Genomic DNA, 54,603 nt, shown 5'->3' with positions numbered 1-54,603 from the left:
GCGGCGGCGTTCCGGTCGTCCAGAGCTTTGTCTTTGTTTCACCGTCCGACTGTAATGCCGGGAGCGTGATACTGTATAGGGAGTTGCGCAAATCCTTGTCAATCCACAACTCCTGATTAGCAACCTCTATTCCCCCTTGTGTGACTGACACAAAGAACTTATTACTGAACTCATCCTGCTCGGCGATCTCCTGTAGCTTTGCTTGCCGGGCAATTGCCAGATCGTCGGGTTCGGGATCAGGCACAACCGGTTGTTCCGGTTCCGGCGTTAGCTCCATGTTCCAGACCTCCATCTGAGACGCATCCGGGTGTTCGGCATGAAAAGCTGCTTGTTCGTCACTAAGATCCAGGTACGCCCCTTGTTCGTAATCTTCGAGGGTTCTCCCTACCCTATAAGAAGCTGGGAGTATATCTGTAAGCTCCCAAAATCCTGTGTTTTTGTGTATGTATATCATATCATTAATATTTAATCAACATCATGTATTAACCTAACGCAATTTGAGCTACCAGGAGCCCAATAGCTTCCATCTTTAAAATTACAGGTATAATAACCGCTACCATATCCCATATTCCCATAAGTGGACGTCCAGTACCAATCATTTTGTAATACAGATCCTACATTACTAAGTGCTTTATTAATAATTGACTTGTTACTATAAATAACTCCCCATTCGTCATTCGTAGGCATTCTCCATCCTGTTATCCCCTGTATCGAGTAAGAAGATTGTAAAGAAGTAGCAGAACTATAACTCACATATGAGCTTGCTTGGTCTGATAATGAAATATATTGTGACTCATTGATCATTACGCCTACCACTACACCATTTTTTCTGTAATAGTCCCCAGCTTGTAGCTTGCTACCTCCTAATACTATCCGCCGTTTCATATCTTTCCCGTTTTGAATTAATTACCCTTAGCGATTACCACATAAGTACCATGTATGTACCTTACAGAGATAGATGCGATCTTACCAGATGCGATCGTTATACTCGTATCGTCACATTGCCAACCAGATGCGTTCGGGAGCGGTTGTGTGATGTTTGACGACGAACTATTCTTGATGTCGATCATGCACTCCCAACCTTCCGCCGGAGTAGATGCAAATGATAAGGCGCTGGCGGCTGACAGTGTAACTGCAATCGAATAAGTGCTAATCGGTATATTCGTTAACGAAGTCATCGTTACTGGTGAGAGCAATACAACTCTTTTATAGTCGCCATTATCCATTAGAGCTTCCGTGCCATTTCCATCTATAATAAGTGTAGATAGCCCTTCATATCCAACTAAACTCAAATCTGAATAAACGTACAGTGTCACAAGTTTTATAACATTTGAAACACCGCCGTATGACATTGTCATTGCGCTATTAACTATGTATTCGCCCGAATTTTTAATGATATTAATTGGTACAATTACATCATCCTTCATCAAACCCGAAGTTATTTTATTATTATAAGCGTCTTGTATTTCATCATAAAATGACTGTGGAATAGTATTTAAAAAATGGCCATCAGCACCATAAGCCTGAGTTAAATCTAAATATACGGCTTTAGGGGTAGTATTAACTACTTCTACCGTTCCATCTGCGTAGTATTCTCCATCTTGTTTCCTTATTATAATGTTTAAACGAGAAGCTACAGGCATACCTATTACCGACAGGTCAATATTAACGCTTACTGCAAAACCTATATTAACACCATCAATCATTCCAGACATCGATGATACAGGAAAGAACATAGGCATTCCTGATACATCATATTGCACAAAGACCGGGCGATTGGCAATAACACCATCAACTATAGAATTAAATGAATCTTCCCCACCTAAAGCCATAAGAATCTGATCAGAGGGTATCGCTTGGATATTATCCTTATTTTGAATAAATAAGGTAACAAGGCTGTCGGGAATAATGACAGAACCTTCTCCGACTATCTCTACCCACGCCTCATTCTTCCGACCATACGTCTTACCATCAGCCGGTGCATCAGGTATAGCATCCGGTATTTCGGTCTTTAATGCATATTCTGATCCTTGCTTACCATCTAACAAATCAGCGTCAAGACCTGAACCACTACCGTCATTAGCCTCATGCCATACTTTGCGATAAGCAGTATCATATATTGACAATCCATATGTATCGTGTAAACCAAACTGAACACCAGTAGTTCTATTAGTAATTCCGATACCCTTTAAATATTGAGAGACAGAACCCATCGTTCCAGTAACAGTATCTTTATAAACAAACTGTATCCTTGGATTATTATTTGTATTTTTTATGTTAAGGCTAACATCATTTGTATCAGTAGTAATAGTATTAACCCCAGTAGTCTTTACAAATTTACCCGCATCTTTCGCAAGCATATAATCAGATCCCTGTTTCCCATCTAATAAATCTGCATCAATCCCCGACCCCGGTCCATCGACATATTCGACAAAGCGCCCAGACGTGCTATCACTTGCATCAGGTACAAAAAAATACTTCTTACCGGCTACAAGTCCAGCCCCTTCAGCAGAGACATTACCCGATCCTGCACCTGGCAAGCCTGTTTCACCACGAGGGATAAAAAAGTTCAATATATACTTAGGATTGCCGTTAGGTGTTTCCCCATTTGGCACAACTTCTACTGATGCTTCGGCAGAAGGGGCTAATGTCGTTGTAGTCCCAGCTTCGAAGACAGCTGGTTGACCGTTCTTTCCTTTTGGTAAGGTAAGGTTAAGGATGTATTTGGGATTGCCGCTTTCATCAACACCGACTTGGGAAAAACTACCGGAAGGGGTTTCTCCTGATATGGCACTGACAGATTCTAAAACAGGGGTTTTGCCATCTACTCCGTCCTGGACGTTCTCTGCTGCTTTATTTGCGTTTGCTGCAGCATCATTTGCGTTATTGATAGCGATTGATGCTGCTTCGGAGATTTGATCCATTTCGTTACGGACCTCTGCGGCGGCATCTGTGGCTGGTTTTTGAAACAGAGTAATAAGATCAGCCGGTATTGCCTCCCAAAATTCTTGTATCTGTTCTGTCGTTAAGTCGGAAAACTTCAGTTTCAGAACATCGTAAGAAACTAAAGACCTGTAAGCAGTATCCGGTTCGGAAACGTATTTCCATTCAATGCCGGAAGAACCGGTACGGAAGACCGGCGTTTCACCGGCAGCGCCTTTCAAGTCTGCGATAGCGATTAGATTTTGCCAATTGCCGTCCGTATAACGCCATTGGATGTAATCCTTCGTGACTTGCAATGACACTTCACGCCCATCGACACCCTTAAGAACCGATACTGCAACACGCACAAGTTTATACGTGTTGCCAAGAACTTGAAACACCGGCAGCGAGGAGATACCCGTGAGGGATTGAACCTCTTCATACTGCCCAGGATCTTTTGCGGTCGTGGAAAGCAAATCATTTACTGCAGCTGCGATTTGCTGCATGATTTCCGGTGTGATTGTATTATCTGGTATGATGATATCTCCTACTGACATAATTTATTCTGTTTTTGATTCGTTAAATACGCTTATGACATCATCAAGTATTGTATTAATGATTTCCTTTACGTTTGTATAATTTATGAAAGCCGAACCAGGCAAAGAAATATAAACCTTCCCGTCTTTATAAAACTGTGCATTGCCAATATTTTCTCCACCGAATTTTGTTTTAATGGAGACTGAAACATTAGAAGGCTCTTCATTTGTACGCTGAATTATCGAATACGATATTTCACATCCAGCAACAGTGTTACTGCCTTCTCTTGTACGCATATCCCTTGATACATCCATGTTTATTCCTCCTTATTTTCTGATTCTTCCGCAGCTTTCACTATTGAATCGACAATGAACTTTTTGATTGATAATCGTAAAAATGGAATCATTACGTCGTAATCTTCATCTGAAATTTCCACGATTCCATCAGAATAATAAATCTTTTTTGCCAACTCTGAGATAGGTACAGTTTCGGCTTGACGATGTAATGAATTTCCGACAAGATTGCGAACATCCCTTTTTTGGAAACTATCAATATCCACTTCTACATTTAATTCTTTAAAATTCACCTGTTTCATAATCCTTTGTTTTATATTGTTAATTAAGTTAATCTATTCCTACCTACCATTACTATATAGAACTGCGCATCGTGAGCATCTCCGTTAGTAGCTACCGCTTGAAATGTGAAAGACGTACTGCTTGTTTTATTCGTTATGCAGAATGAACCATAGAAATTATTATATCCCCCTATAATAGGCATATAGTCTATATCTGTATTACTATTTCTTGTAAAAGCTACAGTATAATTGCCTGTTCCATTTCTTGTACAGCGTCCCCAGACAATCCCTTCTCCCCATACTTTAGTCATGCTACCTGACGTTCCACTATTCATGTAATAAGCGACGCCCAGGACACCAGGCATATTCCAGGTTTCTCCAGATCTCTGATACCAGCTCGCACCGCCGGCGGCATGAACAGCGGCACTCCCTGTTTGAGCAGATAATGATAAGCAAGTCCCAGTTACATTACTACTACTTATGCTTAGACCAGTCTTATTGTCGGCTCTAATTGCTAAAATTGTCGATGCAGCCGGATTCATGTGCAAAAAATTAGTGCCGGGGTAAGTAGTACTATACATATCAAAACTTGCACCAGAGATTGTGCCCGATCCTTGCCCATTGCTTGAATTAGATAGAGATGAATTTCCAATATACCACCCTCCGACGGTTCCCTTTACCGCTTGTATTTCATTAATGGTAGCATATTGAACATTAAGATATCCCCCTAATATAAACCCACTTGATTTCATGGCTTCAATTACAGAAGACTCCTTTGCCCAGCTTGGAATAGCACCAGCCTGAGTCAATGCTTCTACAGCTTTTTTTGCAGCTTCATCTGCCGCTTTTTGTGCATTAGTGGCATTTGTATTTGCCGTTGAAGCTGAAGATGCTGCCGAAACAGCCTTATTCCAAGCGTCCAGAGCATCATATGCTGCATTATTTGCTGTGTTTTGAGCTGAACTTATCCGATTATTGACTGTATTATAATCTGATAGCATAGAAAACGAAACCGCACCATTTAAATTTACCCTATTTGCTTGGATCAATATACCGCTTGTGCCTACGTTGATAGCATTCACAATCGAACTTCCGTTCTCCATGTCCTTTTTCGCGAATAGAGTCGTACCTTGTGCCTCGGTTATCCATCCAGAAGATTCTATCGTATTGTTGATATTATCCACCTTCGTCGAAATACCCGACATCTGTTCGGCCGTAATTTGCAACTGGCTGTCATAGTGTATATATACTTGCTCTGTCTCGCTGTCTACATAATCTTTGGTTGCTAATAGCTTGATATATTCTTCTGTTTGCTGAAAATCCGTCTGCAATTTTATAATCGCATCGGCTATCTCATCAGAGAACAACCCTACACCATAGATTAAGATTTCCCCCGTAAACCGAAGTTCAAAATTTCCAGTCCCGTCCCATTTGCCAACCTTAGAAATCTTTTGGTAGCTGTCGCTTACCGGTAATTGCTCTTCGTGATACAGGTCCGTTCCGGGGATACCAAACCCGCATGAACCGGCACGAAGCACTTTACAAAACAGCGAAAAAGAATATGTCTTCTCTTCTCCTTCAGTATGATCCGGTATGTTCATTATGCCGTTCTGCTGAAGGATATACGTGTTTCTTATACGCAGAACGTTTCTACCGTTATCATTGTAGATATCGGCGACCTGGTCTTTTTCAACGTAGAAACTACCGTCCATCCATAAGTATTCACCCCCAATGTTGATGAAATGGACATTGTTTGCGGCCGTCCAGTAATTAGTATTCTGGCTAAATGATGAATTAACAAGGATATTGCCACCTTCGGCCGAGATATCGTTACGGATACCGTCAATAAGGCTTTCAAACTTGCCGTTCATGGCTATGAAAGTCTGATCGATTGTATCTCCATTTTGAAGGATCATAGTTGAATTTTCGATATATATGCCATTTAGATAAGCACCATAACCCGACAGCTGATCGCCTCTTTGCGTTCTGATACCAGTAAGATGCCCAAGACGAGCTTTCAACTTGCCTTCTGTACTGACACCGGTAATCCCGTCATATACATCAATGAAAGGAGCACCGCTGTCGGCAGTAGTGAGATAGATCAATCCTTGACGGTCTGTGTCTTCATCATTACCCCAGCGCATAGCAAAGTCTCCGGCTTCCGGCTGTCCAGTGCCTTCAAGTAGAGGGATGGCAATATCAAAGTAATCGCTATCAACACCGATACAACGCCCCATAAGATACTTGATACTTGTCGTTCCGGTACGCGTCTGGATTCGTACACCGTCACCTTTGCGTAAGTTCATAAGCATTAGCCCGTCCATATCGTCCATATAACAACGATATCGGTCCACCATCACTTCCACGCGGGCAATCTTGTTCAGATCAGAAACAATCTGACTACCACCAAGGCCGTATATCTGCGAATAAACGATTTCGTATGCTGTAAATGTCTTACGGACAAACAAGTTGTCCATCTCTGCCGTTGCAGTCGAGATGTCAACTTCCACCCCCCATCCTGCAAATCCAGATGCAAACGAAGGAGAACTCACACTATTACCGACGAGTATATCACTTCTTACACGAAGTGAGTCTAACGTGGCCGCTCCCGGGGCCGTGATCTCCCAGCCCTTTCCTTCCCAGTCATCAATAAAAATGGATGAGCCGATCTTCTTATCGAATAGTATATTGCCATGCGCAGTGTCGTCGATATCCTTTCTTAGATACCTCTCATCAAGATAAGTAGCAAGCCTTGCACTCTCTATAGACGTAACATGGCCAAGATCATCTATGCCTATATTCTGAACGAATAAATCATCAAAATTTGATGTTGATTTAGCCGTCGAAGTTTTTTCATGGGAAATAGTAAAAGTTACAATCTCCCCGGCCATATCTTTTTTGATGTCAATACCAACCCCTTCCTTCAAATCAACATCCACATTTACAATTTCTCCGCTTCCTGATCCTGTACCGCCTATTCTCTTTACGAGATTATCGCTTCCCAGACAGAACAATGCAGGGTCATAAGGGTTATCATTGAGATACAATTCTCCTCTGACCAATCCGTTCAACTCCCAATCTTCCGAACCATCATTTACAGCAACAACAGGAGCAGCGGCAACCGTCTTTCCTTCACTGTCAATAGCCGTTTCCGATCCGTACCAAATCCGTTTTGTTAACTTCTTTCTACTCATAGTGAATCAAGATGTGATTGGTTAACAAAACTTCCCTCATTTCCATCAAATACAAGGACCTGACCATCTTTAGCATTCGAGACATTCAAGCTGACCTCACCAACAATACCCGAACCATCCGGATATTCGGTAAAGCCGTTATAGGATACATTCTCGGAGCATTCCACAGTCATTGTATAGTTGAATTGAGGGTATCTTTCTGCAATAGCCTGTTGTTCCGGTATGCTCGATTCGCTTCTTGTATAAGAAACGCCATTGATCTTTACCGAAGACAGGCAAAATATATTATTCAAAAGACGGGCTATTTCAAACGGAACGCCTTCATTATCGCCTATTGTAAGCGTTTTTTTCTCATAAGGGACAGAATACAGGTTTATCGGTTCTTGTCTCTGCGTCCTAAACTGCTCGTTCTCTACCGCAAGCTGTCGGCCATCTGACTTCACTCCGCCTTCAACGCGCATTCTGAATGTCCGCATTGTTCCGGATACATCGAAAACAGCACCAAAAGCTTGTTGATTATTCGTATTAGTGTATTCTACTTGTATGGTATCAGGAGTCAAGGATGCATCATGTACGCAGAAAGGAATACTGACTGCCTTGTCGCTTTTGCCGTCAGATATTGTAGCCTGATACGTGCCATTAGAAGGGTTTATCGTAAACTCATACAGCGTATTATATTCGTTGATATCGTGTTTTTGAGGAGATACCGGATATATAGTACCATTGTATAAATCTACAAGAGACATAGAAAATGTTTTATTAGGGACATCCACTATCTGTACAAGGATCGGTATATCTTCCCTGGCAAACTTCTGAACATAATCAATAGAATGTTCAAAGCCGTTACTTTCAACGTCGAAAATCAAAGGAGATACACTGCTTATATTTATCATACGCTTATACATACAAAAAGAGCCGTGCATGCAGCGTTAACTACATGTACGGCTCTTTGGCTCTATGTCTGCAAATATAGTAATTATTTAGAACAAAGACAATGCTAATCAATATTTTTGCATATCAACGTATATTCTGTAGATTGGACCTTTCCTATATACTCCGTTATGTCGGATACATACCCACTATACAGCCTGTTGTTATATCTAAAAGAGATCAACCCTTCATACGAAGGAGGGAAAGGGGAAAGCCCTATAGTTTCGACTTTCACAGTTTCTACCCTAAAGAAATGACTGTCTATTAAAACAGAGGACTTCTCGCTTTCCTCTAATAAAACAGCATCGGCATTACCTTCAGAAGCGGTAAAATCAAGTCTTTTCGTACAAGCCGACAGATACTCTTTATTTGCAAGCAGCATCCTTCTTGGAGAATAGGCTACGTTAAAGACTGAATAAGGGAATAATACCCCGGAAGGACGATATCCCTGCCTATTCAACTTTAATACAAGCGAAGATGTTGCCGGATCAAGAACCAATATCGCATCTACGATAAACAGATCATTATCGGAGGTATCATCTTTTGTTTCTTCTTCCCTCTTTTGGGACAGGAACTCAATTCCATAGCAATCCGCTCTATAAGGGCTAACTAACTTATATATGTTGTCATTAATGTTTACACCAGTAGAGAAACTGTTTTTTACATGAAACTCGTCACGGCCATTTATTTCATCATAATCTTTCTTCTCATAGCCGACTTCTACACCGGAATAAATCAAAGCGGTATTTATCGAAACATCCAAGCTATTTACAAAATCAAGTTCTTTTATCGTTTCTGGATCATACATTTTTGTAAAATGACGGAATACGACTTTATTGCCTTCTATCTTATAGTAATAGCCTAAACATGCTTTAGCCCATTCTGCGAACTTGCTGAATGAAGTGTGTACCTTTGCATTGGTTATTCCTCGGACGCTTTCGGCGGCCATCATAAAAGGAATTGCGATAGCTCCTTCTTCTACAAATCCCGATATGTCAGTTAAACCCATATTGGATAGAAGAGAGGTAAGAAGGTCATTAGGGGTAAAAACATCAATATTGACAGGTTCATTTCGGCCGATGTATGAAACACTCAATTCTTTAACATTGGACACAGTTAATAGCACATCTCCTTTCCATAACGACACATCATCACCTTGTCCAACCCACATTATAATCCTATCACCCTCTTTCAAGTCAATATCATAGGTTTTATCTATACTAACCTTACTCCCAAAAGGTATTGATATCGTATCTATAACTGTAGGAATTGGCTTTTCTCCATCTTTTACCCTTTCATATTTTTCTACCATTAGTCTTAATTTATTAGTATCTCCTCCTTTAATTGTGGCATATACATCAAAAGACATTCTATATTTTACACTTGTACGTGTAAGACCTTTAATCATATACCCCGTGTAATAGTTTGCGTTACCAGTAGAAGTAATTGCAACATCCCCTACATCTATTTTGTTCTTAACGGGGAAATTAACGGTTCCATAACTAACCGGGAAGTTATAGGCCTCCATGATAAATTTAGCAGGCATACTTATCTTATAAATACCTTCTTCAGTCTGCTCTTCTGTAGGAACAACATAAAAATCGCATTTATTATTCAGATCCATCCTATCATAATAAAGCTCACCGGATTTTAGACTTGAAACCGGGATATCATAAACCTGGGACTTGTTGGCATTAATTATCGCTTCAGCACTATTGTCTACTGCTTTAATAGATATAGTATTACCGTTATTCTCGTATGAAGAGAAATCAAGAGTACATCGCATCTTCTCATTGTATGTCCACGAATTATTCAACACCCCTATAACTATTACAGCAGAAGCATTCAAATAGTTTGTTAAAAACTCATGTTCCAAGAGCAGATAAGAATTACCAGCAAATTCAAAGGAATCTCCAAAAGTTCTATATACTCCACCAAAATCTTTTCTCCTAATAGAAGTCTTTACGTCCTCCCAATTTACAAGGTCGTCTGTTGCTTCATACTTTTTCCCGCCTATTAATAATTGCACTCGTATCATGTCAATTCAATTTTGAGTTCATAAATGAATTATATTCAGATCTTTGTTGGCCTTTTGATATTATCCGACCCAATGAACGAATTTCTTTCTTTAAATCATTGTTTGTCTTGTTATTTGCCTGAATAATACCCTCTGCATCGAAGTTATTAACAATCTGAACCGGTTCCCCAGCTTTGTTATGCGTCAGCCAATAGCTATTATCCATAAAGCGGGAGTAAAACTCCGGATCGTGGATATCAGGCAAAACTTCAGCGCCTTTAGGAATCGGCATAAGTGTCGGCGTGTCCGGTGTGATATAGGCTTTACCTCCCGATATAATAGCTTCGTGTTTGCCGGCATCACCAACAATAGCCAAGCCTCCGGGATGATAATCTGTACCTTTTGCATATTTTGGGATAGGCTGAGCTATGATGGTAGCAAGTTGAGCGGCCCCAATAGCAGCAACGATAGCAGCGGCAACAGCTCCACCAAAAAATCCAGCCTGTGCATATGTTTTCATTACTGCTTGTGCTGTATTTGCTATTGTTTGGGATATACTAATAGCTTTATCGAATTTCGCTTGTTTTGCTTGCAAGTCCGCCTTCTTTTTTTCAAGCTCCGCATTACGCTCTGATGTTTGTTCTTCTGCCGTACGTTTACGGGCTTCTGCTTCTTCTGCTGTTATAATATCTTTCTCTGCCAAAGACTCTATATCTGCGATTTGCTTATCATATGCTTCTTGATTCGCTTTAATATGATTGTCTATATTATTTATTTGACGTTCATATAAAGCGCTTCCTATTCCGCCAACAGCATTTGCAGCATCATTTACAATACGAACAACGGTGTCTATTTCTTTTATATGCTCCTTAAGCCACTCTTTAGAAGACTTTTCTGATCTTTTATGTGCATTTACCGCATTCTCGGCAACCATGTTATCCAATGCCATTTCGGCTTCGGCAACAGATCTTTTTGCGTCAAGCAGTTCATTACCCGTAAGGAGGGAAGCAAGTAGCTTAAGCATACCTATCTGGAGTTTGGCGCCTTCTACAGCGTATTTTTCGGTTATCTCCGCACTTTTTCTTTCGTACTCCTCCTTAGTTATCAATCCTTCAGCATATTGATTCTTTAATTCATTCAATTCTTGACTCGATTGCTCTTTTAATGCCAAAGATTCATCCGCATACCTATCCTTTATAGATTTTATTTCATCCTTACGGCTTTCTTCTTCTCTCAATTTATTATATTTCTGAATGATGAGAAGCTTCATAGCCTCATACTCTTCCAAGTTGGATACTTGTTTCTTTAATGATTCAAGTTCCTTCTCCTCCTGAAGGTTTAACGATTCAAGTTTTAATGCTAACTCTTCATCACTACCTTTTTCTACAATGCTTAAACGATATGATAATTCTTTTTCCTGTATTGCCAGAGTATGCTGTCTATCAAATTGTTCTAATGCATTACTCATTTGAATACTAAGGTTTTTACGAGTTTCAATTTCATTTTGTGAATTGCCTCTTATCGCTTCAATCCTTTTTTGATAATTGAAAATTAATTGCTTCCGCTCTTTTTCGTATCCGTCTTTCATTGTTCCTATAACGGAATCCTGTAAATTTTGCTCTATTTTAAGACGTTCTCTTGCTGCTTTTTCTTCTGCCTTTAGTTGAGCTTCGGTTTTATAAGTAGAAGAGGAAACTACATCTTTATTATCAATAGGTTGCTTTTCTATTTTTTCAATAACATATAAAAGTTGCTCTGCGGAAGTGGTTGCCTCATTCTGAGCTGTAGTGAGCTGCTTTAGCTTATTAGTATTTCCACTAACATAGTCATAAGTTTTTTTCCCTGTTATAGGGATAGTTCCCATTAAACTCCAGGTATACCTCCGCTAATTCCTCCCGCTGCACCTTCCAAGATGGATTTATTCTTATCATGTTCATCAAGTTTTTTCCTTTCATCTTCATAATCTTTAGCCAACTTCAACTGCTCTTCGTATCGCTGCTTGAGTATGTCTACTACATTTTCTTTTGCTTTTCGTGCTGCTTCAACTTCGCTTAATCCCTGTTTTATATACCCATCCCTTAAACCTTGAATATCCTTATAATATTCTTCTTCAATCTTTTGCTGTTTAGCCAATTCTCTTGCTTCCCTTTTGGTCTGATTGATTCTTTTTTCAGAAAGCTGTTCACTGGTACTAACAAGCTCATTTATCTTTCCAACTAAAGTTGTAGCCCAATCAACAACTGTTTTCATTATTCCCGCACTGCCAGAAAAAGTAAGCATTAAACCTTCCCATGCTGAAGATAATTTTGTCAATGAGCCAGACAGGTTATTAACTCTCTCTTCTGCCGCTTTTTTAAGTTCGTCATTTACATCTGTGATAGATTCTTTAAACTTGTCTAAATCCTCTGCCCCTTTGACAAATCTCGCAAAAGCAGCAACACTTCTCTTATCTGTAAGATCAAGCATTTCATTCAAGTCAATGCCTCTATCTCGAAGAGAAATAAGGCCCTTTTGTAATTCTTCCAGGTTTTTTACAGGTCCACCCAATGCCTTTGCTAATTTCCCATTGGCATCAGCCAGATTAAGAAAAATATTCCGCGTTGCAGTAGCAGCCATAGACGCATCAAAACCGGCATCAGACAATTTTGCAAGCAATGTAAGAACGTCTTCTATTTCAAAACCAAAAGCCTCCGCAACGGGAGCCACAATTGGTATTGCTGTTGCGAGTTTTTGGAAACTCAAAGCCGATCTGTTAGTCGAAACAGCCATTGCGGATACATATCTATCCATATCCTCTGCATCGGCTCCAAATATTCTAAGAGCAGCACCAGCCAAAGATGCTGCATCAGGTAAAGAAGCTCCCGTTGCCAAGGCGAAATTAAGCACAGCTTCGGTACTGGCCAATATTTCATCCCTACTAAAACCTAATTTGGCTAATTCTGTTTGCAAGGCAGTAACCTGGGAGGCTGTTGCCGAAGTCGTTTCCCCTAATCTCCTTGCATCGTCAGTCAACTCCTTTATCTCGCTACTTGTTGTCCCAAGAATAGAAGCCAATATAGAATTTGCTTTCTCAAAGTCTTTGATAACAGAAATAGAATCAGAAATAAATGTAGTTAACCCTTGTACGGCCAATCCTGCAACTTTGTAAGCAGCAAATCCTGCTGCAGCAACGACAATAGCCCCCTTTTGCTGCTTCAGGACATTCATTGTAGCTTTTACTTTGTCATTAAAAGACCCTTGTGTCTTCAATGCTTCCAAGATTTGATCCTTATAACCTCCAATGCTCATCTTTTGCTGAGTATAGGAATCTCTATTCTGTTTTATGTATTTGGTGTTTTCATCTATTTTTCGATTGAAATCTGCCCGTATTTTAGCAGCATTAGCGTCAGCATCGGAAACATCCTTTACAGCCTGTCTTAATTTACGGTTTTGATCTTCTGCCTCTGTAATAGATTTTACCTGAGTGCGCATTATTCGTGTGAGTTCTTCTTCAGTGGCTTTCCTTTTCCGGCTTTGGCTCTCCACTTGCTTGTCAACATTCAGCTTTTCTCTTTCGGTTTTGATACGTAGCAATTCTGCAGCTGCATAATCCTTTGCCGCCTTTGCCAATTTGCTTTCTATATCCGCCCGCAGTTTAGCCGCTTTGTTATAATCTTCAACAGAAGATTGAAGCCCAGAGATATTTGTTCCATATTCCTGTATTTTAGCATTCAGTTCTTTTAGGTTTTCAGGATTCAGTTTAAGCCCATCCCCTAACTTCTTAGCAAATTCAACATATGTTTTTTGGACTGAAACAATTTTACTGTCCAACTCTGTTAATTGGTTTATAGCTTCTTTTCCAACAATGTCTGTGATCTTAGTTTCGTTTGCCATAGCTCTTTACCTCTTTTAATTCGTCCAACATCATTTTTACCATATTCCCATATTCTGCAGCAGTGTATTTCAAAGGATCTATGTACATCTTAAAGTGAGTCCCCACAATCATTCTTTCCCTTGTAAAGTCAATGGGCTTTACAGGCAAATTCTGCTTTTGCCGTTCCTTGTTTCTTTCTAATGTCAATCGCATTTCTATATAAGATCGATTTGAATTAATTGCATCGAGAGTCTTATCAATAGTTTCTTTTGAATGATCGTCAGCCATTTTTATACCAACATATTCTAAGATGTCTGAAGCATTTTTGTATGAACCCATATTTATCAAATTAGCGGCAGCATCAAGCAAGGTTAGCTTTATATTAGAATTGATTATGCTGTTTTTCTTCCCTATTTCAAAAGATAAATTATTATTTCCTATGATAGAAGCGTATTCTTGCATCAAGTATGATGCAGTATCACGCAACTCATCATTCGAAACCTTCCCGGAAACAACCAGTGCTTCCAAATTTCCGTTGTACACCTCTATGAATTTGCACAGGGGAATTTCATCGCATTTTGTGTATATTTTTGCCATATTGTTATATTTACGTTATACTAAATACATTCATGCCTATCTTCCCAGACCAGCATGAGCTTTAATGAAGACTTATCAAAAAATGTTTTATATCGTTAGTACTTTTGGTTCCCAATTTTTACGATACAACTTTCTTAGGTATAATATTAATTGTTCGTAGGTTGATATAAATCCTTCATCTATCAAACCGGCAATCTTCTTTTCCAACTGCCACAATTCACGCTGTTTATTTTCATCACCATGCTTATTACGAAGCATCTTTTCGTGAGAGTTGAAAATGATCCAATTCAATGCCTCCCCTATTTTCTGCATGGCTTTTGGCATGAAGTCTCTCGGAACAACCTTCATTACGGCAGAACTTAATTCTTTATAAGCGTCACCAGCATCATTACGGTAACGAATCATTTGATCTGTGACAAACATAACAACATCAACTTCAAATGTCGGATTTATCCACATCGCAAATTTTGTGAATAAGTAAGGATTAACCCACACCTTATCACTTGTCCTTCCCTTTTTAGTAGATCGACCTTTTATTTCTTCTAACACCTTAATATTCACCATGTCGCATTTTTGCGATATGGCTAATTTTGATTTGAGAGCTTGAATAAATTCACCTGTTTTAGAAGAGGAAAAAAATTTGTTCATTTCTCTCTTTTTGTTGTTTGGATTATCATTCCATGACTTTAATAAAGATGAAGCATCAAAAAATCCATCTGATGTTCTTTGTTGTACACTGTAATTCCCAATAGTTCGGATCATGATTTGATTTGTCTTCATGTTTTGTTCTTTTTGAGTTAAACAAAAAGAGCCATACCCCGTAGGATATGACTCTTACCGGGTATGGCTCTTAGGCTCTATATCTTTTTCTATGTCTTACAAATATAACCAGAATATACGGAATAACAAAATTGTACTATGAATTATTATTCCCCTTTGCTCTCTCAATAGCCTGAATAGCATAATAAGCTGTAACGTTCTCCGCTACACCCCGGTTAAAGGCATTCCCTTCATCCATTCCAGCCAATATACGTTGTAGCAGAACATTGTTGTTTGCTGATATCTGAGGTTTGCCTCTTGCAGCTTAATTAAGTATTCTATTCTATCTTCATTCATCATCTACATATCACAGATAATGTACATATTCAACTATATCTCCCTTACTTCCAATTGCGTCTATAGGCTCAAAAGTGTAAGTGTCGTCATGCTTGCGGATAATAGCATAGATACGCAGTTCCATCTTAGCTGCTTTACCAGCCAATCGTCTTATATTATCAAGGTTCGCCATTGCTTTATTTTGAGCCGAACAATTACATGGAGCTTTATGCGTCATTTGAATCCCAATTCTTTTAATAGATTAGTTATTGCTGGAGTCAGACGGTATTCGACCAAATGCGCACGTGCTTCTTTGGTTAATCCTAAATGAGAAGAGCCGTATTTCTTTTCAATATCATCTCCAGCATAAAACCCTATTGATTCTGTAACAATTTTATCTCCAACTATACGAGGTGTTATGCTCTGATGATATGGCCCGATGATAATAAGATTTGGGGTTTCAATGCTTCTGGCTCTTAGACCAAGTAAAAAAGTAGAAGCAGGAGGATATAATTTCTCCTTCCATTCCATATACAAATTTGCAAGAAACTTCCTTTGTCTGTCACTTCTTTTTTGACCAGCTCTTTTACCACTTTTTACTGTTCCAAAGTATGGATCATCAAGATATGAAGGCTTTAACGGTTTACCATTTTCATCTACACCGGCCATTAATTGATCCTGTATCATAGACTTTATCAGTGGAGTACTTTCCTTTAATGTATCTGTTATTGTTTTAGGAAAGTCTTCTTTTAACACCTTTACCTTTACGGCTACATCAGCTATTGTTCCCATAATATAAACAGAGGGGCCTAAGAAAGCCCCTCTTCTGTTACTAATTTACCTTTGATAATACTATACACATCCATTAGAATTTTCCTTCTATCTTCAATATCCCTATCCAAAAAGAAAACATTTTCATGGGCTGATAAAAATTGCTTTCGTGTCATTTTGGAACAGATATCCCGATTAAAGGAAACCCCATTCATTACGACTTCCATTGCTCTATACCTTTAATTCCTGCAGTCAACAGATCAGCCGGCGTCTTAAGTGTTGGCGTTTCGGTAGAGTGATAGTAAGCGTTCCGTCCGCACTGTTATATGTAACAGCACTAACATCGGATTCCCAAACCCCTTCTGTTTTTGCCAATAATGAGCCATAAGCTGTGGTAAGATCGTATTTCCCATAGTGTTCGACAACTTTATAAGTTGTTCCGGAGGAGCCGATCTTTTCAACATCAACCCAAACAAGCCCTTTTGCCTTTTCAACAAGATCAGTTTCTGCCTGCAAGGATTTAGTCTCAACCCATGCTTTTTCAACATCATCATAAACAAGACTCACGGCCATCTTTGCATTATCTCCGCTTGTTTTGAACCGCTGGACATCCGACGGATAGATAGAAGACATCAAATACCCTTTTATCGTGTTATCAGCATCCTTTTGTCCATATACCACATTGTTTTTATCAATGAACAATGCCCTCATATGTTCATTTTTAAGTTTCATGATATTTGCCAGCAATCCTTCATCGTAGTTTTCCATTGTCCAAACTTCAATAAGTTCGGAATAGGATGTTATCTGAGACGCACCATAGCCCTGTTTTGAAGTTTGAGCTTCTCCCCCACTCGGCGCATATTCAGCAATCGGACCAATCGGATAAATTCGATTAGGTCGGTCTGCATGAATCATCTCTTCCAGCTTTTCTTCAAGTTCATCATCTTTGATAACCATACTTTCTGGCGTCAAAATGATTACCTTTACATAGTCTGGAACAAACGGGCATTTACTTGATCCCGTATTAAATATTTCGCTTCCGCAATCTCTATATTTTTTCATTCCTTTTATCTGCAATTAGGTTTCTTTACTTTTATCTCCAAATTCAATATATCTATCCCATCAAACAAATCGGCAAATGGCTTTTTACCATCCGAACCATACACCCCTCTACTTCCATATCGCATATTATCTACATAACGATGTGGCACAATATTCTTAGGGCCAAAATCAAGTCTATTATCTCTACCTATTTCAGCAATAAGATGTTCGTAAACAGGATGTAAAACTTCTTTATAGGAGATGCTAAGCCTTTGATCGTTTGTATAATCAGACAAAGTACGAGTAGCAATCATAAGATCAAGGCTTGCTGTACAATACAGGTATGGATCACTTTTATCTTCTTCAAATGGAGTAAACAGAGCAAGAAGAGGCCATTTCCCGGCTTCTGTAATTGGAGATTTGCTTAATATATCCATCTCCCTTGCTATCTGCGCCCACTCTCCGAAAAGGAAATTCAGATTGATCCCTACACCTACAGAAGTCTTACGGCTAATATCCTTGAATATGTCTACAATACTAATCATATCCCCATCTGATTCATAAATTCCAATAAATGCTCATCGAAAAAATATCCACCGTAATCATCTTGATTATTGTATAGGAAATCGGATAAATATCTGTTAAGATATGCCATCTGATTCCATGCGCTTGTCATCTTGATATTACAAGGAGTCACTTTATTCGATGAACTTTCATCTATATTACCGATTGGTGTTGCCTGTGTTTGATTCTTTCTTAGATAGAAGAAGAATACATAGTAGGCAATCGGAGATATCTTCCGATCACCTACCTGTTCGACCAACATGTTTTTTAGATTATCCCATTTTTCTTCGACTTCCCCATTCTCGATATACTGAACAAATTCTTTAGCCTTATCGTAGCCTAATATTTTACGATAAAACTCAAGTTCATATTGAGCAATCAAGGATTTCAGTTCATAATTGGCAGCCTCATTGGTCTTTGCCGGGACGCCAGAATATGAAATTATCCCTTCTATATGAAGTTCTCCTGTGAAAAATGTTTCATCTATAAGCATGTTCTACTATTTTTTAGATTTTATCTTAATCAAGTCGCTCATACCATACTTTAAAATTGCCTCTTCTATTTCGGGAGTAGAAGCGATTTTACCGTCATTGATGAACATGATTGCAACCGGGAGAGACACATAATCTTTATCTCCTATTTCATGATGCTTTGCCTTGATGTAAGTTACTTCATACACGTCAGAAGGCTCAAAATGGTAACTCTTAGCATCATTTTTGTTTACTTTTCCTCTTTTCATATTATTAAGCTTCTATTTTAGATGAATCAATAGCCTCTTTAATCGTAGCATAAGTCCCTTTAATAAAGGCCGTCTTATAGTTTGACTTGATATAGGCCAACAATCTCTTTTCACCGATCATTGTAACTTGGTTCTTCTGGAAGTCATCATTTACCCAGCCAAATGTAATAGACAATCCTACATAGTCACGGATATTCAGATATCGGAAATCACCCAATACGAATTCGCCTTCCGTAATGGATGTAGAAGGACGAATCTGAACACCGGAAATAAGAGTACCATCTTGCAATGTGAAGGGAGGGAATAGATACTGGCCGTTAGCATCTTTGGTCAACTTCATATTTGCAAGATCAATTGGATTCATCCGTACCAAGTTCGGAACATAGTTCATTTTGGATACAGATACTACCTGAGTAAATGCCGCTACAATAGCATCGAAATTATTAGGTTTATCAACCTTGATGCTTGTCAGAGAGTACTCCGGAATATCGGTAAATACGCCTTTTATGTTTCCATTTTCTCCATCACCATACAAGATACCGTTTTCTTCTTCAATACCAATTTTATTGATAATCTCGGCTTGAACCTCTGCTACCAGCTGCGGAAGATCAGTTAATGTTTCCTCCGTTAATGTAGCAGTTAATGCTACTTTACCAGCATTTACAACAACTTCTTGAATGGAGGCAGTCATTGAAGGCTTTAACCCTCCTTCCGGAACCCATTCAGCGTCTCCTGTAGAATCTTTAAGCTCAGTATATACCAGTGTGCGAGCATTGATAGTTGCAACATTCGCGAACTGTCTAATTTCGCTTTCGGCCATAGGAGGCGTTGAGATTGTAGAATCAAACACAACTCCTGGACTAAGAGTTACACCGGATGCTGCTGTTACAGTAGATGTAATAGGAGTATTAGCCTTAACAACCAGGTTAAATTGCTTTTTATAACCAGGTGAAGATTTACATGCGGACTTTAGATCAACGATTTCTCTACCACTTTGATCTTTTACAATGAAATCTTTCACCTGTTCTCTAATTTGCTCCGTAATTGATTTCAAGCGAAATTCTCCGGAAGGTGTTTTTTCCATTGCGCCTTTAATTCTAACTAACTGCTCGCAAACCTCTTTTTTAAAATCCGCAAAATCCTTCTTGTCAATTTTATCCGATAGATTTTTCTCATTCAAATCCTTAAATTCGTTCATCAAATCCTCAAGCTGCTTGAGATACTCCGGCTTACCAAGTTCATCCTTCAAGAACTTTACATTTAGTTCTTCAAGTTTATCATCCAGCCCTTTAAAGAACTTCTTTTGTTCTTCATCAAGAGTGGATTCATCAATAAATCCCATTAACCCTAAACCTGCAGAGACAACACCAGCTGCAAGCGGATTCGCATCAAATGAAACAAATGCAATAAAAGATAATACTGCAATTGCAAACAGTGAGCAAGCGAGATTGAATCTTTTCTTTCTTCCTCTCATACTGTTTTGAAACAGTTCTTTGAAATACTTTCTCATTTTCTACTACTTTTAAGTTATTATTTGAATTTCACATTATGGAATAGGCTTTTTCTTTGATTGTTGGCGGCTTGCTCCTGGCTAAGTGAACGAAGATTATTTTTCATATCTTCCTCCGGCTTAACAGACATAAGTGCTTTAAACTTTGAGAATAGGCCTAATATCTCTGTTTTCTTTTTCATAGATAAGCCCTGTAGGCTACCTTCTATTTCGTTCTGAAGTTCAATTTCCTTATCTTCTATTTCCTCTGCTGTTTTTAAACCGGCATAATAGGTTTCGCCATTACAACCGATAGAAACTACAGATATCTCATACAAGACAACTTCCTTCACAATGAACGCATCTTTTTCTGAATCATAATCTATCTTATCCCAAACATAAGAATAACCTATTGAGAATTGATTGAGTGTTCCTGATTCAAGCTGCTTGATCTCTCTATCCCCCAGATCGATCTCGTCAATGTCAGCCTCAAAGTACAATCCTTTGTCGTCCTCTATGAGTGTGACAATCTTTCCTACAGGCTCATTCATGTTATGCATCCACAGGTGAATGATCTTATCATTGGCATTACTTTGTGGGCCTCGCTCCTGAATGCTTTTAGAAAAACATCCTTTTATCAGGATATCGCCTGCTTTATCTTTGTTCCCAAAAACAGCGGCATAACCCGAAATCCTACGACTTTCAGAATTTATCGTTATGTCTTTTATTTCAAAAGAGAGTGCCTTGTACTGCATCCCTATTGATTCTCTTTTTTTAGTTTTCAGTTTGTTTTTCATCTTCTATATTGTTTTCTATTAATTGAGGTTCCTGTTTAAACTCTCCTTCAGGGTTATCAGGATCTATATCTATGTAATTAGCGACTTCTTTACGGGATTCAGTCAATGTTATAATGCCATCATTATACAAATTGCGAACAGCCCCCGAAGCAAGAGATAAGGCACTTGCTGCATTTTTTTTTGTCTTCCTGCAATACGGATATGTGAGAATAATCCAATCGGATAATAATACCATCTTCGCCAGCTATAGCCTTTGTTAAGGCTTCGCAATAATTCTCCGAATCTGGAATTACCAAATCTTGGTATGCATCTCTTTTTGCACCGTTCTGATTATCATAAGTACTATCAGAAATTAAAACATTAGGGTTTAATCCTAATGCGTTACAAATAGCATTGCGGCATTCTTTATCTTCTTGATACAGCTTTAAATCTTCTGAATTGCCTGTGATTGGGACCCATTTTACATTCGCAGTAGTAACAAGGATGGAAAACAGTTTATTCACAACCCCATATTTCTTCTTAAAGCTTTCGTTGAGTTTATCTACTTCAGCCGGATTTAACGAGCTATCGCCATAGACATCACCATTGGTATTGTCACATAAGACACCCTTTGGACCTCCATCGACAATCAGTGTGCCTCTTGCAATCATTTGAGCGATCCAATTGTTGACCGGACGTGTGAGAGAGTCTGTTATATGGCTATAAGACAATTCTGATTCCGTTACGCTAATATTTGCGTTTGCATCTGAAACGATAAAATATTCATCACTTTCAAGAGAAATATCTTCACTTCCCCATTCAATCCATGCCTTTTTAATAATATCTTCGACTTTTGATTTCTTCCAGATATTCGAGTTTATTTCTGCATGAAAAAGTTCAGGGGGGATAATCCACATAGAAACAGGAATCTCAGACCTCAATGCTCTAAAGGTATAGATCGGACAAAAGCCAAACGTTTTAAGGCTGATTTCAACCTGCTTATTAAATTGTTTCCCGCTTTGAATTGGGTTAGGCTGCTTAAGTAAGGCCCTTATTTTGTTATATTTGTTGTCCCCATTATCGAGATGCTCGTTATCGTCTTTGTCAGTTACGTAAAATCGCCCGTTGGAAAACATAGAACCACATCTTTCAACAACGCTCGCGAAGGGAGTACAGGCGATCAAAGCTCTTCTCTTATCAGCCAGATTAAGCATGTCAAAGACATCCGATTTGCCACCAATAAGCTGCTGTAACCCTTTTGATATTGCATTTATATACCAAATGTTCCCTGCTTGATCTTTCTCTACAGCATTCACATTTCCTACCATAGACAAAGACTTTGTACTGACATTTTTATCAGATTTCCAAAAAGCAAGTTTTTTGAATGAAGGATATTTCATTTTTGTACAAACAAAAAAAGCCATCCCCAGTATTTCTACCAGGAATGGCTCTTTGGCTCTTTATTTCCGTTTATGTGCTACAAATATACGTGTTATTTTCAGACAAACAAATAATTAAGAATAAAAACTACTACATTCATAAACTTCTTTGAATTCTGTCCGCCAAAGCGGCTAATGAGTTTATAGCTTCAATATTATCTTTGTCATCATACTCAAGCACGTTTTCAATAAATGCCTCAAAAAGAGGATCTGAATCATAATCACTTGGTATGAATATTTTATTTCGTATATAATCTATCTGTGCAGATATCCTTTTTTTAGGGTCCGGAAAAGGCTTCCTCCCACGAATATCTTGAATGTGTGTTCTCAAATTCCTGACGTAAACAGCAAGTGAAGGATCGCATTCGACTTGAACCTTGTCTCCTGGAACGATTAACGCAGGTATTCCCGACTCTTCCACGACTACATCAGACAGCGTTGCCTTTACAATATAGCAATAACCATCTTTCACTACCGCGCGCACAAATACAAACTTTAAGTTGATAGAAGGGCTGATTTCTACTATGCCATAGCCTTTAGATAGGTCTGTCTTAGATTTATCATAATATTTCATTGCCGAATCTTTAATTTTGTTCCTATTCCTTCTAAGGGAGAATTTTGTATATTCCTTGTTGAAGGCTTCTGCTATAAAATATCTCTTTGTGTCGCTAAAATGTCCATACTGTTCATAGGTTTGTCCAGTATCCTTGTTCTTGATGCGCAATTTTAAGATTGCCCCATTCACATCTTTCTTGACACGCGAGTAATCGTTGATTGATACCTTACAGCTTTCATCTATGCCGATCTCTATATCTTTTATAACACCTGAATAGATGGCATTAATAAACTCGCCTGACATTGCCACAGATGGATTTGATTTCGGCATTTTTTCTTCAACAACAAAAGAAGCATCTAATTTTGCTTTGAATTTATCAAAAAAGGATAACTTATCATCATCTATTGTATTCCCGCTCTTAGTAGAGACGTCTCCATACATATAAACCTTATCAGCGTGACCAATATCATGTAGATAAGATACAGCCATCTCTGAAGCCTTAGACACGGTATTAAAAGGCTCTTCAGCCGGTATCTCATGAATTTGCATTACTTTATTGATGTCACCTGGAATGATCTGCCAGAACCCGATAGATATATATGGGAGTACGTTGTTATCTATAGTTAGATGGATAGGATAATCTTTTTTATACTCATACCTACCTACATGCTTACCTATTTCAAAGTTTCTGAAAAATTCGCCACCGGTTTTGATTGTGCCCCACTCTCCTAATGCATACACCTGGTAATACGAATAGTCGTTGATTTTGTCCTTTTCAAAATCAGCTATTACTTGAGCGTCATAAAAACCATAGGTCCCATCTGGAGATCCAACAACCCAAAAGTTGTTTAAGTAAGTAGACTGCATAATAACCATGTCGGGATTATGCATCTCATACTCTTTATTTCGAGGATTGAAAACCGGCTTAGGAGAGTTGGTCCATTTTTGAGCTATCTCGGAATATTCTTTATTTAGGATGTTCCCCGTTAGATTGTCCTTTAATTTTCCATATAAATGATTGTCGACCTCGATTAGTTGCTCTTTGTCGAATATGTTTTTCTTAACCCAATGATCTTCTAAAATAGGATTGAACGCTGCTACTATCTTTTGCCCCTTCCGTCCCCGGAGACGCTTTCTTATCTGCTTAAAATCGCTTTCTTCAAATTCTGATATTTCCTCACAGAAAACATACTGATAACTTTCAAGACCTTTGATCTTCTCCGGATCATCTAATCCCTTGAATGTAATGTATGAGCCATTGAAACATTTTATAAGATTCTCTTGAGGCTTAAAGAAATCATCGAGTTTTAAAGTTTTTATCGCTTCGGTAAATGTCTTATAAATGCTATCGGATATAGTGGCTCCAGTTTTTCTGAATACCATAATATTATATCCGTTCTCTATACATTCTAAAATGAAAGCCTGGGATATAGAAAAAGATTTTGCTGAAGAAGAGCCTCCATATAGGAAAGCAAACCTATAATCATCATTCTTAAGTGCAACTCTCAAATGATGAAAATTTGGATTGAATCTTTTATAACTGATTATCTTCTTATCCACAAAATCTAAAATTTAGAACACTACTAAAATTATAAACCCCGATATTTTTCTAACAAGGCCAAATAATATCTTAAAAATAGAACATTAATCAATTCCTGTATCAATCTGGACGAGGGCATTTCTTAGATCCAAAACGGTTGGCTCATCATAGCCAAGCATCTTGCAGATACGCTCTATCGCTTTGATTTTGTCATATAATTCTATCTTAACATATTCCACATCTATAATTTCGGGATCTTCATTAGTTCCGACATTCTTCTTTAAGATTTTTGTTGATATGCTCTTAATTGAAGACTTCTGCTTTTCAGTAAGAAGCTCGAAGTCTTTGCGCTCAATCCATGTATTATGCAAATGCGCTATAGAAGAGAATGCAATGTTTGACAGTTCCGACAGAATTTTTTCTTTCGTAATGTCTGATTGCTCTTTCCGCTCATTTTGCAATTCTTTTACTCTTGCCGCGATCTTGCCGTTATCCATCAATTCTTTTGCTTTCCGATTTACTATTCCAGGCTTCATTCTATCGCATGAATAAGCCCGACGGTAAGCCTCCGAAGCATTCCCGCATTCGACATAGTAATTGCAAAAATTTTCTTGTTTGATTGTCAACTTCATTTTCCCATTATGATTTTGATTTCTTTTTTGCACCTTTTACACCAGCAGTAATATGATCCTGTACTGCCATAATCATAATGTCCAAGCCAATTCCCATGAATTGGACAAAATACATCAATCTGTTTCTTCGGGGTAATAAACGGCCCCTGTTGCGAAGACATAGTTTTTGATTTTAAATGAAGGCCGTTAGTGCAAAATTACAAATAAATTCAATATTAACAAGATTATTGCCAAAAAAATATGCTAAACAACATATTATTTTTTCTCGTTATTATTTTGTCAATGTAATATATTACATTATCTTTGTAGTGTAATCAATTAGAACAGGGCGGCAACCTATAAGCGGCGTAAGAAAATGAAAGCGATTATATCAAACAACGTAACATTTGAAATTACAGGAGAAAGAGGTGATTATTTCATTTGTAAAGATTCCAGAGGCAAATTGAATATGTTTGCAAAACAAAACGTTACAGTAATAGAAATTGACGAAATGCCAAAAGCTAAGACCTACAGAAAACCGTCAAAATCTTCTTACGATTATAAGATCGAGAAATCTCTTCTTATGGATATGGCACAAAATAATCCATATTCTCTTACCACTCTGTCAGATCATGATAATGCAACAGATATAGTTAAGAGTATCGTATCACAAGCACTTCGTAAGATGTGTATAAGCGAAAAACAAGCTTATGTGCTTGCAAAGTTTGCAGAATCAAATAGCATTAAATTATAATTAGAAAACACTTATAGTCATGAAAACGATCACAGGAAGAGAAATCAACGTGAAAGCTAATCACAGCAAAAGAACCTTCACAATAAGAGTTGAAGGTTCTAAATATAGAACTGTTCAATTGAGTAAGGAAGAGTTTAACTCTTGCCTTCACAATACAGCTAACGATTGGGCTGACTTTTTGAAAAGCGATGATTATTATTTAGTAAAATAAAAAAACTAATTATGGCAAAAAGAGAAATACCCCTGTTCATTCTCGATAATAATCGTGCTCACAATCTTGGCGAGTGCGATTTTATCACCTGTACTGATATCGACAATGGGTTTGTCGGGAAAATAGATTATACCCATTGCCAGGAAGAAATATCTGACACCGTCCGAACTGGCGAAGAGCGGAACGTCATCCGTGTAAGGATGGAGATAAAACGCATTATTGGCAAAAATCCAACTCCTGCCGCTCAGCGTTCACTCTTAAAGAAAGCCATGGAGTACTATACGGAGATTAACACCGTAGAAGTTAATACATCAAGCCCGACTGACAAGCAATGTATAGACTTTTTAGACACTCTGATTAAAGGGAATCGTCACAACCTTACCGAAGCCGGCGTAGACTATAACGAACGCAAGATTATAGCAACTTCGCTTAATATGCTGGAGGCAATCAAGGATAAACTTAAAAACCTGAAGCAAAATGAATGAAAGAGAACGTATAGGGAAGCGTATTGCCGATATTCGCAAGGAAACTGGTATTTCTCAAGCAAAGTTGGCAGAGATGTCTGGACTTGACCAGGGACATATAGCAAGGATAGAGCTTGGGAAATACAATGTAGGGATAGATACACTATCCAAAATCGCTGAAGTTTTCCATAAAAAAGTCGATATAGTATGAACGAAGAACTAAGACAGCTTATAGACTGGTTTGAAAACTACCAGGTCACATTTAACGAAATAAGACTTAGCGAGTGCGAGAACATATTTGATTTGCGCAAGTATATTGATGTGCATGTTAGGTCGGTGAAAAGGAATTGGGATAATCCTACCTTTGCGAGTGATATACTGAGGCTGAAGAGGCTTAGGAAGGTGTTTGAGGAGAGAAAATAAAGATTACTCTATATCACGGGTTCAATAATGCTCTAAAATGTTAAAGTTTGGTATTACTTAAATTTTTATTGCATAAAAGTTTGGTATTACTTAAATAAGTACTATCTTTGTAGTGTAATAATAAAACGAACAAGTCATGAATATCATAGGTAGTAAAATAGTAGGATACAGATACGGTGAAGCCCCGGAATGCGGGCAATCTTTTAACACTCGGACAAGGCAATATGAATGCGGTGTTTCAATGGCCCAGGTTGGTTATATGGAAGAAATAGGCTCATTTGCCGTTTCTGGGGCTTATGGTCGTAAAAAATACTACTATGAAGGTACTATAGTAGGTTATGGCGGTGATGATGAAATATGCTTGAGCGACGTTAGAAGAATCTCTTACAACGAATACAGATCACTAAAATACGTGTATAAAGATATTAGTAATGCTATCGTAAATGAAAAATGCGATAGCAAGATCAGGTTGTTAAGAGCGGGATGGGCTGTTTATCCCAACACAGTCGAGGCTATAGAAGAAATGAGAAATGAAATGTTGAAAAAATGATCCGAAGCAAAATAAAAGAAGCAATGAACATCCGTAAGATCAAGTCAAAGGACCTCGCGGATGTTATTGGCATTAGCAAAAGTGCCATGTCTCTTTTTCTTAACGGTAAGATGAACATTGGCCAAGAAAAAATAGAGGCAATGCTAAGACATCTTGGCATTGAACTTGTTATAAAACAATAAGGTTATTGAGGCAATCGGAGGGCGGAACCCCACCGAGGCAATCGGAGGGCGCCAGTGAAAAATTGTAACCAGTGAAAAATAAAAAAGCCGGAGGTTATTCCGGCTTCTGTTCTTTATCTTCTTCTGATTTTATCATCATCTATTTTTCATCTTAATAAACGTCTCCTATTTCTCTGAACATCTCTTGTATCTGAATACATTTAACATGATATTGTCTACAAACGTCAGGCAATTTTATTTCTCCTGTGCTATTTGGGGCCGATCTTTCCATAGATACAATTGTCCATTCTTGTGGATTCACAGATGCGAATGAAGCCAAATAGATATCAGCTTTATCCATACGAAGAAATTTCTCTTTTGCCTTGGAAGTATAAAAGGAATTGGATGCCGCCCACTGAGTGATAATCGATAACCTTTGAATGGAAAAATTATTATCAAAAGGCAAAAAGAAATCTTCGCTTAAATTACTCGTCATCCATATTTTTAAATCGTCGCTATTGCTATACAGCTCATCCCTCACTTTATCGAGGCTACATATCTTCTCTTCTTCTGCAAGCAAACGAATTTTATTCCAAAAACTTACGCCTACATCGGTTGGACAAAAAGTGCGATGTGGAGTCACAAAACAGTTTGAATCTATAATGTACTTCATAATTAGACAAAGGATGAAGAGTTTAATATTTTGTGAAAGGTATCACCTTTTAGCCCGGTTAATCTATATGCATCCATGTGCAATAGCATATCCCTATTCAAGGCATTATTTACATGAGCCAAAAAGGTACGACTGCTTTTCTTTATTGCAGATAGATAGAAATTACCCCCGGAAGCACTTTTAGCTACATCCTGAAGTGCTTCATTTTTCCATTTTTTTATGCAGTAGAAATACCTTGCGTTTGAAATAAATCCCAATTCCATAGCTCTACGAGCAATAACAAAGCGACTTACTTTAAACTTCTTAGATAACACTTCGTAGTTCTCGCCTAAACCACTATCCCACTCCTCTTTTAATAATAAGTCCGGCACTAAAAAATTAGCTGCGACTTTGTCGCAAAACCGTTCCGTTTCAGATAAAGACTCCGTTTCAGCTTCGCCTACTCCTGCACTATACCCTGTTAAAACATGAGCAAACTCATGAATCAAAGTAAACATTTGTGCAACTTTTGCATCTTTGCTATTTACGAAAATAAAAGGAGCATAATCGTCTATTAACGCAAATCCTCTACAGTCTTTCACAGGCAAAGGACGAGTATTATTAAACCCTACTACACTATTAAAACTGACAATAGTGCCACAATCTTCAATCCTTCCTGTTATGTGCTTTAAAGCACTATCAATCTGATTATACCCAAAAGCCCAATTATAAGGTAAATTTAATATTTCTCTTATTCTATCGCAAACGCTCTGGATCTTATCATGAGGGGTAAAAGTCCCGACATAGCCAACTTTGTCAAAGCCACTCTTTTTTAAATAATCAGACAGCCATTCTTGCCGTTCCTGCATTTCTTTAATGGTGTCATAAACATTAATGTTATGAGCTTTATCATCTATGCTGCGAAAGAATGGAATAGGGCATGTTTCTTCTGGAGGATTATCAAGAAACATATAACCAAGTGGAACATAGAATTTATGTGCAAATTGCTCGACATTTTTAAATGTAGGCAACTTACTCCCATCCAGCCAATATTGGAATTTGGGATTTTCTTCAATGTATTCATCGACAGTCTTCCCAACCCTTTCAATAGCCCAAATAAGGATGTTTGGATTGATATGTATTCTTGTTGCACTCATTGTTATGCCTGATATAACATACGCAAATCTACACAAATATTCCACATGCGTGCAATATTATGCAATAAAATTATGTAAAAAGTCTCACTCCCCAACCCTACACTCCACCTCGTACCTAAACCTGTTAAGCCCTGATGGTTTAAAGGCATCGAATTCGACACCTTTAGAATGTTTATTATATACAAAAAATGCGCCGCCAATTTCTTGACAGCGCATAATTTCAAGGGAGGCTTATAATGATATAGAAAGGAGTTCTTCACCCAATTTATGCAAGGCCTTTTCAAGTTTTACGCTTTGTTCAGGTCTTGGATTCCTGTTACCTGAAGCATAATGCCATAATTGCTTTTGGTTTATGCCCGTAATACGCTCCAATCCAGCCTTAGAAAATATACCAGAGTAGAAGTCTAAGAGAGACTTTACATCCATTTTAAAACACAATTCGTAATCTCCTTGTAGTTCTTCCGGTACTTCACAGCCTAATTCTTTGCATTCTTCAATAAAGGCGTCTATAGCCCCTACCATGTTCATTTTAATCTCATCTACAGACCTGCCGGAAGCAACAATTCCGCCCAGCCCTTCGATAAATGCAGAATAATTGTTTTCTGCTCTTTCGATAATAATCGTTAATGTTTTATTTTCCATATTTGCGCCACAATAAAAAACTGATAATCTTGATTTGTAAAGAAGTTCAGAAACAGCAGGACTATTTAAGTCCTGCCTCCCTTAAAATGGAATTTAATGTCCCGTCTTTCAGATCATCGCTAAGATTTCCCGGTATAACTATAGGCCTTCTGGCTCCTTTTCTATAATATATCCGGTGATCCCCGCGCATCCGGATGAGCTCCCATCCTTCATCCTCCAGTAAGGAAATCACTTCCTTTACTTTCATTACCACCTGAACCTCCTTTTTTAATATTAAAAAAACTCTTCTTACAACGAAGATTCGACATCACAAAGATAACTATTTTTCTACTATCTACAAATAAAACGATAACTATTTTTCTACCGATTGGCAATATTTAATTATTCATCATGCAGAAAAGGGGGTTGGTTCGATGGGGCAAACAACAATTAGGACTAACAAAAAAGCCCGGACAACCGGGCTTTCGCTACATCTTACACTCCACCTCGTACTTCTTCCCTTCGGAGGTGTAGTGCCAGATAAGGAGAGGCCTATAGACACTATTCAACATTAACTTGTATTCTAAAGATTGTTCTTTTAATACATTCCCACAATTTTCTTTTTGCCAAATAACCTTATTTGTCATCGTGTCGTAAATTTCGACCCTATCTACCTGCACCATCTTGTCACTGCCATTATAAAAAGATGCAATTATATTTGCAGATAGAATAAGTCCATCTACATTAATAATAGAACCAGATACTCCAACCCTAATAAAATCTTCAATTGTGGGTTCCAGAACTGTAACATCACAAGTTGATTCAAATTTACCATCTTCAGTTCTTGCTTTAATAACACATTTACCGGCCGATTGAGCTGTTACTTTGCCAAATCTATCTACGGTTGCTACAGATTGATCTGATGATTCCCATACTATATTTATATTACCGGCATTCTCTGGTACAAAAACCAATTTAATAGTAAAAGAATCGCCTTTTTTGACCGTTTTACTTTTTTCTGCCAAAAACATATCTTCCAATTCAACTACTTCTTTCCCGGTAAAAGGAGAAATATTGTACGAAATTGTATCCTTTACATTATCAGCATAATCCAAATAGTAAGAAGCGACAAGGATTGTATCTTTTAATGTCAAGTTCATTTCGCAGGATTATAATCAGGCAAACTTACAGGGAATGACCATATAGGGGAATAAGAACTGCTTAAAACAGTATATTTATTTACATTATTTGTATTTATTGTTACATAAATTGAATCACTAACCCATATGTATTTATCATCCTTTTTAGGAAATGAAAGTTGATCTGTACCACCTGGTAATAACCTTATGACTTCACCATTATTGCTAATTTGAGCTGCACGATTTGCTGCATTTTTATTTGCATCCATCTCATGCCTACTTACTGTTGTAAAGAAAAAGTCTTCATAAACACTAACATCCGAATAGATATAATTGTCATCGAACACTTTTATATAATTTGCATTCCCATCTTTGTTTATAATCACAGGAGATAAACCAACAACATCCAAATCAGATTTTTTTATAGCATTACCTACAACCAAACTCCCGTTGCTTATTTCAACCGGATTATAAGCATTCGATACCAAATTTGATCTATGAACAACTTCCCATAGCTGTTTTCCTGATTCTGAAAACTTAGATATCCAAAAACTTTCTAAGCCATCTGATAGCTTTGATCCATATAAATATTTTTCTCCGGCATTGTCTTTAAAAAGTTTGAAAGATTTTATACTTTTTGCGTCATCAGGCTTACACCCTGTAAGTTCAAGTATCTCCTTTTCTATATCATAAATGTCAGGTTCTAAAACATCTATAGGTTCTTTCTTGTCTTCCGAGCAAGCGCAAAACAAAAAAGCCATAATAGTAATGGCGTATAATATTCTCTTCATTTTAATATTGGTTTAGTATTTAGCCGCAAAGGTAATAGATAAAAACGAACAAAGGTTAATCTTAAAACATATTTGATAACATGTTATTCAATCTTTATGCTGATATCTTTCCCACAATGAGGGCATGTGATAGAAAGAGAGCCTTTCTTAGGTTGTTCGAATAGGTCCGTTACCGGACAACCGATCGCATCTGCTATTCTTAAAAGAATTTCTGTTGATGGATTGCCATTCACATGGCTACTAAGAGTAAAACGAGATATACCCATTTTTTCAGCAACTTCATTAATTGATGTGCCATGATTTTTGATGGCTTCTTTAATTTTTAATTGATCAATCATACTTTATAAATTTTGTTTTTGCAAAGATATATTAATATCAAAGATGTGGTACGATCATATCACTAATTAAAGTTAAAAGTCATACTATAATACAACATTTGCTTGTTTATGTGGTATAAAAGTACCACATTTGCATTGTAATAATAAAACAATAAAGCAATGGCAACACAGAAATACAATCGTAGCGAAATCATGAAATCGGCTCACAAGCTCTACAAAGAATGCAAGAAGTACGGCCGGACATTCGGATCATGCCTAAAGCAAGCATGGGCATCAGAAAAAGCAATGGTAAGACTTGCTGAACAGCGTGCAGCATTCCAGAAAGAGATTGAGGTACGTCGCGTTGCAAGCAATATCGTGTTAACGCACGTAGGAATGGAAAGCCTGTATGCCAATAGAGTTTATTCAGGGGATTAATACATTAATAATATACACGATATGGACAATAAAGAATTAACAGAAAAAGTAAGAGAGGCGATCGAAAGGAATAATCTATTGGATTTTCGATTTCACGAAGACGGATCAGGCGCACAATTTCACATTTACGATCCAGCAGGCTATCATGGATTACCTTGTGATCAGTCTATAGCACTTCCTATTGATAATGCGATAGATGTTTTAAGTGGCAAATGGATAAATATTAAAAGAAAATAGTCATGACAACATTAGACGTACTGAAAGGAATCCAGCGGATCATGATCGAGAAGCTGATCGCAAAGAGCGACATTATAATATCCGTCTCTTCCCGGCCGGAAAGATCAGAGTTATCCATCTATGTGCAGAATACCGCTTATGTGGTTCTGGCGCACGAGATATTTATTGACGATACCGGGATAGGCTTTAAAGAAGAAAACAAACAAGCCTATGGCAGGATAACAGAAGCCATAGATAGGCAATACAAAGTTGCCATAGCCGGATAAGACCTTAACCGTACAAAGAAATACTAAACCAATATTAATATATAATTCGTATGAAAACAGAAGTAGTTTTATCAAAAAAAATCAAGAATTTAGTTGCTGGGATGAAATTTATTCCTACATTTGCAGTGCTACAGTTTTATATACATATTTGGTTAGGGGATTTTTTATGCCCTATTGTAGACTACTGCCTAAAATATAAGCAGAGGTTTCTCCGTACATATTCGCCCCTAAGCCAATATGGAACTGTAGCAAGTTGGAGAAACTCTCTGCTTTCTTTATTTATTAACAACTAATTTTCATTGATTATGCTACAGTTGAATGAAAATTACTCAAACGGCAATAACATTGCTGTATTAAGTACGTTAATCCACGATACGGATACAATGAGTTCTATTGAAATAGCAGAACTTACAGGGAAACAGCACGCACATATTATGCGTGATATCAGAAACTTACTTTCACAAGGTGTTACTGCATCCAATTTTGGATTGAGTGAATATAAAGACTCTACCGGTAGAAAATTACCCTGCTACAACCTCACCAAGAAAGGCTGTCTTATCCTGGCTTCCGGTTATGATGCTAAATTGCGTGAAAAGATCATTGACCGTTGGGAAGAACTGGAAGAAGCCAAGCAGACCGGAGGCTTCCAAATCCCGCAGTCATATTCCGAAGCTCTTATGCTGGCCGCTAAACAAGCGGAACAGATCGAACAGGCCAACCGGACAATAAACCGGCTGCAACCGAAAGCTGATTTTGCAGACAAAGCATTTGAAACCGCCGACAAAGTAGATATCGGACAAACAGCAAAAATCCTTAATCTCGGATACGGCCGGAATACCCTCTTTCAAAAGCTAAAGGAGAAAGGCATATTCTTCGCAAACAGGAACGAGCCGAAGCAGCAATACGTCAATGCCGGTTACTTCGAGCTAAAGGAGCAGTTCATCACCCGGAACAATCACCCCGGATTTATAGTGGTGAAAACTCTGGTAACTCAAAAAGGATTGGCCTTTATCAATAAGATATTGGGCGGTAATCCATCTGATGGCAAACTGGCGAGGTCTCTATAATACGATGCCACATAAAACGAGATATACCCGACGATTGGGGCTTTCGATCCCAGCGTATCCGTTTTGATGCCCCTCCGGTAATACGGCCGGAGGGTTTGGAGGCGATTAAATAGAAAGATGCAAATTTCTCTATCTAATAAATCACAACGCTTGTAGAGGTCAAATAATGGGAGTCATGGCGAAGAAGTAATACCTTTTTCCGATTTTGTTCAGTTAAATAGTCCTTTTATTGCATGTGTAATAATACACATATAAACACTATTTAGGTTAAATGGCAACATGTTTTATATCATATAAAGTATCACAACAATATGAGACAAAGCATTTTCCTTATATAAAACAAATAAGAATCATAGGTATTTCTTTGGAATTATAAATGCTTAAGATGCTTTTTACCTACACATATCGGTATAACAAAAAGCATATAGCCTTTGTTTTTAAAAAGTGAAAAGCGTTAACACTTGTAGCATTATAATTTTTAAGCCCATGAAAGAGATCACTGAATGCAAGGTTGGTAACACAACTTAGCAGGAGTCCTTAAATTTAAGCTAATACAACAGCTTAGTAAAACTATCATTAGAGGTACGGAGTAATGACGTACAGCTAATATTATAACCAATATTATAATTCAAATACAGAAATGGAAAAGAATGCAGTCCAATTAAGCGAAAACGCTATAGTAGAAATACAAGCATGGAGAGAATACGCAAAAAGCGGCGTATCATTTGAAAAACTTATGATAGGAATAATCAAAAAGAAAGTTTCAGAATCGGGACATTCTGATAATGAGAACGAGAATATCCGATGCATGGTTGAAGATTTCATTTTCTTCAATGATATATTAAATAGCCTTTTAGATGAAGATTGACATATGCCTTGACATCCCGGCGGTAATATGGCTGCCGGGCTTGTTATAATAAACATTTATGCAATCTGCTTGTTGAACAAATTAAATGATTAGTTTTGTAAATAGTTATAACATGAATGACGCACTCACAAAACTAAGTCAAATAATAAGTCAAATTTTATAACACACCACAAAAGAATTGAATATCAACACATTACATGTTAAATATTCAGCTTCCCAAGCTGAGGGTCACGAGTTCGAGCCTCGCCTACCGCTCGCAAGAATCAGGCGCAACCTTTAAAGTGTTGTTGCCTGATTTTTTTAACTTTCCTCCCCACGCATTTGCTTGTCGACAATTGTCGGCAAGCGATTGGCCGCAGGGAAAATTTGACTTCAGTCACCGTATATCTCACAAATTATCTGTATGTTTGAAGTCTAAAATCAATAGAAAACCATGGCAACACGGCAGGGAAAGATTCTGATAGTAGACGACAACGAAGATATCCTATTCACGTTAAAGATGTTACTCCGCCCTCGGGTAGAGAGTATCACGACCTGTTCCGATCCGAAAGAGATCAACCGGCTGGTATCGAGAAACCAGTACGACGTTGTCCTGCTGGACATGAACTTCACAGCCGACGCAGTCAGCGGGAAAGAAGGATTCTACTGGCTGGAACGGATACTGGAAATATCGCCCGGGACAGTCGTCATCCTGATCACCGCCTATTCGGACACGGAAAAAGCCGTACGTGCCATTAAAGCCGGGGCAACTGATTTCATCCCGAAACCCTGGCAGAATGAAAAGATGCTGGCAACGGTTTCAACTGCCCTCGAACTGAGTCTCAGCCGTTCGGAAGTACGGACATTAAAGGAACAGAAGTCTGCATTGACCGCTTCGGAACCGGAAATTGAAATAATCGGCGAATCGGCCGCCATGCAAAACGTATTCCGGACGCTCGAAAAGCTGAAAGACACAGACACCAACATCTTGCTGCAAGGTGAAAACGGGACGGGAAAAGACCTGATTGCCTACACGCTTCACCAGCAGTCCGTACGAGGGAAGGAACCGTTTGTCCCGATTGACTTGGGAAGCATTCCACACGAACTATTCGAAAGCGAACTGTTCGGACATGAGAAAGGAGCGTTTACGGATGCAGACAAAAGTAAACCCGGACGGATCGAGATTGCATCCGGCGGCACGCTTTTCCTGAACGAGATCGGAAACTTGCCACTCATGGCGCAATCCAAACTTCTGACTGTCATCGAACAACGCAAAATAAACCGTGTCGGTTCGACACAAGAAACGCCGGTCGACATACGCCTCATCTCGGCAACCAACACAGACTTGCATGCCGCCGTACAGGAAGGACGTTTCCGGCAAGACCTGTTGTACCGGATCAATACGATCGAGATAACGATCCCGCCTTTGCGCGAGCGGGGAAACGACGTCACATTGCTGGCCCGGCATTTCCTGCAACGCTACAGCCGGAAGTATAAAAAGGAGATCGAAGGATTCTCCGGGGAAGCGCAACAACTCCTGAAACAGTATCATTGGCCGGGAAACGTACGCGAACTGCAACATGTCATCGAACGTGCCGTCATCCTTTCCGAAGCCGGAGAGCTGCAATATGACGATTTTATGCTCCGCCTTCCTGTTTCCGCCTCTCAGGATAAAGAGGGAAAGTTCAACTTGGAAGAACTGGAAAAAAGTACCATACAGGAAGTGTTGCGCCATTGCTCGGGCAACATGACACAGGCGGCCGGCCTGCTCGGCATCACCCGCACTTCTTTATACAGACGACTGGAAAAATACGGCTTATGAAACGTTATACTAAAAAAACGGCCGGATTAGTATTCCTGTTGTTGGTGACCAGCGTGGCCTTCGGGCTTCTGGTTGCTTACGGATTCAGAATCTCTGCAGCTGTCACGTTCGGATTGCTCCTGATTGAAGTTTACAGCCTGTTCCGCCTGATGGAACGCAGCGACCGGCTGTTCAAACAGTTCATCTGGTCGATGCGCTATTCCGACTTCCTCTCTTCCGGCACTCCTTTGCAAGAGCAGGGCGACAAAATCCCGCAAGACCTGGTCAACGCGATGGAAGAGGCTTTGCAACATTACAAAAAACACCTGCAGGAGAAAGAAAGCCAACTGCAATATTTCCAGGCATTGGCAAACCATATCGACCTTTCCGTCTTTGTCTATTCCGAAAGCGGACAAGTGGAATGGATGAACCAGGCTTTCAAGATACAAACCGGGCTGAACTTCGCCGAAACGATAGACGATCTGGCGGCTTATCATCCGGAACTCCCCGCACGTCTGCGTACGTTGCATCCCGGTGAACTGTCCATCCTGCAAGTCCGGCGAAAGGAAGACTACTCGCAACTGATCCTTTCTTCCATCTCGTTCGTCGTATTGGGTAAACCGCTAAAGGTCGTCAGCATGAAAAACATACGTTCCGTCCTGGAAAACAAGGAGACGGAAGCCTGGCAGAAACTGATCCGGGTGCTGACACACGAGATTATGAACTCCATGACTCCGATTGTTTCCCTGTCGGAACTGCTCCGGAATAAATGCATGGACGAAGCAACGTCCGATGCGGAAGAACGGGAAGAAACCGGCCAAGCCATCGAAACGATTTACCGCAGGAGCAGCGGCCTGGTGCGGTTCGTAGAGAGTTACAGGAAAGTGGCCGGCATTCCGACACCTATTCCGGAAATCATTCCGGTCAACAGCTTGCTTAACGATGCCTGCCTGCTGTTTAAAGAGCAGGAAAACATCCTAAAAGTGCTTCCTTCAACTGCTCATTTGCAGGTTATTGCCGACAAGGGATTGATCGAACAAGTATTGATCAACCTGATTAAGAACGCATTGGATGCGACCCGCCACCGTCCTGATCCGCAAATCGAGCTCTCCGCCGGAATCAACGAAGAAGGCAAAACCTTTATCCGGGTAAGCGACAACGGAACAGGCATTCCGGCCGATGTGCAGGAACGCATCTTTATCCCTTTCTTTACCACCAAACCATCCGGTTCCGGCATTGGTCTGAGCATCTCCCGTCAGATCATGCACATGCACAAAGGCGATTTAACCGTGACGTCGGAGGACGGGACAGGCAGCCGGTTCTTGCTACTTTTCTCCTGACCCGGCAAGTACAGCTTTGAACTTTTGACAACTTTTCTTTCAAGAGAAAAGTAATATATCTACATTTGTAAGCAGAAAACAAGACTACAAACAGTTATGATAAAGATATTCTCAACAGACAAAGTCAGAGAGCTTGACAAATACACTATCCAGAACGAACCGATCAGTTCCGTCGATTTAGTGGAACGCGCAGCGACCGTATTCACCAGCGAATTTTGCCGCCGCTACACAAAACAAACCCGCATTATCGTATTTGCCGGACAAGGCAATAACGGAGCGGATGCATTGGCTGTCGCCCGTATGCTGACAGATGCCGGCTACCGGGTGGAAACCTACTTGTTTAATCCTACCATGCGTCTTTCCGATGACTGCGAGCAGAATAAGCAGCGGTTACTCGGCATGGAAAAGATCGAATTTACGGAAGTTGTTGACGATTTCGTTCCGCCCGAACTGGACGAACGGGATATCGTGATAGACGGTTTGTTCGGCTCCGGCCTCAACCGGCCGTTGACAGGCGGTTTTGCAGCGATGGTTAAATATATCAACCAGTCGGATGCAACTATCGTTTCGATAGATATTCCCTCCGGTCTTTTTGGTGAGGACAACCGTAAGAATGATCCGGAATCGATCATCCGCGCCAATCTGACGCTGACGTTCGGTTTTCCGAAGTTAGCTTTCCTGCTGCCGGAAAACGCCGAATATGTGGGCGAATGGAAAGTGCTGGATATTCTTCTGCATCCGGATATTATAGCAAACACACCGACACAGTTCACTCAAATCACCGAAGAAGACGTTGCCGCCGTATTCCAGCCTCGCAAACGTTTCTCGCATAAAGGAACGTTCGGACATGCCTTGTTGATAGCCGGAAGCCGGGGAAAGATGGGAGCCGCCCTCTTATCAGCCCGCGCCTGCTTGCGAAGCGGAGGCGGTCTGCTGACTGTCCATATCCCGCAACGGGGCGAACAGATTCTGCAAACGGCTTTTCCAGAAGCAATGGTCGATTTGGACCCAAACCAGGAACATTTCACCTTCGTCTCTGATATCAAGCCCTATTCCGCTATCGGAATCGGACCGGGGTTAGGAAAACATGCCGACTCCGCCAAGGCTTTGGAACATCTGCTTCAAGCTACGGACAAACCGCTTGTGCTCGATGCCGACGCACTCAACCTGATTGCCGCCAACAAAGACTTGCTGAAACGGATTCCTCCCCGCAGCATCTTTACGCCGCATCCGAAAGAATTCGACCGTATCGCAGGCGAAAGCAAGAACTCGTACGAACGGCTGATGAAAGCACAGGCTTTTGCCACCGAACATCAAGTCTGTATCATCCTGAAAGGAGCTTATACGGCAACTTGTACGGCTACCGGAAACGTCTACTTCAACAGCTGTGGAAATCCGGGAATGGCAACAGCCGGAAGCGGTGATGTCCTGACCGGTATTATCCTCGGCCTGCTCGCTCAGGGATTCGAACCTGAAACAGCCGCCGTCGCCGGTGTTTTTTTGCATGGGACTGCAGGTGATCTGGCCGCCGTTTACCGTTCTGAAGAAAGTATGATCGCGAGTGATATCACGGACATGATCGGCAAAGCATTCAAGCAAATCAAATAGGCATAAGGGCTGGACTAATAATAGTAGGAATTTTATCTATAAAACGAAGATTTCAAATAGAATAATCAGAATATTTTATAGTAAATAAATAGAAGTTTTCTCAAAAACAAGTATCTTCGAATCCTGATTTGGAGGAGATTGATATGAGAAAGCTTTTTAAATATGTCACAGCCCTTGTTGTTCTTGTGCTATCATTATTCATACATGCTTGCAGCAATTACCCGCAAGTTCCGGGTTTAATCGAAGCTGAAAAGATCATGGAGGAAAAACCGGATAGCGCACTATTGATTTTAAACAATATTGAAAACATCGACCAACTATCCGAAAAGGATCATGCAACATACTACCTTCTTTTAACACAGGCACAAGATCTGAATTATATCACACATACTTCTGACTCGCTAATAAAAATTGCTGCGACTTATTTTGAGAAACATAAAGAAATGCATAAAGCAAGTCTCTCATACTATTATATGGGACGTGTCAATGCGGATATCTATGATGCGCTAAAAGCACAAGAGTATTATCTTAAAGCATTAGAAATAGGAGAAAACACAAAAGATTATCACTTACTGGCTCGAATCTGCAATAATTTAGGGACATTATATAATTATCAAGATATACATGATATGGCATTACCTATACAGAAAAAAGCACTATACTATCTCAAACAAGAACAAAAACAAGATACAGTTAACATATCATATGTATTACGAAATATAGCTCGAATCTTTACACTTATGAATTTAAAGGATAGTGCTATCATATATCACGAACAAGCCCTTCAATACTCAAATCCTACCAATATATCTTCTATATTGGTAGACTTAGGTAATATTTATATTCAAAACAGTGAATATAATAAAGCGAAAGAATATATTGATTTAGCTCAAAGTTCTACAAACATGCCTAAAACACTTTTTCCTATTTACTTATCTAAGGGAAAGTTCTTTTCTGCTATAAATCAACTAGATTCTGCTAAATTTTACCTAACAAGATGTTCTCTAAGCTCAAATATTTACACAAAAGCAGGAAGTTTACACCATTTAGCCAAAATCGCTTTAAAAGAACACAACCTAAATGATTATGTAAAATATACAGAAGCTTATTCCGAATTACGTGATTCTATTACTAATCATTCACATTTTGAAAACATACGTAGGGTACAAAGTATGTTTAATTATCAACGTATTGCAAAAGAAAAAGATATATTTGAAAAGAAAGCAACTCAAAGGATGATCCTAATCTACCAAGTCACCCTACTGTTTTCTATTATTATAGTCGCCTTGATATTCATTTTCAGAAAAGAAAAAAAGAAAAAGAAACGATTAGCTGAAATAAAAGAACAACAATATAAACGCAGTCAACAATATATAGAGGACAACAAAAAACAAATTATTCAATTAACAGAAATGCTCCACTCAAAACAAACAGAGATGAGTGAAGTTGAAAAGAAATTATATGAAGCAAGGAAATTAATGCTAGAAATGGAAAACAGGCAAATTTTCGAGAAGCAAGGAGCAATCCTTTTATTAGAAAAAGATTTCCATAACTCATCTTTATATATCAGAATACATAGAGACGACAACATTCAACTAAGCTCTAGTGAATGGGAAGAACTACATCAATTGATTGATGCCACATATCCAAATTTCACTAACCGGCTTATCAAACTTTATCCACAAATATCCATAGAAGAAATACATATTTGCTATCTCGTAAAAATGCAACTCTCTATAAAAAAGATCGCTTCAATTATGCATATAACAAGTTCAGGAGTATCACAATGCCGCAGGAGATTGTATAAGAAATTTACAGGAGAGCCTCAAAACACAGAAAAATTCGACAAATTTATATCTGATTTCTAAGCAGTTATAACTTGTCACATTTTTGTCAACAAAAATCCACCCCTCATAATAGTAAGAAGTTTACCTTTGCTCAAAATCTCAGTTTTGACTTTTAATAAAACTAATCTTTTTAATATTATGAAGCATCTGATTTCGACTTTGATTTTAATTGTGTGTGGTATATGTTACACACAGTTTGCATTTTGTGATACTATACCTACAAAGGGAGAGTGGAGTGAACAAGATTTTCGTTCAGTTGTTCCAGCACCTCCTACAGCCTCTATCGAAGGTAAAGTATTAACAATTAATTTTGTGACTCCACTTACTGACCTGACAGTAAAAGTTACAAATAACGAAACAGGTCAAGTTGTTTATGAAGAATGTATTTCTGTGTCTACACCGCAGAGCCATTCAGTGGTATTAAATGCTGACAATGGCAATTATACATTATCATTTACTCATGTACTTGGTTATTTAACAGGTGAGTTTGTAATAAAATAACATATTGTGTGTGACTCTCCTTTACATGTAATATGCTAAGAATGGCCTCGGGCGGTAATTTAACCGGACCAAAATATCTCGATCTCCTTTTCCGCCGCCCGAAGGCTTTTCTTTATGTCTTCTCTAATCTAAAAAGGGAAAAGAGGCTTTTCCGGTTGGTTTCTAACAAAATATTTCATAGTTTTGTGCAATCATTCATCAGAGATTAAACTTAGATTAGAATATGAAGAATTTTATCATTATAGCCAGTCTGCTCCTTAGTTTACCCATTATGGCGCAGACAAAAGTTGTAAAGAAAAATGCTGTCAAGGCAAATAATTTCGGCATAACTTATTCACTCCCTAAAACATCTCTTGTCATTGATGCTGAAGTTACGAAAGTAACCTGTAAAGCAGGTCCTTACTATAAATATGCAGAGAAGTATTTAGGAGTAAAAGACGCCATTACAGAAGATAAAGTTTATTACGAATTAGGAAAAATAGGCTTGACCAACAAAGGTGTACCCGATCCTGATAACACCTATATAGTTGAATTCAAGGGTGGAACCGTCGCCCCATACGCCTATTTGACAGAAGAAGGATTGCTATGTTCCATCAATGCAGAATATACGCCCGACGAAGAAACATCGGAAGCAGCCAAAAAGAAAGTACAAGCTCCGGCTAAAGTAACCGACGCCTCTGTTTTTTCAGAAGAATTGCTGATGGCGGGTTCAACAGCCAGACAAGCGGAAGTAGCAGCCAAACAAATTTACCGCATCCGTGAAAGCCGTCTGAACATATTGACCGGAGAAGCGGACAACCTGCCCCCCGACGGCGAAGCGATGAAACTGGTTATCCAGCAACTGGAAGAACAGGAAAAAGCGTTAACAAACTTATTTACAGGAATCCGGACAAAAGAAACCAGCGATTACGATGTGACAATCGTCCCCTTCGATAACCTGGACAAGGAAGTACTGTTCCGTTTCTCTCCCCAGCTCGGTATCGTGGACGCCGACGATTTGGGCGGTGCACCTGTATATATGAACTTGAAAGCCATCGACCGCGCTCCCGAACTGGACCCGAAAGAGGCTGAGAAGAAAGAAAAATCTATGAAAGGAATCATCTATAACGTACCGGGTAAAGCCAGTATTGAAATCAGCATGAACAAAAAAACACTTTACAAAGGCGAAGCACAAATTACCCAATTCGGTACACGCGAAGGGCTTGCCCCCGTTATGTTTGAAGACAAAAAAGCTCCGGTAAAGGTTTATTTCTATCCGGAAACAGGTGCAATAAAACAAATCATTCAATAATCATCTAACAATTTTAATTCTATGTTTGAAGGACAGCCTAAAGGTTTATACGCGTTAGCCTTAGCGAATACGGGCGAGCGATTTGGTTACTACACTATGCTCGCGATCTTTACACTATTTTTACAAGCAAAGTTCGGCTTCACCGCCTCCGAGACATCGGACATATTCTCCACTTTCCTTGCCGGAGTGTATTTTACTCCCTTGATTGGTGGTTGGCTTGCCGATAAGTTCGGATATGGGAAAATGGTGACAAGCGGTATCTTTATCATGTTTTTCGGATATCTGCTATTATCCATCCCTGCCGGTAACGAATCCGCTAAATGGATGATGTTCGGTGCATTAACTATGATTGCATTAGGAACAGGTTTATTCAAAGGGAACCTCCAGGTTATGGTTGGTAACCTTTACGATGCCCCTCAATACAGAAATAAACGGGATTCCGCCTTCAGTATTTTCTATATGCCATCAACATCGGCGCCCTGTATGCCCCGACTATGGCAACAGAAATGACAAACTGGATGCTGGCTAAGTCCAATCTGACTTATGAAGGTCAGATTCCTTCGCTCGCCCACCAGTATCTGAACGGCACAATCACCGAGAAAGGAACAGAATTGCTCGAATCATTCAGAGCTGCACAGCACTTTACCGGCGACCTGGCAAGTTTCTCGACAACTTACATCGACAAACTGTCGGAAGCCTACAACTACGGTTTCGGTGTTGCCTGTATCTCGTTAATCCTTTCCATTGCTATCTACTATGGTTTCCGCAAAACATTCAAACATGCGGATGTGAATACCAAGCAGGCAAATGCTGCAGCTGCTGCAACAAAAACCGAACAACCGACAGAAGAAATCTCTCCGGCAGAAACCAAACAGCGTATCATCGCCTTGTGTCTCGTATTCGCTGTCGTTATCTTCTTCTGGATGGCATTCCACCAGAACGGATTGACCATGACATTCTTCGCCCGTGACTACACGGCTAATGCGGCAACCGGCTTGGACCGTTTAGGATTCAGCATCATTAACCTGACATTACTGATTATCATGGTATATGCAGGCTTCTCTATCTTCCAGTCGGCAACCAGCAAAGCGAAAACAATATCGACTGCCGTATTTGTCGGAGGCCTGGTTCTGCTCGGAATCAACTATTCGACACTGGATCCGTCTATCACGATCCTGCCGCAGATCTTCCAGCAGTTCAACCCGTTCTTCGTTGTAGCCTTGACTCCTGTATCACTGGCGGTATTCGGCTATTTAGCTAAGAAAGGGAAAGAGCCTTCCGCTCCGCGAAAGATCGGTTTGGGTATGTTAATCGCAGCCATCGGTTTCATGATCCTGGCTATCGGATCATTAGGATTGCCGACACCGGACAGCGTAGCAGCCAACGGTATCGAAAGCAGCCAGCTCGTTTCTCCCAATTGGTTGATATCGACTTATCTTGTGTTGACATTCGCCGAGCTGCTCCTTTCACCGATGGGTATCTCATTCGTCTCGAAAGTGGCACCTCCCAAGTATAAAGGCTTGATGATGGTGGATGGTTCGTAGCGACAGCATTAGGTAACAAGCTGGTCGGTGTGATCGGTAATATTTGGGGCGATATGCAACTTTGGATGGTATGGGGCGTACTGATCGTATGTTGCCTTGTAGCAGCACTGTTCATGTTCTCCATCATGAAGAAACTTGAAAAGGTTGCTAAATAAGAACAGATAAAAGATGAAAAAGCAGTATGCACATAAGCCGGTCACAATCCGCTTCAGAAGATGGAGCCGGAAAGGGTATGCTGCTTTCATCAGTGTGCAGCGTGCCGTAACGATCGGGCAACTGGCTGCACACGTGTCCGAGCGCTTCCAGGTAAAGAATGGTTCTAACCATACATCGGTACTCTCCTTCGACAAGACAGGAGAAGAAGAGATGATGGAAGACAAAACAAGCCGTGACGAAGTCATCGGGAATACACTATCACTCCTGTTCGAGCAGGCGGTATGCCTCATTCTGACCGTTAGCCGCCCAGCGGCAGCGCAAGCAACACAGACGATAAAAAATAACATTTCCGAAAGCGCGGAAGGCTTCAGCTATTATATGCTGAGAGCCTTCCGCGCTTTCGGTTTATACAAATACATATTATATGATCGAAAAGCTTAAACAACACGTCCTCGCAGGCGGACTGCTCAATGAAGAACAGGCAAACATTCTGGCTGCCTCCCCCGACAAGGAAGCCCTCTATGAAGCCGCCCGCCAAATCACCCGCCACTTCATGGGAAACAAGTTCGATACCTGCTCTATCATCAATGCCAAGAGCGGGAACTGCAGCGAAGACTGTAAATGGTGTGCTCAGTCGGGGCACTACACTACGAACGTGACACTTTATCCCCTCTTGCCGGCAGAAGAATGTATCCGCCATGCCACCTACAACCGCCGGCAGGGAATCGGGCGGTTCGCCCTTGTCACCAGCGGCAAAAAGGTTTCCGAAAAAGATATGGTAAAGGTGACCGACACTATCCGGCAGATCAAGCAAGCTACAGACATCAAGTGTTGCGCCTCGATGGGCCTCCTCAGTCGCGAGCAGCTGCAAGCGCTTTATGACAGTGGGACGGAAAACTATCATTGTAACATAGAGACAGCTCCCTCCTACTTCCGCACCCTATGTACAACACACACGATGGAGCAGAAAATAGAAACCATCCGCACCGCCCGCAAGATAGGTTTCCGTATCTGTAGCGGCGGCATCATCGGCATGGGAGAAACGATGGAGCAACGCATCGAGATGGCCCTATTCCTTCAAAGGGAAGGCATCCTTTCGATCCCCCTAAACCTGCTCCAGCCTATTCCCGGGACGCCACTCGGAGAGACGAAGCCGTTGACCGACGAAGAGATTCTGACCACCATCGCCCTCTTCCGTTTTATCAACCCGAGGCTTACCTGCGCTTCTCCGGCGGACGGGCGAGGCTGAGCGAAGAGACTCAACGCAAGGCACTTCGCATAGGCATCAACGCAGCCATCATCGGAGACCTCCTGACCACCATCGGCAGCCGGGTGGCAGAAGACAAAGTCCTTTTCACAACGGAAGGATATTCATTAACTGAAAATACAGATTGGGAAAGATGACAACAGAAGAATTACTGAGTTTTGACCGTGAACACGTCTGGCACCCCTATACTTCGACCATCAATCCACTACCGGTCTATCCGGTCGAACGGGCAGAAGGCGTAACGATTACGCTGAAAGACGGCCGTAAACTGATTGACGGTATGTCGTCCTGGTGGGCAGCCGTGCATGGATATAACCATCCGGTGTTAAATGCTGCCGTCCGTGAGCAGATAGACAAAATGAGTCACATCATGTTCGGAGGACTGACACATGAGCCAGCCGTCGAATTGGCAGCCAAGCTTTTACCGCTGCTACCCCCATCGATGGAAAAGATATTCTTTGCCGACAGCGGCTCCGTTGCAGTCGAAGTCGCCATGAAAATGGCGATCCAATATTGGCAATCGAAGTGCCGGAAGGGAAAGAACCGGAAACATGCCTTTGCCACAATCCGGAGCGGATATCATGGCGACACTTGGCACGCAATGTCTGTTTGCGATCCGGTAACAGGCATGCACGGCATCTTCGCCGGAAGCCTTCCCGTCCAGTTCTTCATCCCCCAACCTTCCGTCAGGTTCATGACGAATGGGACGAGAAAGCGATGGATCCCCTGAAAGACCTGTTGGCAAAACACGCCGGAGAGATTGCAGCCCTTATACTCGAACCGATCGTACAGGGAGCCGGGGGAATGTATTTCTACTCCCTACATTTCTGGTACGGGCACGGGAGTTATGCGACCAATACGACGTCTTGCTTATATTCGATGAGATCGCGACAGGATTCGGTCGGACCGGCCGACTCTTTGCCTGGGAGTGGGCGGGTGTCGAACCGGATATCATGTGTATCGGCAAAGCCTTGACCGGAGGTTATCTGACGCTTTCCGCCACGATTACCAGTACAGCGGTAGCTGACATGATTTGCAGCGGTGAAGCGGGATGTTTCATGCACGGCCCCACTTTTATGGGAAATCCGTTAGCTTGCGCCATCGCCTCGGCATCCGTTTCTCTTCTATTGGAAAGTGGTTGGCAGGAAAAGGTTCACGCGATAGAAGCACAATTAAAAGCCGAACTCGCTCCGGCAGCTTCCTTCCCCAGCGTGAAAGAGGTACGGGTGTTGGGCGCAATCGGAGTCATCGAGATGAAAGAACCTGTCGACATGGCCATCCTCCAAGAGCGATTTGTCAAAGAAGGCATCTGGGTACGTCCGTTCGGAAAGCTGGTTTATCTCATGCCTCCGTTCGTCATAACAAATAAAGAATTGTCGAAATTGACAAGTGGCCTGCTTCGTGTTTTCTGATAAATCATAACAACAAAGCAATGAAAGATTACAACATATTATTAGATAAACTGAAAGAGACAGGTAATCTACGGAGTCTGCCGGAAATTATACACGAAGGGAAATGGATATGGAAAGAAAAACAGAAGATGCTGAATCTTTCCTCCAACGACTATCTCGGCCTGGCGTCACGCAAGGAGCTGCGTGAAGAGTTTCTGAGGGAGATGCAGGAAAACGATTGGCTTTTCTCATCCTCATCCTCCAGGCTATTAACCGGCAATTTCAAAGTTTATACCGAGCTCGAGGAATGCTTGTCCGAACGATTTGGGTGCGAGGCCGCTTTGCTATTCAACAGTGGTTATCATGCCAATACAGGCATACTTCCCGCCCTGGCGGACAAACAAACGCTGATACTGGCGGACAAACTGGTACATGCCAGCATCATAGACGGGCTCTTGCTGAGCGGCGCTCCTTATCAGCGATACCGCCACAATGACAACGAACATCTGGCACGACTGCTTGCCAAATATGCACATGAATACGAACAGGTCATTATCGTCACGGAAAGCATCTTCAGTATGGACGGTGATATCGCCGACCTCCGCCAACTCGTTTCCCTGAAGCGACAATTCCCAAACGTATGGCTCTATGTCGATGAAGCGCATGCCATTGGGGTAAGAGGTAAAACAGGATTAGGGATTGCGGAAGAACAAGATTGCATCAGGGATATAGACCTGCTGGTCGGTACTTTTGGAAAGGCATTGGCATCTATGGGCGCCTACCTGCTATGCAGCCGGACGATCCGGGAATACCTGATCAATACCATGCGCCCACTTATCTTTAGCACCGCCCTCCCACCTGCCCAGATTGCCTGGACCCGGTACATTTTCGAGAAGCTTCCTGAGTTTACGGAAGAACGGCAGAGACTCGCCACAACCAGCCGTCTGCTATCGGATGCATTAAAAGGCAAGGGAGGAGAAATTTCATCCAGCCACATCATTCCTTTCATTATCGGGGAAAGCGAAGACTGTGTGGAGACAAGCCTAAGATTACAGCGGAAAGGCTTCTATTGCCTACCCGTCCGTCCGCCGACAGTTCCGAAAGGAACGGCACGAATACGTTTCTCACTGACGGCCAATGTAACGGAAAGTGAAATAAAAGAATTGATTAACAGTATAGACTAATGAAAATAGACAAACAAGTCAATAAGGGGCAAGGACGTCTATTGCTGTTCTTTTCCGGGTGGTCAGCATCTCCGGAACTGTTCCGCCCGCTAAAAGCAGAGCCCGGTACGGACGTTTGGATCTGCTATGACTACCGCGACCTCCGTTTCGGGGAGGACCTGTCGGCTTACAAGGAAATCCGCCTGGTGGCATGGTCATTGGGCGTATGGGTAGCCTCGGCCCTGTTCCGGGGGAAAAAGGATATGTTTGTAGAAACTATTGCGATTAATGGGACGGACTATCCCGTTCACGACACCTGGGGAATCCCGCCTGCCGTATTCGAAGGAACGCTTGCGAATGTAACGGAAGAGGGCATGCACCGCTTCAACCATCGGATGTGTGGAGGACGGGAAGTGCTCCAAACCTATGAAAAAGTGCCTTCCCGCCCGATTGACGAGGTGCGCGAGGAGCTACAGACGCTCTACACCCATATCAAGGAAGATGCAGTAAAGCCTGTCGCTGACAACTTCTGGACCCGGGCTGTTATCGCATCCGGCGACCGGATTTTTCCGTTCGCCAACCTGCACAATTACTGGCAAAACCGTTGTCAGGTAACCATATTGGAGGCGCCTCACTATCCTTTTTATTTATGGAAACAATGGAATAAAATATGGAAGCAATAGACAGAGAACGCATACAGCATCGCTTCACCCGCGCATTGACAAGTTATGACAGCCAGGCGGATGCACAGCATCGGATTAGCCGAAAATTAGCATCTCTCCTGCCCGGACCAGCGGGAGGACATTATGGGCGCATCCTGGAAATCGGCTGTGGAACAGGTGGTTTCACCCGTTCCCTTATCGAACAATGCAAGGCGGAGGAATGGGTGTTGAATGACCTTTGCGAAGGTTGCCGGGAAAAGGTAAGCAAACTATTTCAGGGTTGCCCTCCTCGCTTTATCATGGGAGATGCAGAAGCGATCCCCTTTCCCGGCAAGTTCAACCTGATTGCTTCTGCCTCAGCCTTCCAATGGATGAAAGAGCCGGAAAAGTTTCTCGGCAAGCTGGCGAGACTGCTGGAACCGCACGGTACGCTTCTGTTCAGCACCTTTGCCCCCGGTAACCTGTCGGAGATAAAAGAGCTGACAGGAAAAGGACTATCCTATCCCACTGCCGGCGAACTTGCCGGATGGTTGTCCGCCGGCTTCGACCTCCGGCATTGTGAGGAAGAGATAATCCGCCTGACATTCAACAGTCCGCTGGATGTATTGAAGCACCTGAAAGCGACAGGAGTAACGGCTACGGGAAACGGTCTCTGGACAAAAGGCATGCAGGCTTCTTTCTGCAATCGCTACCGGGAACAGTTTCCGGCAGCCAACAATCAAGTAACACTCACATACCGCCCTCTCTATGTTGTGGCGATAAAAAAATAAACAGCTTATGAAAGGAAAAGTATTATTCATCACAGGTATCGATACCAACATCGGCAAGACCTTTGCCACCGGCATTCTTGCACGCGCATTAGCCGGAAAAGGGAAACAAGTAATCACCCAGAAAATGATCCAGACCGGCTGCACGGAGACTTCAGAGGATATAGAGATGCACCGCCACCTGCAAGGTATTTCCTTCACGGAGGATGATTATATAGGATTGACCTGCCCCTATATCTTCACCTATCCCTGTTCCCCACATATGGCTGCGGCAAAGGATGGGCGTACAATCGACCTGTCGGTGATCACCGAAGCGACCCGCCGGCTACAGGGGAAATATGAATATGTCCTGCTGGAAGGCGCAGGAGGATTGATGGTTCCGAATGACTTCCATTCGCTGGCGATCGATTATGTAAAAGAACAGGGATATCCGGTAGTCCTGGTCACGTCCGGTAAGTTGGGCAGTATCAATCACACGCTGCTAAGCCTGTATGCCTGCAAGCAGTACGGCATACGGCTCGAAGCTGTCATCTACAACCTCTATCCCCCGACTGACGAGCTGATTACAGCTAATACGTTGGAATATCTCAAACAATATCTGGAGAAAGAGTTCCCCGATACTCCGGTCATCCTTCTCCCGGAGGAGTCGGATGCAGGAACGGAGGTGGATATCGACTGCCTGCTGTAAGCAGTTTATATATTCAGGGAGAAGGTCCGCACTATTTCTTTTGCGGAGTGGTTGTCGGACCTTCGACGTATAGACGCCCGTTGTCGTCTATTCCCATCTTGTCGATGAAGACGACCCGTTCGTCACCGGTCTCCTGCGTCCGTCCGTGATAGACGCAATACATCTGCTTGCCGTCTTTAGACCAGGTCACACTGTTATGCCCGGTACCGGTAACGATGCCTCCCTGCTCTACGTTCTTTTGCAGGACAGGATTATCACTTGACTTGGTGAAAGGGCCGAGCGGATTCTTCGATGTAGCATAGCCGACAGCATAATTCTTGCCCCCGAAATAATTGGCCGAATACATCATATAGTAAGTGTCTCCCTTCTTGAGCGTATAAGGGCCTTCGGTCCAACGGCGGTTCACCTCTCCGGTTGTGACGGAACGGCTTTCCCATTCGGATTGCGTGTCATCGAGTTTTACCGGGGGACGCAAGATAAGTACAGGCTCACCGATAACATCCGTCAGGTCGGGTTTCACCTCTATACCGTAAATCCAACTCTCCTCTATTTCATTGAACTTCCCTTCTTTCCGGGCCTGTTCGGCGATCTCGCTCTCTACCGGATGCTTGTAGCAGCAACGGGAGAAGTACATATAAGTACGGCCATTGCCATCATCCACGAGGTTTCCGTCGATAACCGGATATCCCGGGTCAAACAGAGGTTTATCGGAAAGTTCCTTAAAAGGACCGGTCGGCTTGTCTGCCACAGCCACGCCGATACGGAAGTTTTCGAGTTCATTGGTCGGGTTTTCCTTCCAATCGGCACTATAGAGCATATAAAACTTACCATTACGTTCATAGACTTCAGGAGCCCAGAAGTTGGCAACGCCCCATGAACCGGGAACATTCCCCCGAAAAACCTGTCCTTCTGCTTTCCAGTTGACCATATCCGGTGAAGAATAGACGCAGAAACCGTCAACAGCTCCGCCGCCTGTCCCATACATATAATATAGACCGTCCGACGCCAGCAAGACATAGGGATCACCGAACTGTACCGGGAGGGGATTCGAGTAGACAAGGATATCCTCCTTTTGAGCCTTGTTCACGCATGAAGAGATGGTCAATGCGACCAAAAGCAGTAGTACTAATTGTTTTATTCGTATCATAGAATGTTTGTATAATTAAAAACACAAAGTAAATAATGACACAAATATACGAAACAGAAGCCAATTGTAAAAATACCTGCGACTGCTATATATATTTAACTTGCGACTTTGAAAATATTTCCTTTCCTTTGACAACTTATTGAAGCAAGTAAGACTATGGTTAGAAATATATTGATAGCAGTTTGTGCATTCCTTTTTGTCGCATGTAGTAAAGATACAGAATCCAAGTTATTCGGAAAATGGCAGTTGCAACAGGTAGAAGCGAGCGGAACAATCCAGGAGACCGATACGGTTTATTTCAATTTCGAGCACTCTTTATTCATGTACCAGGTTTACTTCCCGGCTGTCGATTCATTCCTCCACTGTTATGGTTACAATGTCATGGAAGGAGATAAAACGCTCCTGCTGGAACTGATAAGCGACCCGAGACCAGTTGAGAAATTCCTGCCATATACCGATTGGGATTCGACCAAGCGGACTTACACCATTGACAAATTAACATCCAAGCAGTTAATACTTAACAGCGAAGGGAAGACTTATACTTTCCGGAAGTTCTGATAGCAGCTAATCTTAAAGACTCTTTCGAAACCAAAGTTTCTTACAGGAAGTTCATATAAAAAAGCCAGAACCTACCGGACGCAGACGGGCGCAGATTACGCAGAGGAACGCAGACTTATTTTCTTTTAAAACAATAAATGATCTGCGTCGTCTGCGAAATCTGCGTCCGGTAATACAAACATAGCGACACCCCGTTAAATCATCATTTACAGGTTCACTTTTTCTTAGAAGCGAAACTTCCCTGCGTTTATCGAGGCCTGTGGGATGCTAAAATAATATCTTTATTTTCAAATTATACTGTCATACTATCATATCCCCTTTAATATATCATGAATATCAAGGCATACACCGAATGACAGTAGGCATGATAGTAGGATTTTCAACTATCATACTATCATAAATACCCTTGCCTTTTTTCATCTCCTATATCACTGAACTTCAATTAAGTAACCACTCGTGTTTCTTGAGACCCGGTCTCGACTGTATCGGGACCCGGGTCTCAATACCTTCCAAATGGGGGTGTAAATGGCGTCAAAACGGGCATTTCCGGCAAAATACATAACGACTTTCTGTTAAAAATATGCCTGCCGGGACAAAATGCTCCCTTATAGCTTTCAACTTTCAACTCTTAACTTTCAACTCCCCCTGGGGGCTTATTGTAAAAAACGCTTTTCCCCGGGCTCGAAAGACATCCGAAACCAAACAAATGTCAACCCACTTTTTCGGCCCGAAGAATGGAGTTGTTCCGCTTTTCCGGTACCTTATCACCATGAAGAGGGACTTTATCGCTCTGATCCGGCACTTTGTTGCCCTGAAGTCGGACTTCATATAGCACGAAGTCAACCTCAGGGCGATGAAGTGCCGGATCACGGCAATTTTCTGCGCACCTCACGGCAACCAGCCTCCAAAAGTTCCTTGGGATATTTGGAGCGCCGTCCGTTTTATTTTGCTACAGGCGATTCTCCGAGAGTTAAGCTTTATCACTTTGTCGGCGTTTCCGCTTTTCGGTAATCAAATTGTACACTTTCCGGAATGCCCCCGGCACCTCATTCCGCTCGGTGTCAGCCGGAGAGGTTAAAACCGTGAAAAGAGTCAATCCAAAATCAATCGAGATTTCGGACGAAATAGAAAAACGGTCAAAATGGGGGGGTATTGTCTTTTTCTTTATTTGCAGGAGGTTCAAAACTTCTTAGAAATGCCCTGTTTTAACACTTTTGGCACCTTGCTTTTTCGATGAAATGGCACAAAATGATAGTTAAACGGGGTATTCATGATGGTTAAATGATAGTTGAAATAAGAACTATCATGGTCATATATCATGATATTCAATGCCCATACGGGAAGTATGATGGTATGACAGTTCTTTTTCAAAAACTTTATGTAGAAGCTCACTTCTTGACAGGTTTAAACGGATCCGTATAACGGATCACCCCGAAAAATTGTGGAGCTATGCATATATATTTTTGAGTCTAAATAAAAAGTATGATATATTGTTCACCCCTCTAAGCTGTGCTCTAAAAGCTTTAATTTTA

56 protein-coding genes and 3 pseudogenes are annotated in these 54,603 nt (G+C 40.9%); 27 read left to right on the top strand and 32 right to left on the bottom strand.

Annotated elements, in window-relative coordinates; all coding sequences use genetic code 11:
* The 24 genes and pseudogenes from DW083_RS16515 to DW083_RS16405 all read right to left on the bottom strand — a co-directional run.
* Positions 1-454: pseudogene (locus DW083_RS16515) on the bottom strand (hypothetical protein); the annotation flags it as partial.
* Positions 455-465: 11 nt separating this feature from the next.
* A complete protein-coding gene (locus tag DW083_RS22030; protein ID WP_147382152.1) occupies positions 466-885 on the bottom strand; it encodes a DUF1566 domain-containing protein in 420 nt (139 codons plus the stop codon).
* Positions 886-902: 17 nt separating this feature from the next.
* The gene (locus DW083_RS16510; protein ID WP_122333132.1) at positions 903-3,479 is read right to left on the bottom strand and encodes a hypothetical protein; all 2,577 of its coding nucleotides are present in this window, start codon (positions 3,477-3,479) and stop codon (positions 903-905) included.
* Positions 3,480-3,482: 3 nt separating this feature from the next.
* The gene (locus DW083_RS16505) at positions 3,483-3,773 is read right to left on the bottom strand and encodes a hypothetical protein (protein ID WP_122333131.1); all 291 of its coding nucleotides are present in this window, start codon (positions 3,771-3,773) and stop codon (positions 3,483-3,485) included.
* Between the two features lie 2 nt (positions 3,774-3,775).
* Positions 3,776-4,054, bottom strand: coding sequence for a hypothetical protein (locus DW083_RS16500; protein ID WP_122333130.1), 279 nt, complete (start codon positions 4,052-4,054; stop codon positions 3,776-3,778).
* Positions 4,055-4,077: 23 nt separating this feature from the next.
* Entirely contained in the window at positions 4,078-7,227 is a 3,150-nt protein-coding gene (locus DW083_RS16495) for a hypothetical protein (RefSeq protein ID WP_122333129.1), read from the bottom strand.
* On the bottom strand, positions 7,224-8,120 hold the full coding sequence (locus DW083_RS16490; RefSeq protein ID WP_147382151.1) for a hypothetical protein: 897 nt from the start codon (positions 8,118-8,120) through the stop codon (positions 7,224-7,226). Before DW083_RS16490 ends, DW083_RS16495 begins: the two co-directional genes overlap by 4 nt.
* 104 nt (positions 8,121-8,224) lie before the next feature.
* Complete coding sequence (locus DW083_RS16485) at positions 8,225-10,195, bottom strand: hypothetical protein (RefSeq protein ID WP_122333127.1); 1,971 nt, start codon at positions 10,193-10,195, stop codon at positions 8,225-8,227.
* Between the two features lies 1 nt (position 10,196).
* On the bottom strand, positions 10,197-12,038 hold the full coding sequence (locus tag DW083_RS16480; RefSeq protein WP_122333126.1) for a hypothetical protein: 1,842 nt from the start codon (positions 12,036-12,038) through the stop codon (positions 10,197-10,199).
* Positions 12,038-14,047: a phage tail tape measure protein gene (locus DW083_RS16475; RefSeq protein ID WP_122333125.1), complete on the bottom strand. Its 2,010-nt coding sequence runs from the start codon at positions 14,045-14,047 to the stop codon at positions 12,038-12,040. The genes DW083_RS16480 and DW083_RS16475 overlap by 1 nt, the downstream gene beginning before the upstream one ends.
* The gene (locus tag DW083_RS16470) at positions 14,031-14,624 is read right to left on the bottom strand and encodes a hypothetical protein (protein ID WP_122333124.1); all 594 of its coding nucleotides are present in this window, start codon (positions 14,622-14,624) and stop codon (positions 14,031-14,033) included. Before DW083_RS16470 ends, DW083_RS16475 begins: the two co-directional genes overlap by 17 nt.
* A gap of 87 nt (positions 14,625-14,711) precedes the next feature.
* Positions 14,712-15,404 carry a KilA-N domain-containing protein gene (locus tag DW083_RS16465; RefSeq protein WP_122333123.1) on the bottom strand — a complete coding sequence of 231 codons (693 nt, stop codon included), beginning with the start codon at positions 15,402-15,404 and terminating at the stop codon, positions 14,712-14,714.
* A 346-nt stretch (positions 15,405-15,750) separates the two neighbouring features.
* A complete protein-coding gene (locus DW083_RS22135) occupies positions 15,751-15,912 on the bottom strand; it encodes a hypothetical protein (protein ID WP_158582127.1) in 162 nt (53 codons plus the stop codon).
* A gap of 41 nt (positions 15,913-15,953) precedes the next feature.
* Positions 15,954-16,511 (bottom strand): hypothetical protein, encoded by a 558-nt coding sequence (locus DW083_RS16455; RefSeq protein ID WP_122333121.1) that lies wholly within the window; start codon positions 16,509-16,511, stop codon positions 15,954-15,956.
* A 17-nt stretch (positions 16,512-16,528) separates the two neighbouring features.
* The gene (locus DW083_RS16450; RefSeq protein ID WP_122333120.1) at positions 16,529-16,717 is read right to left on the bottom strand and encodes a hypothetical protein; all 189 of its coding nucleotides are present in this window, start codon (positions 16,715-16,717) and stop codon (positions 16,529-16,531) included.
* Positions 16,718-16,742: 25 nt separating this feature from the next.
* A complete protein-coding gene (locus DW083_RS16445) occupies positions 16,743-17,552 on the bottom strand; it encodes a hypothetical protein (protein WP_147382150.1) in 810 nt (269 codons plus the stop codon).
* 5 nt (positions 17,553-17,557) lie between these two features.
* The gene (locus DW083_RS16440; protein ID WP_122333118.1) at positions 17,558-18,076 is read right to left on the bottom strand and encodes a hypothetical protein; all 519 of its coding nucleotides are present in this window, start codon (positions 18,074-18,076) and stop codon (positions 17,558-17,560) included.
* Entirely contained in the window at positions 18,073-18,588 is a 516-nt protein-coding gene (locus DW083_RS16435) for a hypothetical protein (protein WP_122333117.1), read from the bottom strand. Before DW083_RS16435 ends, DW083_RS16440 begins: the two co-directional genes overlap by 4 nt.
* Positions 18,589-18,594: 6 nt before the next feature.
* A complete protein-coding gene (locus DW083_RS16430; RefSeq protein ID WP_122333116.1) occupies positions 18,595-18,834 on the bottom strand; it encodes a hypothetical protein in 240 nt (79 codons plus the stop codon).
* A 4-nt stretch (positions 18,835-18,838) separates the two neighbouring features.
* Positions 18,839-20,344 (bottom strand): phage major capsid protein, encoded by a 1,506-nt coding sequence (locus DW083_RS16425; RefSeq protein ID WP_122333115.1) that lies wholly within the window; start codon positions 20,342-20,344, stop codon positions 18,839-18,841.
* Between the two features lie 20 nt (positions 20,345-20,364).
* A complete protein-coding gene (locus DW083_RS16420) occupies positions 20,365-21,120 on the bottom strand; it encodes an HK97 family phage prohead protease (RefSeq protein ID WP_122333114.1) in 756 nt (251 codons plus the stop codon).
* Between the two features lie 122 nt (positions 21,121-21,242).
* The gene (locus tag DW083_RS16415; protein ID WP_158582126.1) at positions 21,243-22,499 is read right to left on the bottom strand and encodes a phage portal protein; all 1,257 of its coding nucleotides are present in this window, start codon (positions 22,497-22,499) and stop codon (positions 21,243-21,245) included.
* A gap of 136 nt (positions 22,500-22,635) precedes the next feature.
* On the bottom strand, positions 22,636-24,654 hold the full coding sequence (locus DW083_RS16410) for a PBSX family phage terminase large subunit (protein ID WP_158582125.1): 2,019 nt from the start codon (positions 24,652-24,654) through the stop codon (positions 22,636-22,638).
* Between the two features lie 84 nt (positions 24,655-24,738).
* Positions 24,739-25,266, bottom strand: a complete 528-nt coding sequence (locus DW083_RS16405) for a terminase small subunit (RefSeq protein WP_122333111.1) — start codon at positions 25,264-25,266, stop codon at positions 24,739-24,741.
* A 355-nt stretch (positions 25,267-25,621) separates the two neighbouring features.
* On the opposite strand from DW083_RS16405, the gene DW083_RS16400 reads away from it, so the two are divergent.
* The 7 genes from DW083_RS16400 to DW083_RS16370 all read left to right on the top strand — a co-directional run bounded on the left by DW083_RS16400 (position 25,622) and on the right by DW083_RS16370 (position 27,829).
* Positions 25,622-25,999: a hypothetical protein gene (locus tag DW083_RS16400; protein ID WP_122333110.1), complete on the top strand. Its 378-nt coding sequence runs from the start codon at positions 25,622-25,624 to the stop codon at positions 25,997-25,999.
* Between the two features lie 19 nt (positions 26,000-26,018).
* The gene (locus DW083_RS16395) at positions 26,019-26,210 is read left to right on the top strand and encodes a hypothetical protein (RefSeq protein ID WP_122333109.1); all 192 of its coding nucleotides are present in this window, start codon (positions 26,019-26,021) and stop codon (positions 26,208-26,210) included.
* 11 nt (positions 26,211-26,221) lie between these two features.
* The gene (locus tag DW083_RS16390) at positions 26,222-26,695 is read left to right on the top strand and encodes a hypothetical protein (RefSeq protein WP_122333108.1); all 474 of its coding nucleotides are present in this window, start codon (positions 26,222-26,224) and stop codon (positions 26,693-26,695) included.
* The gene (locus tag DW083_RS16385) at positions 26,688-26,885 is read left to right on the top strand and encodes a helix-turn-helix domain-containing protein (protein ID WP_122333107.1); all 198 of its coding nucleotides are present in this window, start codon (positions 26,688-26,690) and stop codon (positions 26,883-26,885) included. The genes DW083_RS16390 and DW083_RS16385 overlap by 8 nt, the downstream gene beginning before the upstream one ends.
* Positions 26,882-27,097 (top strand): hypothetical protein, encoded by a 216-nt coding sequence (locus DW083_RS16380; protein WP_122333106.1) that lies wholly within the window; start codon positions 26,882-26,884, stop codon positions 27,095-27,097. Before DW083_RS16385 ends, DW083_RS16380 begins: the two co-directional genes overlap by 4 nt.
* A 136-nt stretch (positions 27,098-27,233) precedes the next feature.
* Positions 27,234-27,647: a hypothetical protein gene (locus DW083_RS16375; protein ID WP_122333105.1), complete on the top strand. Its 414-nt coding sequence runs from the start codon at positions 27,234-27,236 to the stop codon at positions 27,645-27,647.
* Positions 27,644-27,829 carry a helix-turn-helix transcriptional regulator gene (locus tag DW083_RS16370; RefSeq protein ID WP_122333104.1) on the top strand — a complete coding sequence of 62 codons (186 nt, stop codon included), beginning with the start codon at positions 27,644-27,646 and terminating at the stop codon, positions 27,827-27,829. Before DW083_RS16375 ends, DW083_RS16370 begins: the two co-directional genes overlap by 4 nt.
* A gap of 151 nt (positions 27,830-27,980) precedes the next feature.
* Here DW083_RS16370 and DW083_RS16365 read toward each other — a convergent pair whose 3' ends face one another.
* The 7 genes from DW083_RS16365 to DW083_RS16330 form a co-directional block, all read right to left on the bottom strand.
* A complete protein-coding gene (locus DW083_RS16365) occupies positions 27,981-28,481 on the bottom strand; it encodes a DUF4411 family protein (RefSeq protein WP_122333103.1) in 501 nt (166 codons plus the stop codon).
* Positions 28,482-28,483: 2 nt separating this feature from the next.
* A complete protein-coding gene (locus tag DW083_RS16360; RefSeq protein ID WP_122333102.1) occupies positions 28,484-29,617 on the bottom strand; it encodes an ImmA/IrrE family metallo-endopeptidase in 1,134 nt (377 codons plus the stop codon).
* 231 nt (positions 29,618-29,848) lie between these two features.
* Positions 29,849-30,259, bottom strand: coding sequence for a type II toxin-antitoxin system HicB family antitoxin (locus tag DW083_RS16350; RefSeq protein ID WP_122333100.1), 411 nt, complete (start codon positions 30,257-30,259; stop codon positions 29,849-29,851).
* Between the two features lie 61 nt (positions 30,260-30,320).
* Positions 30,321-30,506 carry a type II toxin-antitoxin system HicA family toxin gene (locus DW083_RS16345; protein ID WP_122333099.1) on the bottom strand — a complete coding sequence of 62 codons (186 nt, stop codon included), beginning with the start codon at positions 30,504-30,506 and terminating at the stop codon, positions 30,321-30,323.
* A 220-nt stretch (positions 30,507-30,726) separates the two neighbouring features.
* The gene (locus DW083_RS16340; protein ID WP_122333098.1) at positions 30,727-31,398 is read right to left on the bottom strand and encodes an Ig-like domain-containing protein; all 672 of its coding nucleotides are present in this window, start codon (positions 31,396-31,398) and stop codon (positions 30,727-30,729) included.
* The gene (locus DW083_RS16335; RefSeq protein WP_122333097.1) at positions 31,395-32,168 is read right to left on the bottom strand and encodes a hypothetical protein; all 774 of its coding nucleotides are present in this window, start codon (positions 32,166-32,168) and stop codon (positions 31,395-31,397) included. The genes DW083_RS16340 and DW083_RS16335 overlap by 4 nt, the downstream gene beginning before the upstream one ends.
* Positions 32,169-32,251: 83 nt before the next feature.
* Positions 32,252-32,506 carry a helix-turn-helix transcriptional regulator gene (locus DW083_RS16330; protein WP_122333096.1) on the bottom strand — a complete coding sequence of 85 codons (255 nt, stop codon included), beginning with the start codon at positions 32,504-32,506 and terminating at the stop codon, positions 32,252-32,254.
* A 159-nt stretch (positions 32,507-32,665) separates the two neighbouring features.
* Here DW083_RS16330 and DW083_RS16325 point away from each other — a divergent pair, with 159 nt between their 5' ends.
* The 19 genes and pseudogenes from DW083_RS16325 (at position 32,666) to bioD (ending at position 51,366) form a co-directional block, all read left to right on the top strand.
* Positions 32,666-32,923: a hypothetical protein gene (locus DW083_RS16325; RefSeq protein WP_122333095.1), complete on the top strand. Its 258-nt coding sequence runs from the start codon at positions 32,666-32,668 to the stop codon at positions 32,921-32,923.
* A 21-nt stretch (positions 32,924-32,944) separates the two neighbouring features.
* Positions 32,945-33,160 (top strand): hypothetical protein, encoded by a 216-nt coding sequence (locus DW083_RS16320; protein WP_122333094.1) that lies wholly within the window; start codon positions 32,945-32,947, stop codon positions 33,158-33,160.
* A gap of 2 nt (positions 33,161-33,162) precedes the next feature.
* Entirely contained in the window at positions 33,163-33,426 is a 264-nt protein-coding gene (locus DW083_RS16315; RefSeq protein ID WP_122333093.1) for a hypothetical protein, read from the top strand.
* A gap of 50 nt (positions 33,427-33,476) precedes the next feature.
* Complete coding sequence (locus tag DW083_RS22025) at positions 33,477-33,719, top strand: hypothetical protein (RefSeq protein ID WP_147382149.1); 243 nt, start codon at positions 33,477-33,479, stop codon at positions 33,717-33,719.
* A 12-nt stretch (positions 33,720-33,731) separates the two neighbouring features.
* Positions 33,732-34,493, top strand: coding sequence for a Rha family transcriptional regulator (locus DW083_RS16310; protein WP_122333092.1), 762 nt, complete (start codon positions 33,732-33,734; stop codon positions 34,491-34,493).
* A gap of 640 nt (positions 34,494-35,133) precedes the next feature.
* Positions 35,134-35,361: a hypothetical protein gene (locus DW083_RS16305; RefSeq protein ID WP_122333091.1), complete on the top strand. Its 228-nt coding sequence runs from the start codon at positions 35,134-35,136 to the stop codon at positions 35,359-35,361.
* A 433-nt stretch (positions 35,362-35,794) separates the two neighbouring features.
* Positions 35,795-37,162, top strand: coding sequence for a sigma-54 dependent transcriptional regulator (locus tag DW083_RS16300; RefSeq protein WP_122333090.1), 1,368 nt, complete (start codon positions 35,795-35,797; stop codon positions 37,160-37,162).
* On the top strand, positions 37,159-38,481 hold the full coding sequence (locus DW083_RS16295) for a PAS domain-containing sensor histidine kinase (protein WP_122333089.1): 1,323 nt from the start codon (positions 37,159-37,161) through the stop codon (positions 38,479-38,481). Before DW083_RS16300 ends, DW083_RS16295 begins: the two co-directional genes overlap by 4 nt.
* A gap of 96 nt (positions 38,482-38,577) precedes the next feature.
* Positions 38,578-40,089 (top strand): NAD(P)H-hydrate dehydratase, encoded by a 1,512-nt coding sequence (locus DW083_RS16290; RefSeq protein ID WP_122333088.1) that lies wholly within the window; start codon positions 38,578-38,580, stop codon positions 40,087-40,089.
* Positions 40,090-40,232: 143 nt separating this feature from the next.
* Complete coding sequence (locus tag DW083_RS16285) at positions 40,233-41,957, top strand: tetratricopeptide repeat protein (RefSeq protein ID WP_122333134.1); 1,725 nt, start codon at positions 40,233-40,235, stop codon at positions 41,955-41,957.
* Positions 41,958-42,074: 117 nt separating this feature from the next.
* Entirely contained in the window at positions 42,075-42,437 is a 363-nt protein-coding gene (locus DW083_RS16280) for a DUF3244 domain-containing protein (RefSeq protein ID WP_122333133.1), read from the top strand.
* Positions 42,438-42,660: 223 nt separating this feature from the next.
* Positions 42,661-43,728, top strand: a complete 1,068-nt coding sequence (locus DW083_RS16275; RefSeq protein ID WP_115500919.1) for a DUF4831 family protein — start codon at positions 42,661-42,663, stop codon at positions 43,726-43,728.
* A gap of 21 nt (positions 43,729-43,749) precedes the next feature.
* Positions 43,750-45,427: pseudogene (locus DW083_RS16270) on the top strand (peptide MFS transporter).
* A 13-nt stretch (positions 45,428-45,440) separates the two neighbouring features.
* The gene (locus DW083_RS16265; protein WP_122333087.1) at positions 45,441-45,869 is read left to right on the top strand and encodes a hypothetical protein; all 429 of its coding nucleotides are present in this window, start codon (positions 45,441-45,443) and stop codon (positions 45,867-45,869) included.
* A pseudogene (gene bioA / locus DW083_RS23420) lies at positions 45,853-48,107 on the top strand (adenosylmethionine--8-amino-7-oxononanoate transaminase). Before DW083_RS16265 ends, bioA begins: the two are co-directional and overlap by 17 nt.
* Before the next feature lie 20 nt (positions 48,108-48,127).
* Entirely contained in the window at positions 48,128-49,270 is a 1,143-nt protein-coding gene (locus DW083_RS16250; RefSeq protein WP_122333086.1) for an 8-amino-7-oxononanoate synthase, read from the top strand.
* The gene (locus tag DW083_RS16245; protein WP_122333085.1) at positions 49,270-49,932 is read left to right on the top strand and encodes a DUF452 family protein; all 663 of its coding nucleotides are present in this window, start codon (positions 49,270-49,272) and stop codon (positions 49,930-49,932) included. Before DW083_RS16250 ends, DW083_RS16245 begins: the two co-directional genes overlap by 1 nt.
* Positions 49,920-50,681, top strand: a complete 762-nt coding sequence (gene bioC / locus DW083_RS16240; RefSeq protein ID WP_122333084.1) for a malonyl-ACP O-methyltransferase BioC — start codon at positions 49,920-49,922, stop codon at positions 50,679-50,681. Before DW083_RS16245 ends, bioC begins: the two co-directional genes overlap by 13 nt.
* A gap of 7 nt (positions 50,682-50,688) precedes the next feature.
* The gene (bioD, locus tag DW083_RS16235) at positions 50,689-51,366 is read left to right on the top strand and encodes a dethiobiotin synthase (RefSeq protein WP_122333083.1); all 678 of its coding nucleotides are present in this window, start codon (positions 50,689-50,691) and stop codon (positions 51,364-51,366) included.
* A 31-nt stretch (positions 51,367-51,397) separates the two neighbouring features.
* Here bioD and DW083_RS16230 read toward each other — a convergent pair whose 3' ends face one another.
* Complete coding sequence (locus DW083_RS16230; RefSeq protein ID WP_122333082.1) at positions 51,398-52,513, bottom strand: glycoside hydrolase family 43 protein; 1,116 nt, start codon at positions 52,511-52,513, stop codon at positions 51,398-51,400.
* 156 nt (positions 52,514-52,669) lie between these two features.
* On the opposite strand from DW083_RS16230, the gene DW083_RS16225 reads away from it, so the two are divergent.
* Positions 52,670-53,071, top strand: coding sequence for a lipocalin-like domain-containing protein (locus DW083_RS16225; protein WP_122333081.1), 402 nt, complete (start codon positions 52,670-52,672; stop codon positions 53,069-53,071).
* Positions 53,072-54,603 lie beyond the last annotated feature (1,532 nt).

It is taken from the genome of Parabacteroides sp. AF48-14 (genome assembly GCF_003477465.1).
Classification (GTDB): domain Bacteria; phylum Bacteroidota; class Bacteroidia; order Bacteroidales; family Tannerellaceae; genus Parabacteroides; species Parabacteroides acidifaciens.
This window is presented reverse-complemented; position numbering and strand designations above follow the sequence as displayed.

Bases quoted from the DNA above. Each gene is read 5' to 3' on its own strand.
- DW083_RS22030 (WP_147382152.1), bottom strand. From the start codon at position 885: ATGAAACGGCGGATAGTATTAGGAGGTAGCAAGCTACAAGCTGGGGAC.
- DW083_RS16510 (WP_122333132.1), bottom strand. From the start codon at position 3,479: ATGTCAGTAGGAGATATCATCATACCAGATAATACAATCACACCGGAA.
- DW083_RS16505 (WP_122333131.1), bottom strand. From the start codon at position 3,773: ATGGATGTATCAAGGGATATGCGTACAAGAGAAGGCAGTAACACTGTT.
- DW083_RS16500 (WP_122333130.1), bottom strand. From the start codon at position 4,054: ATGAAACAGGTGAATTTTAAAGAATTAAATGTAGAAGTGGATATTGAT.
- DW083_RS16495 (WP_122333129.1), bottom strand. From the start codon at position 7,227: ATGAGTAGAAAGAAGTTAACAAAACGGATTTGGTACGGATCGGAAACG.
- DW083_RS16490 (WP_147382151.1), bottom strand. From the start codon at position 8,120: ATGATAAATATAAGCAGTGTATCTCCTTTGATTTTCGACGTTGAAAGT.
- DW083_RS16485 (WP_122333127.1), bottom strand. From the start codon at position 10,195: ATGATACGAGTGCAATTATTAATAGGCGGGAAAAAGTATGAAGCAACA.
- DW083_RS16480 (WP_122333126.1), bottom strand. From the start codon at position 12,038: ATGGGAACTATCCCTATAACAGGGAAAAAAACTTATGACTATGTTAGT.
- DW083_RS16475 (WP_122333125.1), bottom strand. From the start codon at position 14,047: ATGGCAAACGAAACTAAGATCACAGACATTGTTGGAAAAGAAGCTATA.
- DW083_RS16470 (WP_122333124.1), bottom strand. From the start codon at position 14,624: ATGGCAAAAATATACACAAAATGCGATGAAATTCCCCTGTGCAAATTC.
- DW083_RS16465 (WP_122333123.1), bottom strand. From the start codon at position 15,404: ATGAAGACAAATCAAATCATGATCCGAACTATTGGGAATTACAGTGTA.
- DW083_RS22135 (WP_158582127.1), bottom strand. From the start codon at position 15,912: ATGGCGAACCTTGATAATATAAGACGATTGGCTGGTAAAGCAGCTAAG.
- DW083_RS16455 (WP_122333121.1), bottom strand. From the start codon at position 16,511: ATGGGAACAATAGCTGATGTAGCCGTAAAGGTAAAGGTGTTAAAAGAA.
- DW083_RS16450 (WP_122333120.1), bottom strand. From the start codon at position 16,717: ATGGAAGTCGTAATGAATGGGGTTTCCTTTAATCGGGATATCTGTTCC.
- DW083_RS16445 (WP_147382150.1), bottom strand. From the start codon at position 17,552: ATGAAAAAATATAGAGATTGCGGAAGCGAAATATTTAATACGGGATCA.
- DW083_RS16440 (WP_122333118.1), bottom strand. From the start codon at position 18,076: ATGATTAGTATTGTAGACATATTCAAGGATATTAGCCGTAAGACTTCT.
- DW083_RS16435 (WP_122333117.1), bottom strand. From the start codon at position 18,588: ATGCTTATAGATGAAACATTTTTCACAGGAGAACTTCATATAGAAGGG.
- DW083_RS16430 (WP_122333116.1), bottom strand. From the start codon at position 18,834: ATGAAAAGAGGAAAAGTAAACAAAAATGATGCTAAGAGTTACCATTTT.
- DW083_RS16425 (WP_122333115.1), bottom strand. From the start codon at position 20,344: ATGAGAAAGTATTTCAAAGAACTGTTTCAAAACAGTATGAGAGGAAGA.
- DW083_RS16420 (WP_122333114.1), bottom strand. From the start codon at position 21,120: ATGAAAAACAAACTGAAAACTAAAAAAAGAGAATCAATAGGGATGCAG.
- DW083_RS16415 (WP_158582126.1), bottom strand. From the start codon at position 22,499: ATGAAATATCCTTCATTCAAAAAACTTGCTTTTTGGAAATCTGATAAA.
- DW083_RS16405 (WP_122333111.1), bottom strand. From the start codon at position 25,266: ATGAAGTTGACAATCAAACAAGAAAATTTTTGCAATTACTATGTCGAA.
- DW083_RS16400 (WP_122333110.1), top strand. From the start codon at position 25,622: ATGAAAGCGATTATATCAAACAACGTAACATTTGAAATTACAGGAGAA.
- DW083_RS16395 (WP_122333109.1), top strand. From the start codon at position 26,019: ATGAAAACGATCACAGGAAGAGAAATCAACGTGAAAGCTAATCACAGC.
- DW083_RS16390 (WP_122333108.1), top strand. From the start codon at position 26,222: ATGGCAAAAAGAGAAATACCCCTGTTCATTCTCGATAATAATCGTGCT.
- DW083_RS16385 (WP_122333107.1), top strand. From the start codon at position 26,688: ATGAATGAAAGAGAACGTATAGGGAAGCGTATTGCCGATATTCGCAAG.
- DW083_RS16380 (WP_122333106.1), top strand. From the start codon at position 26,882: ATGAACGAAGAACTAAGACAGCTTATAGACTGGTTTGAAAACTACCAG.
- DW083_RS16375 (WP_122333105.1), top strand. From the start codon at position 27,234: ATGAATATCATAGGTAGTAAAATAGTAGGATACAGATACGGTGAAGCC.
- DW083_RS16370 (WP_122333104.1), top strand. From the start codon at position 27,644: ATGATCCGAAGCAAAATAAAAGAAGCAATGAACATCCGTAAGATCAAG.
- DW083_RS16365 (WP_122333103.1), bottom strand. From the start codon at position 28,481: ATGAAGTACATTATAGATTCAAACTGTTTTGTGACTCCACATCGCACT.
- DW083_RS16360 (WP_122333102.1), bottom strand. From the start codon at position 29,617: ATGAGTGCAACAAGAATACATATCAATCCAAACATCCTTATTTGGGCT.
- DW083_RS16350 (WP_122333100.1), bottom strand. From the start codon at position 30,259: ATGGAAAATAAAACATTAACGATTATTATCGAAAGAGCAGAAAACAAT.
- DW083_RS16345 (WP_122333099.1), bottom strand. From the start codon at position 30,506: ATGAAAGTAAAGGAAGTGATTTCCTTACTGGAGGATGAAGGATGGGAG.
- DW083_RS16340 (WP_122333098.1), bottom strand. From the start codon at position 31,398: ATGAACTTGACATTAAAAGATACAATCCTTGTCGCTTCTTACTATTTG.
- DW083_RS16335 (WP_122333097.1), bottom strand. From the start codon at position 32,168: ATGAAGAGAATATTATACGCCATTACTATTATGGCTTTTTTGTTTTGC.
- DW083_RS16330 (WP_122333096.1), bottom strand. From the start codon at position 32,506: ATGATTGATCAATTAAAAATTAAAGAAGCCATCAAAAATCATGGCACA.
- DW083_RS16325 (WP_122333095.1), top strand. From the start codon at position 32,666: ATGGCAACACAGAAATACAATCGTAGCGAAATCATGAAATCGGCTCAC.
- DW083_RS16320 (WP_122333094.1), top strand. From the start codon at position 32,945: ATGGACAATAAAGAATTAACAGAAAAAGTAAGAGAGGCGATCGAAAGG.
- DW083_RS16315 (WP_122333093.1), top strand. From the start codon at position 33,163: ATGACAACATTAGACGTACTGAAAGGAATCCAGCGGATCATGATCGAG.
- DW083_RS22025 (WP_147382149.1), top strand. From the start codon at position 33,477: ATGAAAACAGAAGTAGTTTTATCAAAAAAAATCAAGAATTTAGTTGCT.
- DW083_RS16310 (WP_122333092.1), top strand. From the start codon at position 33,732: ATGCTACAGTTGAATGAAAATTACTCAAACGGCAATAACATTGCTGTA.
- DW083_RS16305 (WP_122333091.1), top strand. From the start codon at position 35,134: ATGGAAAAGAATGCAGTCCAATTAAGCGAAAACGCTATAGTAGAAATA.
- DW083_RS16300 (WP_122333090.1), top strand. From the start codon at position 35,795: ATGGCAACACGGCAGGGAAAGATTCTGATAGTAGACGACAACGAAGAT.
- DW083_RS16295 (WP_122333089.1), top strand. From the start codon at position 37,159: ATGAAACGTTATACTAAAAAAACGGCCGGATTAGTATTCCTGTTGTTG.
- DW083_RS16290 (WP_122333088.1), top strand. From the start codon at position 38,578: ATGATAAAGATATTCTCAACAGACAAAGTCAGAGAGCTTGACAAATAC.
- DW083_RS16285 (WP_122333134.1), top strand. From the start codon at position 40,233: ATGAGAAAGCTTTTTAAATATGTCACAGCCCTTGTTGTTCTTGTGCTA.
- DW083_RS16280 (WP_122333133.1), top strand. From the start codon at position 42,075: ATGAAGCATCTGATTTCGACTTTGATTTTAATTGTGTGTGGTATATGT.
- DW083_RS16275 (WP_115500919.1), top strand. From the start codon at position 42,661: ATGAAGAATTTTATCATTATAGCCAGTCTGCTCCTTAGTTTACCCATT.
- DW083_RS16265 (WP_122333087.1), top strand. From the start codon at position 45,441: ATGAAAAAGCAGTATGCACATAAGCCGGTCACAATCCGCTTCAGAAGA.
- DW083_RS16250 (WP_122333086.1), top strand. From the start codon at position 48,128: ATGAAAGATTACAACATATTATTAGATAAACTGAAAGAGACAGGTAAT.
- DW083_RS16245 (WP_122333085.1), top strand. From the start codon at position 49,270: ATGAAAATAGACAAACAAGTCAATAAGGGGCAAGGACGTCTATTGCTG.
- bioC (WP_122333084.1), top strand. From the start codon at position 49,920: ATGGAAGCAATAGACAGAGAACGCATACAGCATCGCTTCACCCGCGCA.
- bioD (WP_122333083.1), top strand. From the start codon at position 50,689: ATGAAAGGAAAAGTATTATTCATCACAGGTATCGATACCAACATCGGC.
- DW083_RS16230 (WP_122333082.1), bottom strand. From the start codon at position 52,513: ATGATACGAATAAAACAATTAGTACTACTGCTTTTGGTCGCATTGACC.
- DW083_RS16225 (WP_122333081.1), top strand. From the start codon at position 52,670: ATGGTTAGAAATATATTGATAGCAGTTTGTGCATTCCTTTTTGTCGCA.